At 72.8% G+C, this 54,362-nt stretch carries 59 protein-coding genes, 1 pseudogene and 1 riboswitch (2 of these 61 cut by a window edge); of the genes and pseudogenes, 35 read left to right on the top strand and 25 right to left on the bottom strand.

The annotated features are described in order from the left end of the window. Positions 1 to 496, bottom strand: the 5' portion of a protein-coding gene (ctaE, locus tag AC6EH9_RS07560; protein WP_498421893.1) for an aa3-type cytochrome oxidase subunit III. Its footprint begins 152 nt before the window's first position; only the first 496 of its 648 coding nucleotides appear in the window; it begins with the start codon at positions 494 to 496; the stop codon falls past the left edge of the window. Positions 497 to 561: 65 nt separating this feature from the next. On the opposite strand from ctaE, the gene AC6EH9_RS07555 reads away from it, so the two are divergent. From AC6EH9_RS07555 to trpD, 3 genes are read left to right on the top strand one after another with little or no spacing between them, the layout of a single operon-like run. Next, the gene (locus tag AC6EH9_RS07555) at positions 562 to 1,500 is read left to right on the top strand and encodes a cytochrome c oxidase assembly protein (protein WP_498421892.1); all 939 of its coding nucleotides are present in this window, start codon (positions 562 to 564) and stop codon (positions 1,498 to 1,500) included. 21 nt (positions 1,501 to 1,521) lie between these two features. Then, entirely contained in the window at positions 1,522 to 1,929 is a 408-nt protein-coding gene (locus AC6EH9_RS07550; protein WP_498422262.1) for an Rv3143 family two-component system response regulator, read from the top strand. Next, positions 1,929 to 2,972, top strand: a complete 1,044-nt coding sequence (gene trpD / locus AC6EH9_RS07545) for an anthranilate phosphoribosyltransferase (protein ID WP_498421891.1) — start codon at positions 1,929 to 1,931, stop codon at positions 2,970 to 2,972. The genes AC6EH9_RS07550 and trpD overlap by 1 nt, the downstream gene beginning before the upstream one ends. A 29-nt stretch (positions 2,973 to 3,001) precedes the next feature. Here the strand turns inward: trpD and AC6EH9_RS07540 are convergent, their stop codons facing one another. The 3 genes from AC6EH9_RS07540 to AC6EH9_RS07530 are packed head-to-tail and all read right to left on the bottom strand — an operon-like array spanning position 3,002 to position 5,756. Continuing rightward, positions 3,002 to 3,634: a hypothetical protein gene (locus AC6EH9_RS07540; RefSeq protein WP_498421890.1), complete on the bottom strand. Its 633-nt coding sequence runs from the start codon at positions 3,632 to 3,634 to the stop codon at positions 3,002 to 3,004. A gap of 26 nt (positions 3,635 to 3,660) precedes the next feature. Further along, positions 3,661 to 3,939, bottom strand: coding sequence for an Lrp/AsnC family transcriptional regulator (locus AC6EH9_RS07535; protein WP_498421889.1), 279 nt, complete (start codon positions 3,937 to 3,939; stop codon positions 3,661 to 3,663). Between the two features lie 35 nt (positions 3,940 to 3,974). After that, a complete protein-coding gene (locus AC6EH9_RS07530; protein ID WP_498421888.1) occupies positions 3,975 to 5,756 on the bottom strand; it encodes a DEDD exonuclease domain-containing protein in 1,782 nt (593 codons plus the stop codon). Positions 5,757 to 5,818: 62 nt separating this feature from the next. On the opposite strand from AC6EH9_RS07530, the gene AC6EH9_RS07525 reads away from it, so the two are divergent. The 5 genes from AC6EH9_RS07525 to AC6EH9_RS07505 all read left to right on the top strand — a co-directional run bounded on the left by AC6EH9_RS07525 (position 5,819) and on the right by AC6EH9_RS07505 (position 11,347). Beyond that, positions 5,819 to 7,135, top strand: coding sequence for an NYN domain-containing protein (locus AC6EH9_RS07525; RefSeq protein ID WP_498421887.1), 1,317 nt, complete (start codon positions 5,819 to 5,821; stop codon positions 7,133 to 7,135). 100 nt (positions 7,136 to 7,235) lie between these two features. Beyond that, a complete protein-coding gene (locus tag AC6EH9_RS07520) occupies positions 7,236 to 7,442 on the top strand; it encodes a hypothetical protein (protein ID WP_498421886.1) in 207 nt (68 codons plus the stop codon). A gap of 256 nt (positions 7,443 to 7,698) precedes the next feature. Next, positions 7,699 to 7,851, top strand: a riboswitch (cyclic di-AMP (ydaO/yuaA leader). Positions 7,852 to 7,864: 13 nt separating this feature from the next. Next, positions 7,865 to 8,860, top strand: a complete 996-nt coding sequence (locus AC6EH9_RS07515) for a C40 family peptidase (RefSeq protein ID WP_498421885.1) — start codon at positions 7,865 to 7,867, stop codon at positions 8,858 to 8,860. A 37-nt stretch (positions 8,861 to 8,897) separates the two neighbouring features. Then, complete coding sequence (locus AC6EH9_RS07510; protein WP_498421884.1) at positions 8,898 to 10,106, top strand: hypothetical protein; 1,209 nt, start codon at positions 8,898 to 8,900, stop codon at positions 10,104 to 10,106. Beyond that, on the top strand, positions 10,103 to 11,347 hold the full coding sequence (locus AC6EH9_RS07505; RefSeq protein WP_498421883.1) for a M48 family metallopeptidase: 1,245 nt from the start codon (positions 10,103 to 10,105) through the stop codon (positions 11,345 to 11,347). Before AC6EH9_RS07510 ends, AC6EH9_RS07505 begins: the two co-directional genes overlap by 4 nt. Positions 11,348 to 11,374: 27 nt before the next feature. Here the strand turns inward: AC6EH9_RS07505 and AC6EH9_RS07500 are convergent, their stop codons facing one another. Further along, positions 11,375 to 13,165, bottom strand: a complete 1,791-nt coding sequence (locus AC6EH9_RS07500; protein WP_498421882.1) for an AMP-dependent synthetase/ligase — start codon at positions 13,163 to 13,165, stop codon at positions 11,375 to 11,377. Positions 13,166 to 13,355: 190 nt separating this feature from the next. Between AC6EH9_RS07500 and AC6EH9_RS07495 the strand changes: the two genes are divergently transcribed. From AC6EH9_RS07495 to AC6EH9_RS07475, 5 genes are read left to right on the top strand one after another with little or no spacing between them, the layout of a single operon-like run. Further along, entirely contained in the window at positions 13,356 to 13,796 is a 441-nt protein-coding gene (locus tag AC6EH9_RS07495) for an SRPBCC family protein (protein ID WP_498421881.1), read from the top strand. Positions 13,797 to 13,816: 20 nt separating this feature from the next. After that, the gene (locus AC6EH9_RS07490) at positions 13,817 to 14,986 is read left to right on the top strand and encodes an ArsA family ATPase (RefSeq protein WP_498421880.1); all 1,170 of its coding nucleotides are present in this window, start codon (positions 13,817 to 13,819) and stop codon (positions 14,984 to 14,986) included. Next, positions 14,983 to 15,543 (top strand): hypothetical protein, encoded by a 561-nt coding sequence (locus tag AC6EH9_RS07485; protein WP_498422280.1) that lies wholly within the window; start codon positions 14,983 to 14,985, stop codon positions 15,541 to 15,543. Before AC6EH9_RS07490 ends, AC6EH9_RS07485 begins: the two co-directional genes overlap by 4 nt. Continuing rightward, a complete protein-coding gene (locus AC6EH9_RS07480; RefSeq protein ID WP_498421879.1) occupies positions 15,543 to 16,487 on the top strand; it encodes an ROK family glucokinase in 945 nt (314 codons plus the stop codon). Before AC6EH9_RS07485 ends, AC6EH9_RS07480 begins: the two co-directional genes overlap by 1 nt. Beyond that, positions 16,484 to 17,482 carry an ROK family protein gene (locus tag AC6EH9_RS07475; protein ID WP_498421878.1) on the top strand — a complete coding sequence of 333 codons (999 nt, stop codon included), beginning with the start codon at positions 16,484 to 16,486 and terminating at the stop codon, positions 17,480 to 17,482. Before AC6EH9_RS07480 ends, AC6EH9_RS07475 begins: the two co-directional genes overlap by 4 nt. A gap of 7 nt (positions 17,483 to 17,489) precedes the next feature. Here the strand turns inward: AC6EH9_RS07475 and AC6EH9_RS07470 are convergent, their stop codons facing one another. Both AC6EH9_RS07470 and AC6EH9_RS07465 read right to left on the bottom strand, forming a co-directional pair. Then, positions 17,490 to 17,939, bottom strand: a complete 450-nt coding sequence (locus tag AC6EH9_RS07470; RefSeq protein ID WP_498421877.1) for a hypothetical protein — start codon at positions 17,937 to 17,939, stop codon at positions 17,490 to 17,492. Between the two features lie 43 nt (positions 17,940 to 17,982). Then, positions 17,983 to 18,750 (bottom strand): alpha/beta hydrolase, encoded by a 768-nt coding sequence (locus AC6EH9_RS07465; RefSeq protein WP_498421876.1) that lies wholly within the window; start codon positions 18,748 to 18,750, stop codon positions 17,983 to 17,985. Positions 18,751 to 18,906: 156 nt separating this feature from the next. On the opposite strand from AC6EH9_RS07465, the gene AC6EH9_RS07460 reads away from it, so the two are divergent. The 5 genes from AC6EH9_RS07460 to AC6EH9_RS07440 are packed head-to-tail and all read left to right on the top strand — an operon-like array spanning position 18,907 to position 22,531. Next, positions 18,907 to 19,632 (top strand): lysophospholipid acyltransferase family protein, encoded by a 726-nt coding sequence (locus AC6EH9_RS07460; RefSeq protein WP_498421875.1) that lies wholly within the window; start codon positions 18,907 to 18,909, stop codon positions 19,630 to 19,632. 32 nt (positions 19,633 to 19,664) lie between these two features. Continuing rightward, on the top strand, positions 19,665 to 20,831 hold the full coding sequence (gene macS, locus AC6EH9_RS07455; RefSeq protein WP_498421874.1) for a MacS family sensor histidine kinase: 1,167 nt from the start codon (positions 19,665 to 19,667) through the stop codon (positions 20,829 to 20,831). Further along, positions 20,828 to 21,352: a flavin reductase family protein gene (locus AC6EH9_RS07450; protein WP_498421873.1), complete on the top strand. Its 525-nt coding sequence runs from the start codon at positions 20,828 to 20,830 to the stop codon at positions 21,350 to 21,352. Before macS ends, AC6EH9_RS07450 begins: the two co-directional genes overlap by 4 nt. Before the next feature lies 1 nt (position 21,353). Continuing rightward, positions 21,354 to 22,034, top strand: coding sequence for a response regulator (locus AC6EH9_RS07445; protein WP_498421872.1), 681 nt, complete (start codon positions 21,354 to 21,356; stop codon positions 22,032 to 22,034). Continuing rightward, positions 22,031 to 22,531 (top strand): GNAT family N-acetyltransferase, encoded by a 501-nt coding sequence (locus tag AC6EH9_RS07440; protein WP_498421871.1) that lies wholly within the window; start codon positions 22,031 to 22,033, stop codon positions 22,529 to 22,531. Before AC6EH9_RS07445 ends, AC6EH9_RS07440 begins: the two co-directional genes overlap by 4 nt. Positions 22,532 to 22,535: 4 nt before the next feature. Here AC6EH9_RS07440 and AC6EH9_RS07435 read toward each other — a convergent pair whose 3' ends face one another. Then, positions 22,536 to 23,759 carry an oxygenase MpaB family protein gene (locus AC6EH9_RS07435; RefSeq protein ID WP_498421870.1) on the bottom strand — a complete coding sequence of 408 codons (1,224 nt, stop codon included), beginning with the start codon at positions 23,757 to 23,759 and terminating at the stop codon, positions 22,536 to 22,538. 64 nt (positions 23,760 to 23,823) lie between these two features. Between AC6EH9_RS07435 and AC6EH9_RS07430 the strand changes: the two genes are divergently transcribed. Beyond that, positions 23,824 to 24,744, top strand: coding sequence for a hypothetical protein (locus tag AC6EH9_RS07430; protein ID WP_498421869.1), 921 nt, complete (start codon positions 23,824 to 23,826; stop codon positions 24,742 to 24,744). A gap of 22 nt (positions 24,745 to 24,766) precedes the next feature. Here the strand turns inward: AC6EH9_RS07430 and glpK are convergent, their stop codons facing one another. After that, entirely contained in the window at positions 24,767 to 26,242 is a 1,476-nt protein-coding gene (gene glpK, locus AC6EH9_RS07425; RefSeq protein ID WP_498421868.1) for a glycerol kinase GlpK, read from the bottom strand. After that, on the bottom strand, positions 26,239 to 27,105 hold the full coding sequence (locus tag AC6EH9_RS07420; RefSeq protein ID WP_498421867.1) for a DUF1028 domain-containing protein: 867 nt from the start codon (positions 27,103 to 27,105) through the stop codon (positions 26,239 to 26,241). The genes glpK and AC6EH9_RS07420 overlap by 4 nt, the downstream gene beginning before the upstream one ends. A gap of 144 nt (positions 27,106 to 27,249) precedes the next feature. Between AC6EH9_RS07420 and AC6EH9_RS07415 the strand changes: the two genes are divergently transcribed. Continuing rightward, the gene (locus AC6EH9_RS07415) at positions 27,250 to 28,275 is read left to right on the top strand and encodes a 6-phosphofructokinase (protein ID WP_498421866.1); all 1,026 of its coding nucleotides are present in this window, start codon (positions 27,250 to 27,252) and stop codon (positions 28,273 to 28,275) included. 98 nt (positions 28,276 to 28,373) lie between these two features. On the opposite strand, the gene murD is transcribed toward AC6EH9_RS07415, so the two are convergent. Together murD and AC6EH9_RS07405 are read right to left on the bottom strand one after the other, a co-directional pair. Then, entirely contained in the window at positions 28,374 to 29,744 is a 1,371-nt protein-coding gene (gene murD / locus AC6EH9_RS07410) for a UDP-N-acetylmuramoyl-L-alanine--D-glutamate ligase (RefSeq protein ID WP_498421865.1), read from the bottom strand. Further along, positions 29,731 to 31,104 carry a MurL-like N-terminal domain-containing gene (locus AC6EH9_RS07405; protein WP_498421864.1) on the bottom strand — a complete coding sequence of 458 codons (1,374 nt, stop codon included), beginning with the start codon at positions 31,102 to 31,104 and terminating at the stop codon, positions 29,731 to 29,733. The genes murD and AC6EH9_RS07405 overlap by 14 nt, the downstream gene beginning before the upstream one ends. 82 nt (positions 31,105 to 31,186) lie before the next feature. Between AC6EH9_RS07405 and AC6EH9_RS07400 the strand changes: the two genes are divergently transcribed. From AC6EH9_RS07400 to AC6EH9_RS07385, 4 genes are all read left to right on the top strand, one after another. Further along, positions 31,187 to 32,653 carry an APC family permease gene (locus AC6EH9_RS07400; protein WP_498421863.1) on the top strand — a complete coding sequence of 489 codons (1,467 nt, stop codon included), beginning with the start codon at positions 31,187 to 31,189 and terminating at the stop codon, positions 32,651 to 32,653. Positions 32,654 to 32,727: 74 nt separating this feature from the next. Continuing rightward, positions 32,728 to 34,077, top strand: a complete 1,350-nt coding sequence (locus AC6EH9_RS07395; protein WP_498421862.1) for a class II 3-deoxy-7-phosphoheptulonate synthase — start codon at positions 32,728 to 32,730, stop codon at positions 34,075 to 34,077. Positions 34,078 to 34,086: 9 nt separating this feature from the next. Then, the gene (locus tag AC6EH9_RS07390; protein WP_498421861.1) at positions 34,087 to 35,100 is read left to right on the top strand and encodes a threonine aldolase family protein; all 1,014 of its coding nucleotides are present in this window, start codon (positions 34,087 to 34,089) and stop codon (positions 35,098 to 35,100) included. Positions 35,101 to 35,509: 409 nt separating this feature from the next. Next, on the top strand, positions 35,510 to 35,686 hold the full coding sequence (locus AC6EH9_RS07385) for a hypothetical protein (protein ID WP_498421860.1): 177 nt from the start codon (positions 35,510 to 35,512) through the stop codon (positions 35,684 to 35,686). Between the two features lie 235 nt (positions 35,687 to 35,921). Here AC6EH9_RS07385 and AC6EH9_RS07380 read toward each other — a convergent pair whose 3' ends face one another. Both AC6EH9_RS07380 and AC6EH9_RS07375 read right to left on the bottom strand, forming a co-directional pair. Beyond that, the gene (locus AC6EH9_RS07380; RefSeq protein WP_498421859.1) at positions 35,922 to 36,113 is read right to left on the bottom strand and encodes a hypothetical protein; all 192 of its coding nucleotides are present in this window, start codon (positions 36,111 to 36,113) and stop codon (positions 35,922 to 35,924) included. A gap of 199 nt (positions 36,114 to 36,312) precedes the next feature. Further along, entirely contained in the window at positions 36,313 to 36,522 is a 210-nt protein-coding gene (locus AC6EH9_RS07375) for a hypothetical protein (RefSeq protein WP_498421858.1), read from the bottom strand. 265 nt (positions 36,523 to 36,787) lie between these two features. On the opposite strand from AC6EH9_RS07375, the gene AC6EH9_RS07370 reads away from it, so the two are divergent. Then, positions 36,788 to 37,225, top strand: a complete 438-nt coding sequence (locus AC6EH9_RS07370; protein ID WP_498421857.1) for a hypothetical protein — start codon at positions 36,788 to 36,790, stop codon at positions 37,223 to 37,225. Positions 37,226 to 37,291: 66 nt separating this feature from the next. Further along, positions 37,292 to 37,876, top strand: coding sequence for a hypothetical protein (locus AC6EH9_RS07365; RefSeq protein WP_498421856.1), 585 nt, complete (start codon positions 37,292 to 37,294; stop codon positions 37,874 to 37,876). A gap of 79 nt (positions 37,877 to 37,955) precedes the next feature. Here the strand turns inward: AC6EH9_RS07365 and AC6EH9_RS07360 are convergent, their stop codons facing one another. After that, positions 37,956 to 38,744: a hypothetical protein gene (locus tag AC6EH9_RS07360; RefSeq protein WP_498421855.1), complete on the bottom strand. Its 789-nt coding sequence runs from the start codon at positions 38,742 to 38,744 to the stop codon at positions 37,956 to 37,958. Positions 38,745 to 38,838: 94 nt separating this feature from the next. Here AC6EH9_RS07360 and AC6EH9_RS07355 point away from each other — a divergent pair. Next, positions 38,839 to 39,237: pseudogene (locus AC6EH9_RS07355) on the top strand (recombinase family protein); the annotation flags it as partial. Beyond that, entirely contained in the window at positions 39,153 to 39,464 is a 312-nt protein-coding gene (locus tag AC6EH9_RS07350; protein WP_498422260.1) for a recombinase family protein, read from the top strand. The pseudogene AC6EH9_RS07355 and the gene AC6EH9_RS07350, both read left to right, overlap by 85 nt. A 208-nt stretch (positions 39,465 to 39,672) precedes the next feature. On the opposite strand, the gene AC6EH9_RS07345 is transcribed toward AC6EH9_RS07350, so the two are convergent. After that, a complete protein-coding gene (locus AC6EH9_RS07345) occupies positions 39,673 to 41,184 on the bottom strand; it encodes an HNH endonuclease signature motif containing protein (RefSeq protein WP_498421854.1) in 1,512 nt (503 codons plus the stop codon). 223 nt (positions 41,185 to 41,407) lie between these two features. Here AC6EH9_RS07345 and arr point away from each other — a divergent pair, with 223 nt between their 5' ends. Beyond that, positions 41,408 to 41,848 carry an NAD(+)--rifampin ADP-ribosyltransferase gene (gene arr, locus AC6EH9_RS07340; protein ID WP_498421853.1) on the top strand — a complete coding sequence of 147 codons (441 nt, stop codon included), beginning with the start codon at positions 41,408 to 41,410 and terminating at the stop codon, positions 41,846 to 41,848. 3 nt (positions 41,849 to 41,851) lie between these two features. Here arr and AC6EH9_RS07335 read toward each other — a convergent pair whose 3' ends face one another. The 4 genes from AC6EH9_RS07335 to AC6EH9_RS07320 form a co-directional block, all read right to left on the bottom strand. Continuing rightward, a complete protein-coding gene (locus tag AC6EH9_RS07335; protein WP_498421852.1) occupies positions 41,852 to 42,742 on the bottom strand; it encodes a DMT family transporter in 891 nt (296 codons plus the stop codon). After that, complete coding sequence (locus tag AC6EH9_RS07330) at positions 42,739 to 43,725, bottom strand: deoxyribonuclease IV (protein WP_498421851.1); 987 nt, start codon at positions 43,723 to 43,725, stop codon at positions 42,739 to 42,741. Before AC6EH9_RS07330 ends, AC6EH9_RS07335 begins: the two co-directional genes overlap by 4 nt. A gap of 97 nt (positions 43,726 to 43,822) precedes the next feature. Further along, positions 43,823 to 45,835, bottom strand: coding sequence for a Stk1 family PASTA domain-containing Ser/Thr kinase (gene pknB / locus AC6EH9_RS07325; protein WP_498421850.1), 2,013 nt, complete (start codon positions 45,833 to 45,835; stop codon positions 43,823 to 43,825). Positions 45,836 to 45,968: 133 nt separating this feature from the next. Further along, the gene (locus AC6EH9_RS07320; protein WP_498421849.1) at positions 45,969 to 46,766 is read right to left on the bottom strand and encodes a lytic transglycosylase; all 798 of its coding nucleotides are present in this window, start codon (positions 46,764 to 46,766) and stop codon (positions 45,969 to 45,971) included. Positions 46,767 to 47,012: 246 nt separating this feature from the next. On the opposite strand from AC6EH9_RS07320, the gene AC6EH9_RS07315 reads away from it, so the two are divergent. Next, positions 47,013 to 47,378, top strand: a complete 366-nt coding sequence (locus AC6EH9_RS07315) for an Rv2175c family DNA-binding protein (protein WP_498421848.1) — start codon at positions 47,013 to 47,015, stop codon at positions 47,376 to 47,378. Between the two features lie 54 nt (positions 47,379 to 47,432). Here the strand turns inward: AC6EH9_RS07315 and AC6EH9_RS07310 are convergent, their stop codons facing one another. Beyond that, positions 47,433 to 48,476: a polyprenyl synthetase family protein gene (locus AC6EH9_RS07310; protein WP_498421847.1), complete on the bottom strand. Its 1,044-nt coding sequence runs from the start codon at positions 48,474 to 48,476 to the stop codon at positions 47,433 to 47,435. Between the two features lie 171 nt (positions 48,477 to 48,647). Between AC6EH9_RS07310 and metF the strand changes: the two genes are divergently transcribed. Then, positions 48,648 to 49,583, top strand: a complete 936-nt coding sequence (gene metF / locus AC6EH9_RS07305) for a methylenetetrahydrofolate reductase [NAD(P)H] (protein WP_498421846.1) — start codon at positions 48,648 to 48,650, stop codon at positions 49,581 to 49,583. Between the two features lie 32 nt (positions 49,584 to 49,615). Here metF and AC6EH9_RS07300 read toward each other — a convergent pair whose 3' ends face one another. Genes AC6EH9_RS07300 through AC6EH9_RS07285 form a run of 4 tightly spaced genes read right to left on the bottom strand, consistent with a single transcriptional unit; the run spans position 49,616 to position 52,410 of the window. Next, complete coding sequence (locus AC6EH9_RS07300; RefSeq protein ID WP_498421845.1) at positions 49,616 to 50,917, bottom strand: phytoene desaturase family protein; 1,302 nt, start codon at positions 50,915 to 50,917, stop codon at positions 49,616 to 49,618. A gap of 16 nt (positions 50,918 to 50,933) precedes the next feature. Next, a complete protein-coding gene (locus tag AC6EH9_RS07295; RefSeq protein WP_498421844.1) occupies positions 50,934 to 51,527 on the bottom strand; it encodes a DUF4126 domain-containing protein in 594 nt (197 codons plus the stop codon). A 1-nt stretch (position 51,528) separates the two neighbouring features. Next, complete coding sequence (locus AC6EH9_RS07290) at positions 51,529 to 51,894, bottom strand: ArsC/Spx/MgsR family protein (protein ID WP_498421843.1); 366 nt, start codon at positions 51,892 to 51,894, stop codon at positions 51,529 to 51,531. A 42-nt stretch (positions 51,895 to 51,936) separates the two neighbouring features. Further along, positions 51,937 to 52,410 carry a YbaK/EbsC family protein gene (locus tag AC6EH9_RS07285; RefSeq protein WP_498421842.1) on the bottom strand — a complete coding sequence of 158 codons (474 nt, stop codon included), beginning with the start codon at positions 52,408 to 52,410 and terminating at the stop codon, positions 51,937 to 51,939. Between the two features lie 30 nt (positions 52,411 to 52,440). Between AC6EH9_RS07285 and AC6EH9_RS07280 the strand changes: the two genes are divergently transcribed. The 4 genes from AC6EH9_RS07280 to AC6EH9_RS07265 form a co-directional block, all read left to right on the top strand. After that, entirely contained in the window at positions 52,441 to 52,932 is a 492-nt protein-coding gene (locus AC6EH9_RS07280; protein ID WP_498421841.1) for a hypothetical protein, read from the top strand. A 189-nt stretch (positions 52,933 to 53,121) separates the two neighbouring features. Then, complete coding sequence (locus AC6EH9_RS07275) at positions 53,122 to 53,487, top strand: DUF6504 family protein (protein WP_498421840.1); 366 nt, start codon at positions 53,122 to 53,124, stop codon at positions 53,485 to 53,487. 11 nt (positions 53,488 to 53,498) lie between these two features. After that, positions 53,499 to 53,951, top strand: coding sequence for an SAV_6107 family HEPN domain-containing protein (locus tag AC6EH9_RS07270; RefSeq protein ID WP_498421839.1), 453 nt, complete (start codon positions 53,499 to 53,501; stop codon positions 53,949 to 53,951). Between the two features lie 148 nt (positions 53,952 to 54,099). Beyond that, positions 54,100 to 54,362, top strand: partial view of an endonuclease gene (locus AC6EH9_RS07265; RefSeq protein ID WP_498421838.1) — the start only. 970 nt of this gene lie beyond the right edge of the window; 263 of the gene's 1,233 nt are visible here — the first part of the coding sequence; it begins with the start codon at positions 54,100 to 54,102; its stop codon lies off the right edge, out of view.

Here is a 54,362-nt window from a genome sequence, read left to right as displayed (position 1 = left end):
GTCCGGCGGTCACGTGGATGCCGTGGAAGCCGGTCGTGAGGTAGAACATCGAGCCGTAGGCCGAGTCCTGGATCGTGATGCCCTCGTGGATGAGCTCGGCGTACTCCGTCGCCTGGCCGGCGATGAAGATCGCGCCCATGATGAAGGTCAGCGCGAACCACTCGCGCAGACCCCAGCCCTTGACGTTGAGGAGACCACCGGTGCGCCCGACCTGACCGCGCTCGGCCGCGAAGACGCCGAGCTGGCAGGCCACGGAGGACAGGACCAGGATCGTGGTGTTGGCCGCGGCGAACGGGATGTTCAGCGCGTCGGTGTTCTGCTGCCAGAGCTCCGGGCTGACCGAGCGGATCGTGAAGTACGCCGCGAAGAGCGCGGCGAAGAACATCAGGTCGCTCGCGAGCCAGATGATCGTGCCGACGCTGACCATGCTCGGTCGGTCGAGGTGCCCGTGCAGCCGGGATGCCGGAATCGCTGTTGCTGTCGCCACGCGGAGCATTATGTCCTGACTAGGACCGAAGGGCACCCCACCCCCCTGTCTTTAGGCGTCATAAACTTCACAGCGTGGTGTTCACAGCGTGGCAAGCGAGTCCGAATCTGCCGGAGTTCACCCTAGGGCGGATCTTCACCGAGTGGGGGATCGATCCCTTCCTCTTCGTGGCGACCGTGTGGGTGGCCGGTCTCTACCTGGTCGGGGTCTCGGTGCTGCGGCGCCGCGGGGACAAGTGGCCGTTGGGGCGCACGCTCGCCTTCGTGGTCGGCGGGATGGGCTCGTTCTACGTCGCCACCCAGTCCGGGATCGGCGCCTACGACACCACCCTGCTCAGCGTGCACATGGTCCAGCACATGGTGCTCTCGATGGTGGTGCCGCTGTTCCTCGCGCTCGGCGCCCCGGTCACCCTCGCCCTGCGCACCCTCCCGTCGCGGCCGCGTCGCTGGCTGCTGGCGGTGCTGCACTCGCGGGTGGCGAAGGTGCTGTCCTTCGCGCCGCTGGCGTTCTTCCTCTACGTCGCCTCGCCGTGGGCCCTCTACTTCACCGGGTGGTACGACGCGAGCCTGCGCTCGACGTACGTGCACGAGATGATGCACGTCCACCTGGTGCTCGTCGGCGCGCTGTTCTTCTGGCCCCTGATGGGCATCGACCCGGTGCCCGGTCGGGTCTCGGAGCCGTTCCGGCTGGTGCTCACGTTCCTCACGCTGCCCTTCCACGCCTTCCTCGGCGTCACGATCATGGCGCAGGAGGCGCTGATCGGCGCGGAGTGGTACGCCGCGCTGCGCGAGGGGCCGATGGGCTCGTGGCTGCCGGACGCGGCGGACGACCAGCACGTGGCGGGCGGGATCCTGTGGGCCTCGGGCGACCTGATCGGCCTGATCTTCTTCGGGGTCCTGTTCGTCCAGTGGGTGCGCTCCTCGGCGAAGGAGGCGGTCCGCGAGGACCGCAGGCTGGACCGGTTGGAGGCCCAGGAGAGAGCGCGCGCAACGGCGGCGGCAGGCGAGGGATAGCATCGGGGTGTGAGTGACACCATGCCGAAGTCCGCGCCGCTGAAGGTCCTCGTCTACAGCGACGACGTCAACACCCGCCAGCAGGTCATCCTGGCCCTCGGGCGGCGCCCGCACCCCGACCTCCCCGAGCTGGAGTACGTCGAGGTGGCCACGGAGCCGGTCGTCGTGCAGCAGATGGACGCCGGCGGCATCGCGCTCGCGATCCTCGACGGCGAGGCCGTGCCCGCCGGCGGGATGGGCATCGCCAAGCAGATGAAGGACGAGATCTTCGAGTGCCCCCCGATCCTGGTGCTGACCGGTCGCCCGCAGGACGCCTGGCTGGCCACCTGGTCGCGCGCGGAGGCGGCGGTGCCGCATCCCCTCGACCCGATCCAGCTGGCGCAGACCGTCGTCTCGCTGCTGCGCTCCCGCGTGCCCGCTCGCGCCTGATGGCGTCCGGCCACCGGCCGCTCGGCTGGTCCGACGTCCTGACCACCCTGGTCGCGGGGCAGGACCTGTCCCGCGAGCAGGCCGTCTGGGCGATGGGGGAGATCCTCGCCGGGGAGGCGTCGCCGGCCCAGATCGCCGGGTTCGCGGTTGCGCTGCGGGCCAAGGGCGAGACGGTCGACGAGGTGGCCGCGCTGGTCGAGGCCACGTTGGCGCAGGCCACGCGCATCGAGGTTCCGGGCCGGCTGCTCGACGTGGTGGGCACCGGCGGCGACCGCTCGTTCTCGGTGAACATCTCCTCGATGGCCGCGATCGTGGCCGCCGGCGCCGGTGCCCGCGTCGTCAAGCACGGCAGCCGCTCGGCCTCGTCGAAGTCCGGCAGCGCCGACGTCCTCGAGGCGCTCGGCATCCGGCTCGACCTGCCGCCCGCGCGGGTCGCGGCCGTGGCCGAGGAGGCCGGCATCACGTTCTGCTTCGCCGCGGCCTTCCACCCCGCCCTGCGCTACGCGGCGGTGCCGCGGCGCGAGCTGGGCATCGCCACCACCTTCAACATCCTGGGCCCGCTGATCAACCCCGCCGCCCCGGCCGCCCAGGCGATCGGCTGCGCGGATGAGCGGATGGCCCCGGTGATGGCCGGCGTGTTCGCCGCCCGCGGCGTCGACGCGTGGGTGGTGCGCGGCGACGACGGGCTCGACGAGCTCACCACGACCACGACCTCGCGGATCTGGCAGGTCCGCGACGGCGCGGTGCGCGAGGCGACGCTGGACCCGCGCGAGCTCGGCTTCACCCTGGTGCACGCCGACGCCCTGCGGGGCGGGGACACCGAGCACAACGCCGACGTCGTACGGCGGCTGCTGGCCGGTGAGCAGGGGCCGGTGCGCGAGGCCGTCGTGCTCAACGCCGGGGCGGCGCTGGCCGTGCACGAGGGCGCCGAGGGCGCCCCTCTCGACGTGCTCGGTGCCGGGATCGAGCGGGCCCGGGAGTCGCTGGACAGCGGCGCGGCCGGCGACGTGCTGGAGCGCTGGGTGGCGGCCTCCTCGGCCTGAGACCCCGGCGGCGCCGGCGCCCGCCTCGCTCAGAGGTTGAGCACGTAGGCGTCGCCGTCCGCGCGGAACCCGACGTCGAGCCGGTCGTAGTAGGGCTCGCTCATCTGCGGGTTGGTGACCACCTGGTGGTAGCCGCGGTCGCGGAGCTGGCCGCTGGGGCGCCAGACGAACTCCCCGGGGGAGAAGTCCCGGTAGCGCGGCGTCACGTAGTCGAGCAGCACGTGGGCGCGGTCGCCCTCCCCGCGCAGCAGCACCACCCCCACCGTCTCGTCGCCCTTCTGCACGAGGTAGGCGAGCCGGTCGGGCGCGCAGTGGTCCCAGACGAAGTCCGGCTGGTGCTTGAGGATGTCGGCGCCGTGCACCCGCAGCAGGTGGCGCAGGTACTCGTCCTCGGGAGCGACCTCGAGGACCGTGTAGGCCGTTTCGTCGTGCCGCTCGCGGCTCAGTTGGGCGATGAACCAGACGTTGATGACGCTGAGCACGACGTTCATGGCGACCATCGGCCAGATCTCGAGCAGCCCGTTGAAGACGATCAGCGTCAGGCAGGCGACGAGGTTGAGGATGCGGAAGCGGAGCACCCGGGCCTGCAGCAGCGACAGGACCAGCAGGGCGGAGCCGCTCCAACCGAGGACGTCCAACCAGTGCGCGCAGAGCCAGGTCACGGCTGCAGGCTACTGCTGCGAGGCCCTCAGTCGAGGCCCAATGCGAATGCTGCCTCGAGGTCGTGGTTGGAGTAGGCACGGAAGGCGATGTGGGTCTCGGTCGCGGTCACCCCGTCGACCTTGTTCAGCCGATCGGCGACCACGGCGGCGACGTCCTCGTGGTTGCGCACCCGGACCAGCGCGATGAGGTCGATCTGCCCGGTGACGGAGTAGACCTCGCTCACGCCGTCCAGGGCGGCGATCGCCTCGGCAACCTCGGGGATGCGGGAGACGTCGGCCTTCACGAAGACGATGGCGGTGATCATGGGGACACGTTAGCGCCGCCACCACCCGTCGTCGCTCAGCGCACGGGCTGGTGCACCGGGGCCAGCGCGCGTCGCTCCTCGAAGGGGACCAGGGTGAGCTTGGACTGGTGCACGGCGTCGTGCAGCGCCAGGTGGCGGGTGGCGCCCTGCACCGGGCAGCTCCACTCGCCGTCGACCTCGACCAGGCGCACGCCCGGCGACTCCAGCCAGCGCAGGATCCGCTCGGTCTCCTCGGCGGACGCGGCGGGCACCGGGCCGAGGCCCGGGGGCACCGTCTCTGCGCTGGCGCGCAGCTCGGCGACGTACTGGTGGGCGTCGGCGCCCGGGGGGATCACCCCGGCGGTGCCCAGCCGGCCGTGCCGTACGACGTGCACCGCCCACCGGCCGTCGTCCTCGCGCCGGGCGGCCACCACCTCGGCGCAGCGGGTCAGGGCGCTGAGCCGCTGCGTCCGGGCGGCGGCGCGGATGAAGGCCGCCAGCCGGTCGCGGTGGGCGCCCGCCTCCTCGAAGCGCTCGTCGAGGGCCAGGGCGCTCATCCGGGCGTTGATCGCCTCGACCACCTCGTCGGGTCGGCGCAGCAGGGTGTCGCGCAGCCGGCCGACCACGGCGCCGTACGCGTGCTCGTCGACACTGCCGTCGCACGGCGCCAGGCACTTGCCCATCTCGGCCAGCACGCACGCCGAGCGGGACGGCAGACGCGGCAGCCGGCCACCGCACTGACGCACGGGGAACGTGTCGTGCAGCGCGGAGAGGCACTTCTCGGCCGTCTTGCGCGAGGAGAACGGGCCCAGGTAGTCGGCCTCGTCGTCGAGCACCCGGCGCACCAACGACAGCCGCGGCCACGTCTCGCGGGTCAGCTTCAGGAAGTGCACCTTCTCGGGGAAGCGCGAGCGGCGGTTGTAGCGCGGCTTGTGCTCCGCGATCAGCCGCAGCTCGCGGACCTCCGCCTCGAGCGGGGTCGCGCACTCGAGGCCGGTGACGGTGGCGGCCAGGTTGACCATCTCGCCCATCCGCGACCGCGTCTCGGAGGCGGTGAAGTAGGAGCGGACCCGGGTCCGCAGGTCGCGGGAGGTCCCGACGTAGAGCACCTGGGAGCGCTCGTCACGGAAGAGGTACACGCCCGGGGCGTGGGGCAGGGCCTCGGCCAGGTGGCGCTTCTTGCGCTGGGCGGTGCTGACCCGCGAGGAGAAGGTCTGCAGCTCCTCCAGGGTGTGCACGCCGAGCCCGCCGAGCCGCTCCATCAGCCCGTGCAGCACGTCGACGGTGGCGCGGGCGTCGGACAGGGCGCGGTGGTTGGGGGTCGTCGAGGCCCCGAACAGCACCGCGAGGGACGACAGCTTGCAGTTGGGCGCGTCGTCGCGGGTGATCACCCGCCGTGCCAGCCGGGCGGTGTCCAGCACCTCGAAGGCCGGCCAGGCCCGCCCCTGGGCGGCCGCGAAGTGCTTGAGGAAGCCGACGTCGAACGGCGCGTTGTGGGCGACCAGGACGCAGCCGGCCGCGAACTCGAGGAAGGCGGGCAGCGCGGAGTCGATGGCGGGCGCGTCGGCGACCATCGAGTTGCTGATGCCGGTCAGCACCGCGATGAACGGGGGGATCGCGGTGTGCGGGTTGACCAGGGTCTGGAACTCGCCGAGGACCTCGCCGCCCCGGACCTTGACCGCGCCGATCTCGGTGATCATCGAGCCGCCGGCGGCGGAGCCGCCGGTGGTCTCGAGGTCCACCACGCAGAAGGTGAGGTCGCGCAACGGTCGGCCCAGCTCGTCGAAGCTGCGTTGAGACTCCCAGCGGCTGGTCGCACTCTGAACGGCACTGCTCATGGCGGTGACGCTAGAGGCGGCCACCGACAATGCGGGTCAGGACGCGCGCATAGGGTGGCCGTGTGACCCAGGCCCCGCATCTGCCCGGCGTGCTGCGAGCCCGCGTCGTCGCGCTCGCGGCACAGGTGCTGCCCGAGGTCACCACGCTGCCGCCCGCCCTGCGCAAGGTCGCGGCCTTCGCCCCGCAGCGCCGGGCCAGGCTGGGAGCGACGGCGATCGAGCGGGCGCTCGGCGACGACGCCTTCAGGACCGCGGTGGCCACCCAGCTCGCCGCCGTGTCGCCGCTGGCCGCGGCGGTGCGGGCCGGGCAGACGGGGGCGCACGACGGCGGCGACCGCGACGGCGACGACGTGGAGGTCGGGGCGCTCATCTGGCTGCTGCGGCCGGCGGGGTGGTGCGAGCAGCTCGAGGAGGTCGTGGGACGTCTGGAGCAGCGCGCGGAGGCCCTCGCCGAGCAGCGGGAGTCGGCGGCCCTGGCGCAGCTGGCGCGCAGCCTCGAGGACGCCGAGGCGCTCAACCGCGAGCTGCGCGCCGAGCACCGGCGCACGGTCGAGGAGCTGAAAGCGGAGAACGCGTCGTTGCGGCGCAAACTGGGGGAGTCCCGGCTTGCGGAGCGCAGGGCCCGCGAGAGCGTGGCCGCGGCGAGCAACGAGGTCGCGGGCGCCTCGGCCCGGGTGGAGTCGGTGGTCTCGGCCGCGGAGGCCGAGAACCGGCGACTGCGTCGGCGCATCGAGGAGCTCGAGGGCGCGCTGGCCGCCGCGCGTCGCGCCGGCCGCGACGCGCAGGAGAGCGCCACCCTGCGGGCCCGGGTGCTGCTGGACACCCTGCTGGACTCCGCGCACGGGCTGCGCCGCGAGCTGGGCCTGCCCACCGCCTCGGGCTCTCCCGGCGAGCGGCTGGAGGCGGAGCTCGCCGCGGACGGGCAGCGGGGAGCGGCGCCGATCCCGGCGGCTCCGGCGCCGACCCCGGCGCTGCTCGAGCAGCTGTTGGCCATGCCCCGCGCCCGGCTCATCGTCGACGGCTACAACGTGAGCAAGAGCGCCTGGCCCGACTCCTCGCTGGACGCGCAGCGAGCGCGGCTGCTGAAGGCTCTCGCCCCCGTCGCCGCCCGTGGTGGCGCGGAGACCACGGTCGTCTTCGACGCCGCCTCCTCGACCACGCGGCCGCCCGCCACCGCGCCGCGGGGCGTGAAGGTGCTGTTCAGCCCGGTGGGGGTGATCGCCGACGACGTGATCCGCGACCTGGTGGCGGCCGAGCCGGGCGGCCGGGTGGTGGTGGTGGTCTCCAGCGACCGGGAGGTGGCCCGCGACGCCGCGCGCAACGGCGCCCGGCCGGTGCCCGCGGAGGTCCTGGTGCAGCTGCTGACCCGACAGCAGTAGAGGTCCCGGGGCGCCCGCGGGGCGTTCGTACGCCGGCGCGACACGCCGGGGGAGGCGGCTGGGGGCCGCATTGTCGGTGGCCCCTGCGAGCGTCCCCGACATGACGACACGAATCGACTGCGACGACTGCCAGGTGCGGGGGCTGCACTGTCACGACTGCGTGGTGACGGTGCTGCTCGGGCCGCCCCCGGAGCTGGAGTTCGACGACGACGAGCAGCGTGCCCTCGGCATCCTCGCGCAGGGAGGCCTGGTGCCGCCGTTGCGGATGGTGCGGCCGGCCACCGGCCCCCAGGTCGAGTCCGCGTGAGACGCCACACGCGTGGGCCCGAGCCGGCGAGGTGGCGACGGCCACTGCGGCGGGCGCGCCCGGGCGGTCAGGCGGCGCGTTGACCGGGTGGGTGGCCCGGGTGGACCGGCCAGCTGGACCGGACAAGTGGGCGGAATCACGTTTGGGTTGTGGTGGACGGTTTGCCGCTGCCGCGACGGCGCACTAACGTGAGCCGCTGGTGCCCGTGGAAGCAGATCAGACCGATCTGCGCGGGCGCCGCGCCGAGTTCGGGGCTGTTCAGCTCACGCTGAGAAGCTCCGGAGCCGGGGAACCACGTTTCCCCTGGGGTGAATCCATCGCAAGGCGCGCGCACGTGCGCGTGGAGCGGTGGTAGGGCAGTCGTGCCCGAATCCGTCAGCTCACCCGGTAGGCGTACGACACGCAAGGGAGAACGCCCGCTCGTGCTTCACGGCCGGAAGCGACTCATCAGTGCCCTCACGGGCATCACAGCCATCATCGCGGTCGGGCTGGTCCCCGCCACCCCCTCCTACGCCGAACCGGACCTCGACACCGTCAAGGAGCGCGTCGACCGGCTCTACCACGAGGCCGAGCAGGCCTCGGAGCGCTACAACGACGCCAAGATCGAGCTGGCCGAGCTGACCAAGGACCTCGACTCGCTCAAGGCCGACGAGAAGCGCCAGGCCAAGGACCTCGCGGGCGTGCGCGAGCAGGTCCAGGAGTCGGTCGTGCGTCAGTACCAGGGTGAGTCGATCTCCACCGTGGGCCAGGTCGTCGTCTCCGAGGACCCCGAGTCGTTCCTCTCCCAGCTCTCGACCATGTCGACGTTCAACGACATGCAGACCGGCCTCTTCGACGACTACTCCACCGAGCTCGAGGCCCTCGACATCCGCCGCGAGGCCACCGAGGAGCGCGTCGAGGACATCGACGCCACCAAGAAGCGCCTCGGCAAGGAGAAGGCGGCGATCGACGCCAAGGTCGAGCAGGCGGAGAAGCTGCTCAACGAGCTCGAGGCCGAGGAGCGCGAGCGGCTGACGCGGACGGCCTCGCGCAGCGAGACCCGGCTGCCCGCTGACGCTCCCGCGGCCTCCGGTCGCGCGGGCGCGGCCATCCAGTACGCCATGGCGCAGGTGGGCGACGCCTACGTCTACGGTGCCGCCGGCCCCGACGCGTTCGACTGCTCGGGACTGACGATGATGGCCTGGGCGCAGGCCGGGGTCGGTCTCCCGCACTCCTCCAGCGGCCAGTCCGGCTCGGGCACGCGGGTCTCCTCCGACGACCTGCAGCCCGGTGACCTGGTGTTCTACTACAGCCCGATCAGCCACGTCGGGATGTACATCGGCAACGGCCAGATCGTGCACGCCGCCAACCCGGGCTCGGGTGTGACGGTCGCGGGCGTCTTCTCGATGCCCTTCTCCGGCGCGGTTCGCCCTGGCTGACCCCGTCTCGTCGAAGGCCGGCCGTCCACTTCGGTGGATGGTCGGCCTTTCGCTGTCCCTGGCACTGCTCGCCGCCCTGGTCGTCGCGTTGCTGCGCGACGACGCGTACGTCGCCGATCCCGGTGCCTCCCCGGCCCCCACGGTGAGCGCCGGAGCCGCCGCGAAGGCGCTCGCCGACCTGGTCGACGCCGTACGCGCGGGCGATCCGGAGGCGGCGGCCTCGCTGGCCGGTGCCGAGGACGCGGCCGCGGCGCCGCTGCTGCGGGCGGTCGTCGCCAACGCCGAGGCCCTCGACGTCACCGACTTCTCGCTGCGCTACGTGGACGAGACCGACACCTCGGGCGTCGACGGGGCCTGGTCGGCCGCCGTCGCGGCGACCTGGCGCTTCCGCGGCTTCGACCGGACGCCGGCCCGGGCCGAGATCGTGGTGGACTTCCGGGCCGAGGGCCCCGGCGTCGAGGTCACCGGCATCGGCGGTGAGCAGGGCCGCTCGCCGCTGTGGCTCACCGAGGAGCTCGAGGTGCGTCGCAGCCCCACCACGCTGGTGCTGGTGGCCGGGACCCCGGATCGGGCCGACGCCTACGCGCGGCGCGCAGTGCGCTCGGTCGCCGTGGTCGGGGCGGTGCTGCCCCGGTGGCGTCCGCGGCTGGTGGTCGAGGTTCCCCGCTCCGCGGACGCGCTGCACCGCAGCGTCGGTGCCCCCGAGGGCGCCTACGACGCGGTGGCGGCGGTGACCACCACCGTGGACGGGTCGCTCAGCCCGACGGCGCCCACCCACGTGTTCGTGAACCCCGACGTCTACGACAGGCTGCGCGGCCACGGCGCCCAGGTGGTGATGAGCCACGAGGCGGCGCACGTCGCCACCGGCGCCGCCACCTCCGCGTCGTTGCCGCTGTGGCTGCTCGAGGGGTTCGCCGACCACGTCGCCCTGCGCGACGTCGGGCTGCCGCTGACCACGACGGCCGCTCAGATCGTCGAGCAGGTACGCCGCGACGGCCCGCCCGCGGCGCTGCCGGGGGTCGAGGAGTTCGACACCGGCGCCACCCACCTCGGCGCCTCCTACGAGAGCGCCTGGCTGGCCTGCGAGGTCGTCGCCGACGTCGCCGGCGAGACGGCGCTGGTCAGCCTGTACCAGCGGGTCTCCGAGGGCGAGCCGCTGGCCCGGGTGCTGCGGCAGGAGACCGGTCTCGAGGTGGGCGAGCTGACCCGGCTGTGGCAGGCGCGTCTCACGGACCTGGCCCGATGACGCGCAGCGAGCGTGGCGTGGGCGTGGCGACGCTGCTCGTCGGCGGTGTCGCGTTCGTGGCCCTGGCCGCCGTGCTGGTGCCCTGGGACGCGGGTGGAGGCGGCGCCGTGTCGGCGCAGGAGGCGTTCAGCGCCGACCAGATCGCGCGGGGGGAGGAGTTCGCCCGCGGATCGCGGCTGCTGAGCTGGTCCTCGCTCGCGGTGTCGCTGCTGGTCTCGGCGGTGCTGGGCTTCACCCGGCTCGGCCGTGCGCTGATGGCGCGGATCCCCGGAGCCTGGTGGCTGCGGGTGGTGCTCGGCACTGCGGTGGTGCTGCTGATCGGGCGGCTGGTGACGCTGCCGTTCGGGCTCGCCCTGCTCGAGCGCCGGCGCTCCTACGGGCTCTCCTCGCAGAGCTGGGCCGGGTACGCCGTCGACGTGGCACGCAACGAGGCGGTCAGCGTGGTGGTCACCTCGGTGGTGCTGCTCGTGCTGGTGGGCAGCGCCCGGCGCTGGCGCCGTGCCTGGCCGGCCGTCGCGGGCGTCGTGCTCGCGGCGTTCGTGATGCTGGGCTCGTTCGTCTACCCGGTGCTGGTGGAGCCGCTGAGCAACGACTTCGCGCCGCTCCCCGACGGGGAGCTGCGCACCGCGGTCCTCGAGGTCGCCCAGCGTGAGGGCGTCGACGTCGACGAGGTGCTGGTCGCCGACGCCTCGCGGCGCACCACGACGCTGAACGCCTACGTCTCCGGTCTGGGCAGCACCCGGCGGGTGGTGCTCTACGACAACCTGGTCGACGACGTGCCCCAGGAGGAGGTTCTCGCGGTCGTCGCCCACGAGCTCGCCCACGCCGAGCACCACGACGTGCTGGTGGGCTCGACGCTGGGCGCTGTGGGCGTGCTCGTCGCCGTGGGCCTGCTGGGGGCGCTGCTGGGCTCGGGCGCCCGGTCCGACCCGGGGTCCGGCGCACGGCGCGGCAGCCGGGTCGCGGACCCGGCGGTGGTGCCGCTGGTGCTGGCGCTGGTCGCGGTGGGCACGCTGCTGGCCAGCCCGGTGGAGAGCACGATCAGCCGGAAGATCGAGACCCGCGCCGACGTGGTGGCCCTGGAGGCCACCGGCGACCGCTCCAGCTTCGTGGAGATGCAGCGTCGGCTGGCGCTGCGCTCGCTGTCCGATCCGACGCCGCCGGCCTGGTCGCAGTTCTGGTTCGGCACCCACCCCACGGTGCTGGAGCGGATCGCACTGGCCGACCGGGTCGGCGACTGAGTCGCCTGCCCGGCCGACCGGCGAGGCTCAGGGCACGTAGAGCGCGGCGACCTCGTCGCGGAACTCGCGCATCACCACGTTGCGCTTGAGCTTCATGCTGGCGGTGAGCTGCCCGCCCTCCTCGGTCCAGTCCTGCGCGATGATCCGGAACTTGCGGATCGCCTCGGCTTTGGAGACCGCCTTGTTGGCGTCGTCGACCGAGTGCTGGATCGCGGCGCGCAGGTCGGGGTCGTCGACGTTGTCGGCGATCTTGGCGGACTTGCCGTGGTGCTCGGCCCACATCGGGAACACGTCGGGGTCGATCGTGACGAGCGCGGCGATGAAGGGCTGGCCGTCACCGACGACCATCACCTGGTCGATCAGGTGGTGCGAGCGCATCCGGTCCTCGAGGACGGCCGGGGCGACGTTCTTGCCCCCGGCGGTCACGATGATCTCCTTCTTGCGCCCGGTGATCCGGATGAAGCCCTCATCGTCGACCTCGCCCACGTCACCGGTGTGGAACCAGCCGTCGCTCTCCATCGCCTCGGCGGTGGCCTCCTCGTTGCGCCAGTACCCGGCCATCACCTGGCCGCCCTTGAACAGCAGCTCGCCGTCCTCGGCGACCCGCACCGACGTCCCGGGGAGGGGGCGTCCCACGGTGCCGATCTTCTGCTGGACGGGCAGGTTCGCGGCCAGCGCGGCGGTGGTCTCGGTGAGCCCGTAGCCCTCGCAGACGATCAGGCCGATGCCGCGGTAGAAGTGGCCCAGCCGCTCGCCGAGCGGGGCGCCGCCGGAGACGGCGTACTTGCAGCGTCCGCCGAGCGCCGCGCGCAGCTTGGCGTAGACGAGCCTGCTGAAGAGGGCGTGGCGTGCCCGCAGCAGCGGGGAGGGACCGCGCTTGCGGTCCAGGGCGCGCGAGTAGGCGATCGCGGTGGCCGCGGCCATGTCGAAGATCCGGCCCTTGCCGTCGGCGGCGGCCTTCTGGGAGGCGGAGTTGAAGACCTTCTCGAAGACCCGCGGGACGGCCAGGATGAACGTCGGGTGGAACTCGCCCAGGTCGTCGACGAGGTTGGCGATGTCCGCGCTGTGGCCCATCTTGACCCGTGCCTTGACGCAGCCGATCTGGATGATGCGCGCGAAGACGTGCGCCAGCGGGAGGAACAACAGCGTGGAAGCGCCCTCCTCGAAGACCTCGTCGAGCTCGTGCACCGCCACGCCCAGCTCGAACATGAAGTTGCCGTGGGTCAGCATGCAGCCCTTGGGGCGCCCGGTGGTCCCGGAGGTGTAGATCAGGGTGGCCAGGTCGAGCGGGGTCGCGTGCGTGCGACGGCTCTCCAGCTCGGCGTCGTCGATGTCGGCGCCGAGGCTCTTGAGCACGTCGACGGCGTTGTCCTCCAGCGACCAGAGGTGGTTGAGCTGGTCCAGCCCGCCGCGCACCTGCGCCACCCGGGCGACGTGGTCGGAGTTCTCCGCGACGATGCCGCGGGCGCCGGAGTCCGAGAGGATCCAGGAGACCTGCTCGGCCGAGGAGGTCTCGTAGATCGGCACCGTGACCGCGCCGGCGAACCAGATCGCGTAGTCCAGCAGCGTCCACTCGTAGCGGGTCTTGGAGAGCAGGGCGATCCGGTCGCCGATCTCGATGCCGGCGGCGATCAGACCCTTCGCGACCGCGCTGACGTCGGCGAGGAACTCGGCCGCGGTGACGTCAACCCATCCCTGAGCGGTGTTGCGGCTGAAGACGACGGCGTCGGCCGCCTCGCGGGCGTTGGCCACGACGTCGTCGGTGAGATTCCCCGTTTGGGGGATCTCGATGTTCAGGGGCGTGGAGAACTCACGCACGAATTGCCTCCTGGAAGTCACCGGGTGTTGCCCACGGGCGGTGGCGGACGGCAGTGTCATGAGCGTCGGCCCGAAGGGTCTGCTGCGCAGGCTACCGCTGCTCGTCATACCGGTGGTATCCGGTACGCTCGCAGGTCTTGATCACCTGCGGTGGCCGACGGGCCCACCGCTGAGCACCGGGAGTCTCACGATGGCCGAGCAGACCACGTCCACTCTCCTCATCGAGGCCACTCCCGGCGAGGTGATGGCAGTGATCGCGGACTTCGAGTCGTACCCCGCCTGGGCCAAGGGCGTGCAGAAGGCCGAGGTGGTGAAGCAGAGCCCCGGCGAGCGCGCCGAGGAGGTCTTCTTCGCCCTCGACGTGGCCCCGATCAAGGACGAGTACACGCTCTCCTACGTCTGGGACGGCGACCGTCAGGTCACCTGGACGCTGGTCGAGGGCAAGATGCTCAAGGCCCTCGACGGCGCGTACGTGCTGCGCGACCTCGGTGACGGCACGACCGAGGTCACCTACCGGCTCTCCCTCGACGTCACCATCCCGCTGATCGGCATGCTCAAGCGCAAGGGGGAGAAGATCCTCATCGACACGGCGCTCAAGGGGCTCAAGAAGCGCGTCGAGCAGGGAGGCTGACCCCCGGGTCAGGTGCCAGGGTGCGCATACTTCTCTTCACCGGCAAGGGTGGGGTCGGCAAGTCCACCGTGGCGTCCGGTACCGCCGCGCTCGCCGCGGCCCAGGGCAGTCGCACCCTGGTCCTCTCCACCGACGCCGCCCACTCCCTGGCCGACGCCTTCGGCGCCAGTGTCGGGTCCGAGCCCACCGAGGTCGCCGAGAACCTCTTCGTGCAGCAGATCGACGCGCAGCTGCGCTTCGAGCAGTCGTGGGCCGAGATCCAGACCTATCTGCTGACCGTCCTCGACGTGGCCGGGGTGGACCGGGTGGCCGCCGAGGAGCTGACGGTGATCCCGGGCGCCGAGGAGGTGCTCGCGCTGCTCGAGCTGCGCCTGCACGCCCGGTCGGGGAAGTGGGACGTGATCGTCATCGACTGTGCGCCGACCGCAGAGACGCTGCGGCTGCTGGCTCTCCCTGAGGCGCTCGGCTGGTACATGGAGCGGGTGCTGCCGATGGAGCGCCGGGTGGTCAAGGCGCTGCGCCCGGTGCTCAACCGGGCCGCGGGCGTGCCGATGCCCGGCGACACCGTCTTCGACGCCGTCGAGCGGCTGCACGACGAGCTGCTGGAGGTCCACGAGCTGCTGTCCGGCCCCGAGGCCAGCGTCCGGTTGGTGCTGACCCCCGAGAGCGTGGTGCTCGCCGAGGCCCGCCGCTCCTACACGTCGCTGTCGCTGTTCGGCTACCGCGTGGACGGCGTCGTGGCCAACCGGATCTTCCCGGCCGAGGGGGCCGACGCCTGGCGCACGGGCTGGGTCCAGGCCCAGGACGCCGTGCTGGAGCAGGTCGAGGAGTCCTTCGCGGGGCTGCCGGTGTGGCGCTCGGTCTACCGCAGCGAGGAGCCGGTGGGCGTCGCGGCGCTGACCCGGCTGGCCGCTGAGGTGTACGGCGAGGACGACCCGTTCGCCGCTCCCTTGGGAGAGGGCCCGTTCCGGATCGCCCGGGGGAGCAGTGGCGCCCTGCTGCGCCTGCGTCTGCCCTTCGTCACCCGCCCCGAGGTCGACCTGGCCCGCAACGGCGACGAGCTGGTGGTGACCGTCGGCTCCTACCGGCGCCTGCTGTCGCTGCCGGCGAGCCTGTCGCGGCTGCGCGTCGCGGGTGCCCGGGTCGTCGACGGCGAGCTCCAGGTGCGCTTCGAGGAGACCGAGCGGTGACCGGCCCGAACGGTACCGACGACCGGAGCCGCCCGGGCGACCCCGGCGCCGAGCAGATCGGCGGCGTCGCCGAGGAGGCGGCCAAGCTGATGGGTGCGCTCGCCGGATGGGCGCGCGAGCACGGCAGCGACCTGGGACACGGACTGGGCGACCTCGCCGGCCACGCCGGCGCAGCGGCCCGGCAGGCCGACGAGCACCTCGCCACCGGAGCGCGCGAGTGCAGCTGGTGCCCGGTCTGCCGCACGGTGCACGCGCTGCGCTCGCTCAGCCCGGAGGTCTGCGAGCACCTCTCGGTGGCGGCCTCCGCGCTGCTGCAGGCGGCCGGGGGCGTGCTGGCGACGGTGATGGCGGACGCGCGCGAGGGACGCCGGGAGCCCGACGTCGAGCGCATCGACCTCCAGGACGACTGGTCCGGGGACGACTGGCCCGAGGACGACTGGTCCGAGGACGAGTGGCCCGAGGACGACTGGTCGACCGACGGCTCCGGATCGGGCAGCGGATCAGTGAAGGACGAGCCCGCTACCGGGGCTCCCGAGCACGAAGGGCCGGTCGGCTGATGGCACTGGCATGCGGCATCGACGTCGGCGGCACCAAGATCGCCGGCGGGGTCGTCGACGAGCAGGGGCGGGTGCTGGCCGAGGCCCGCGTCGAATCGCCGGCGACCGACACCCAGGCCATCGAGGAGGCCATCGAGGTGCTCGTGGGCCGTCTGCGCCGCGAGCACGCGGTCCAGACCGTGGGCGTGGGCGCGGCCGGCTTCATCGACCGGACCCGCTCGACGGTCCTGTTCGCCCCGAACCTCGCCTGGCGCGACGAGAACCTCCGCCTCGACCTCGAGAAGCGGCTCGACCTGCCGGTCGTGGTCGAGAACGACGCCAACGCGGCCGCCTGGGGCGAGTTCGCCTTCGGTGCCGCGGCCGACGTCGACGACCTGGCGCTGGTCACCGTCGGCACGGGCGTGGGCGGCGGCATCGTCATCGACGGCAACCTGGTCCGCGGGGCCTTCGGCGTGGCGGCTGAGATCGGTCACGTCCGGCTGGTGCCGGGAGGCCGGCCGTGCGGCTGCGGCAACCTCGGCTGCTGGGAGCAGTACGCCAGCGGCAGTGCGCTGGTGCGCAACGCCCGGGAGGGCGCCGAGCACGGAGACCCCGCCGCCGCCCCGCTCCTGGAGCGTGCCTCGGGCCGCGTCGAGCAGATCACCGGGCCGCTGGTGACCACCGCGGCCCGCGCCGGAGACCCGTACGCGATCGAGCAGCTGCGCGAGATCGGGCGCTGGCTCGGCGAGGGCCTGGCCACGCTCGCGGCCGTGCTCGACCCGTCGGTGGTGGTGGTCGGCGGCGGTGTCTCCGAGGCCGGCGAGCTGCTGCTGGAGCCCGCCCGGGAGGCCTTCCGTGCCCACCTCACCGGTGGCGGGCACCGTCCGGTTCTCGACATCCGGCGAGCCTCGTTGGGCAACACCGCCGGCCTGATCGGCGCCGCCGACCTGTCTCGGCGCGCGTGAGCCCCGCACCACCCGCGCCGGTCTGGATCGGCGTCGACGTCGGCGGCACCAAGGTGCTGGCCGGGGTCGTCGACGAGAGCGGCCGGGTGCTGCGCACGGCCCGGCGCTCCACGCCCGGGCGGCGCGTCTCCGTCGGGCTGGTCGAGGAGAGCCTGGTGGAGGCGGTCCTCGAGGCGGCGGCGGGGGCGCCGCTCGCCGGGGTCGGTGTCGCCGCGGCCGGGTTCGTCGACCGCGAGGGCGAGCGGGTCGTCTTCGCCCCGCACCTGCCCTGGCAGGGCGAGGAGGTCCGCTCCCGGCTGGCTCGGCGGTGGGGTGTCCCGGTGCTGCTGGACAACGACGCCAACGCGGCCGCCTGGGCGGAGTGGACCTACGGCGCGGCCCGCGGGAACGGCGACACCGTGCTGGTCACCCTGGGCACCGGGATCGGGGGAGCGCTGGTCCTGGGCGGGCGGGTGCACCGGGGGCGCAACGGGATGGCCGGCGAGTTCGGCCACATGCAGCTGGTGCCCGACGGCAGAGCGTGCGAGTGCGGGGGGCGTGGCTGCTGGGAGCAGTACGCCAGCGGCAACGCCCTGGTCCGGTTCGTCCGCGCCCGGATGGTCGACGAGCCGACCTCGCTGCGCGAGAGCTGCGCGGGAGATCCCTCATTGCTGACCGGTCCGATGGTCACCCGGGCCGCGGCCCAGGGGGACCCGGTGGCGCTCCAGGGGTTCGCCTCGGTGGGTGCCTGGCTGGGCGTGGGACTCGCCAACCTGGTCGCCGCGCTCGACCCGGACCGCGTGGTCGTCGGCGGCGGCGTCTCCGCGGCCGGCGAGCTGCTGCTGGCCCCGGCGCGCGCCGCGCTGGCCGGCTCGCTCGTGGCACACGGACACCGCGTCGTGCCCTCCGTCGAGGCAGCGCTGCTCGGCCCGCAGGCGGGCATGGTCGGGGCCGCGGACCTGGTCCGCCGTGCCCACGCGGCGAACGGCGTCGCGGCGTCGCCGCCCTCTCGCTGAGGGGCCCTCAGAGCACCGCGCCATCGTCGAAGGGGTCCTGGCGGTCGCGCGGCATGTGGACCACGAGGTAGGCGAACCCGGCCACGAAGGCCCCCACCAGCAGGTAGCCCAGCCAGGCCGGCAGCGAGACGCCGGCGATCAGGCAGATCAGCAGCAGGGTCGGACTGCCCAGCAGCCCCAGCCACGACACCAGCCGTGGCAGTGGCACGTGCGGGATCGGCGGCGGGGGCGGCGGGACGAAGGCGTCGTCGTCGCGGTAGCCACTCTCGAGCATCTCCTCGGCCGCGTCCTCGGGGTGCTCGGCGGGGAAGTCCCCGGGGCCGGCCGCCACCGGTGCGGCGGGCTCGGGGGCGGGCTGGGACTGGGAGTCGGGCTGGGGCTCGGCGTCGATATCCGCGCGCTCGCCGAAGTTCTCCACGATCGCGCGCCAGGCGTCATCCTCGCTCTGCCGGTTCACCCCCTCGACCTTACGCCAGTGTCCCAGCGGCCGCCCGGGCGTTTCAGCGCCCGACGCGCGAGACGAACGCCGCCGACTCCTCGAAGATCACCGGCGCGTCGTTGTCCAGCGTGGCGACGTGGAAGCTGTCGTGCAGCAGCCGCTCGGTGACGTCACGCGAGGAGATCTTCGCCGCGATCATCCCGGCCGACGACGGGTCCACGACGTGGTCCTCGACGGAGCGGAACAGCAACAGCGGTGCGGTCACCTTCGCGAGGTCCGACTGCAGCGGCCGCCACGCCCGGACCATCGTGTCCAGGGCCCGCAGCGGGGTCCGGGCGTAGCCGTGCTCGTCCATGCCCGGCTTCTTGATGTCGTTGCCGATGCCGGGCATCGAGGGGATCACGTGCTTGAGCAGCGGCAGCGCGAGCAGCTGGCGGTTGGTGCTGGTCACCGCCGCGTTCACCACCATCACCCCGGCGACGTCACCGCCGCGGTCCGCGGCCAATCGCAGCGCCAGCGCGCCACCCATCGAGAGCCCGCCGACCACGACCGCGTCGCTCTGGGCGCACAGCCGGTCGAAGACGCGCGAGACCTCGCCGTACCAGTCGTCCCAGGTGGTGCGGTTGAGCTCGCGCCAGCTGGTGCCGTGCCCGGGGAGGCGGGGAACCTCGACGGCGTAGCCGCGGCACGCCAGCGACTCGCCCCACGGCCGCATCGAGGCGGGGGAGCCGGTGAACCCGTGGCTGAGCAGGACGCCGATCCGGCGGCCTGCGGTGAGCTCGGGACGGGCGGGCGCGGAGAACGGCAGCGCCAGGGGATCGATCGCCATGCGCGGCATTGTGCCGCACGGCCCCGGGCAGCACCCCGCGACACGCACTCCTGCGCGGCCGCCTGCTGGGCGAGCAGGTGGGCGCTGGGGCGGGCAGGGTCTAAAGTGCCCCCGACGGTGGTCGCTGCGACCTCTCGTCAGCGAGGAGGTTCGAAGGTGCTGTACTGGTTCCTGAAGTGGGTGGCGCTCGGGCCGCTGTTGCGACTGGTCTTCCGACCGGTCGCCGAAGGCACGGAGAACGTGCCGTCGACCGGCCCGGCGATCCTCGCCAGCAACCATCTCTCGTACGCCGACTGGCTGTTCATGCCGCTGACGCTCACCCGGCGGGTGACGTTCGTGGCCAAGGCGGAGTACTTCACCGCCCCCGGCATCAAGGGCCGCCTGCAGAAGGCGTTCTTCGGCGGGTCCGGCCAGGTGCCCATCGACCGCTCGGGCGGCGGCGCCGCCGAGGGCGCCCTGCTGTCGGCCAAGAAGGTCCTCGCCGAGGGGGAGCTCTTCGGGATCTACCCCGAGGGCACCCGCTCCCACGACGGCCGGCTCTACCGCGGCAAGGTCGGCGTCGCCCGCCTCGCCCTGGAGACCGGGGTGCCGGTGATCCCGGTGGCGGTCGTCGGCACCGACCTGATCGCCCCGCCGGGCCGCAAGTTCGGCAGGATCACCCGGCCGATCGTGCGCTTCGGCAAGCCCCTGGACTTCTCCCGCTACGAGGGTCTGCAGAACGACCGCTACGTGCTGCGCTCGATCACCGACGAGATCATGTACGAGATCATGCGCCTGTCCGGGCAGGAGTACGTCGACATGTACGCCGCCAAGGCCAAGGAGCTCGCGAAGACCCAGCGACCCGGCCACAGCGACCCGACGGCGGAGAAGAAGGCATCCTGACCCGATCGCGCGGACCCTCGCGCCCCGCCGCGATGTGGCGCGAGTCGGCGGGTGCCGTGGCCGTCGAGGACCGGATGTTCCGGGCCCTGGCGGTGCTGCGCGTCGTGGTGCTGGCCAACGCGGTGGGCCTGAACCTGTGGCGGATCGGCAACTTCACGCACCCGGTGGCCGGGATCGCCGTGGTGGTCGCGATGGGGCTGTGGACGGGCTTCGCGATCTGGGCCTACGCCGCGCCGGGCCGGCGCGGCACCGCGCTGCTGGTGCTGGACCTGGCCCTGGCGATGGCCGCGCTGGCCGCCTCGCCGTTGCTCAAGGGCGAGGACTTCCGCGCCACCGTCCCCGGGTTCTGGGTGGCGGGCGCACTGATGGCCTGGGCCGTGCACTGGCGCGCGCTCGGCGGCCTGGTCGCCGGCGTCTGCCTGTCGGTCGTCGACCTGGCGGCCCGCGCCGAGATCACCCAGACCAACTACGGGCACGTGTTCCTGCTGCTCATCGGTGGGCCGATCGTGGGCTACCTGTGCGGGTCGCTGCAGCGGATGGCGGTCGAGCGCGACCGCGCCGAGAGGGCCGCGGCCGCCGCCGAGGAGCGCGCCCGGCTGGCGCGCGCCGTGCACGACGGCGTGCTGCAGGTGCTGGCGCTGGTGCAGCGCCGCGGCGCCGAGCTGGGCGGCGCCGGTGCCGAGCTGGGTCGCCTGGCCGGCGAGCAGGAGATCGCGCTGCGCGCGATGATCCGTCAACAGGACTCGGTCCCCGACGCCGCCCAGGCGACCTCCGCCGGGGAGGCCCTCACGGACCTGGCGGATGCCCTCGAGCGGCTCGGCACCCGACGCCCACCCCGCACGGTCGTGTCGGGACCGGGCACGCCGGTGCTGATGCCCGGCGCGGTGGTCGAGGAGTTCGCGGCCGTGGTCGCGGCCTGCCTGGACAACGTCGCCCGGCACGTCGGCGACGAGGCCCCGGCCTGGGTGTTGGTGGAGGACCTGGGCGGGTCAGTGGTGGTGACCGTGCGCGACGAGGGCCCCGGCATCGCGCCCGGGCGGCTCGAGCAGGCCGTCGACGAGGGCCGGCTGGGCGTCAGCGGATCGATCCTGGGCAGGATGGGCGACCTCGGCGGCACCGCCGAGCTCAGCACCGGGTCCTTCGGGACCGAGTGGGAGCTCACCGTGCCGCGCACCCCAGCACTGACGGAGGACGCGTGACCATCCACACCGAGCACCCCTTCCTGGACCCCGAGCCCGACCGCGAGCCGACCCGGCGGCTGCGCGCGCGGCTGGGCGGCGTGGTCAGCCTCTGGACCGCCGGCGACGAGGAGTCCGGACGGGCCGGGCTCACGGTCTCCTCGCTGATGGTGGCCGGCGGCGAGCCGGGGGTGGTGCTGGCACTGGTCGACCCCGACTCCGACCTGCTCGACGTGCTCGAGTCCACCGGCCGCGCCGTGGTCGGCCTGCTCAGGTGGCCGCATCGCGACCTGGCCGACATCTTCGCCGGGACGGCACCCGCCCCCGGCGGGATGTTCGCCCAGGCCGAGTTCACCGGGACCCGGTGGGGTCCGCTGCTGGACTCGGTCACCACCTGGGCCGGGGTGCGGCTGGAGGAGACCACCGAGGTGGGCTGGTCCACGCTGGTGACCTGCGCGATCGAGCAGGTCACGATCGGCGACGAGCCGGATCCGCTGGTGCACCGACGTGGGCGCTACCAGCGCCCGATCACGGGGGAGTGAGATGAGCACGATCGACGGCGCAGGTCAGGTCATCCGGGTGATGGTCGTCGACGACCACCCGATGTGGCGCGACGCGGTGGAGCGCGACCTGCTGGCCGCGGGCCTGGACGTGGTCGCGGTGGCGGCCAACGGCCACGAGGCGATCGCCCGCTTCCCCGCCGCCCGGCCGCAGGTGGTGGTCCTGGACCTGCAGATCCCCGGCCCGAACGGCGTCGAGGTGACCGGGGAGATCCTGCGCCACGACCCGTCCGCGCGGGTGCTGATCCTGTCCGCCTCGGGGGAGCAGGCCGACGTCCTGGCGGCGGTGAAGGCCGGTGCCACGGGCTACCTGGTGAAGTCCGCCTCCCGCGAGGAGCTGCTCGACGCGGTCCGGCGGGTGGCTGCCGGCGACACCGTGTTCACCCCGGGGCTGGCGGGCCTGGTGCTGGGGGAGTTCCGCCGCCTCGCCGACGGGCCGGCGGCCCCCGACCCGGACGCGCCGCAGCTCACCGAGCGCGAGACCGAGGTGCTCAAGATGGTGGCCAAGGGGATGAGCTACAAGCAGATCGCCGAGCGCCTCGTGCTGTCCCACCGCACCGTGCAGAACCACGTGCAGAACACGCTGCGCAAGCTGCAGATGCACAACCGCGTCGAGCTGACCCGCTGGGCCATCGCGCAGGGACTCGACGGCGACGCGACGTGAGCGATCCGGTGCGCGGGCGGGCGGCGCCGATCCGGTGGCGCGGTGCCGGCCCGGACGACGCCTGGGCGCTGACGGACCTCGAGCGCAGCGCCAACCTGGCCTCGCTGGGCCACGTCTTCGCGCCCGAGCGGCACCCCTACCCGCTCGACGACGTGCTCGCCCGCTGGACGCTGATCCTCACCGAGCCGGGTGCCGTGGTGGAGGTGGTCGAGGGCGAGCAGCGGCTCGCCGCGGTCACGGCGTACGACGAGAGCACGCTGCGGATCCTGGCCGTGCATCCCGACGACTGGGGCCGCGGACTGGGCCGGGCCGGGGTGGAGCGGGCGGCCGCGGCCATCCGGCAGGGCTCGGCGCGGCGCGCGAGTCTGTGGTGCCTGGTGGAGAACCATCGCGCACGCGGGCTCTACGAGCACCTCGGGTGGCGGCCCACCGGCCAGCGCCGGCCGGCTCCCTGGCCGCCGTACCCCGTCGAGATGGAGTACGACCTCGAGCTGTGAGGGCTCAGCCGCGGGCCGGGTGCGGCCGGCCGCCGTCGGGGGAGGCGTCGACGAGGTCGTGCTGCACGCCGTAGCGGCTGCGCAGCCGGGCCTCCTGGTGCTCCCGCATCCGCAGGCCGCGCCGGGTCCGCAGGGCACGCAGCCGGGCGCTGCGGTCCAGGGTGGCGTTGACGCCGGCCAGCACCGGCCCCGCCGCGCGCACCAGGTGCTTGAGCCGGGTGTCGGGGATGGCCAGCTCATCGGCGATGTCGTCGCCGATGAACACCCGCTCCAGGGCGTGCACCACCGGTGGGGCCAGCCGGCGCAGCCAGGCGGGGCGCCCGGGCAGCAGCTGCTCGATCTCGGGGACCAGGAACTCGGTGTTGATGCTGCCGACCAGGCGGCGGCAGTAGTCGTCGACCTCGGGCCGGGTCAGCAGGTAGAGCTCCTCGAGCCGCTCCTGGTCGGCCCGGTCGTGGGGGAGCAGCGCCTCGTCGACCCCCATCAGGTAGCCCACGTAGCGCCAGCCCTCGTAGTAGGAGGCGACCTCGTGGGGCAGGTAGGGAGCCCCGATGGCGCGCATCCCGCGCACCGGGATCAGGCAGAACTCGATCAGCGTGTAGGCGAGGTAGGACTGGCAGATCGGCACGCCCCACGCGGCCTCGTCCCACTGCGCCGCGTCGCGCAGGTGGTGGCGCACCAGCGCGTGGATGATCCGCACCCGGACGGTGAGCTCGAAGCCCGCCCCGTCGCGGCGCAGGCCGCCGACGCGGTTGGTCTCCAGCAGCCAGGAGCCCACCTCGATGGTGCGCACCCCGGCGCTCTCGATGTAGCGACCGGTCATCTCCAGCGGCCGCGAGGCCGCGGAGTTGGCGTAGCCGGAGACCAGCGACGCGGCGCCCAGCACGATGCCGGCCTGACGGGCGTAGCGCGCGGTCTGCGCGTTGCCCGCCTCGACGCGGTCCAGGTCGACCCAGGAGGGCACGTGGTCGAGCTGGGCGAACAGCGCGCGCAGCGAGTCCGGCGCGTCCGCGACCGCGTCGATGCCCTCGCGGCAGGCCTGACGCAGCATCCGCATCGCCCGGCCGTGTCCGATCCGGGCGAAGTCCGCCACGAAGGCGTCCGCGAGCGGGTCCCCGTCCCACATCCCGGCGAAGTACGCCGCGGCGTGCTCACCGTGGCGGCGCAGCGCCTCGGCACGGTTGCGCACGCTCGTCGGCACCTCGGGACGATCCACGATGACAGTCATGCTGTCAGGATAGGGACTCGTGTGCTCCGCGTCACGCCGTCGTGCGCGGCCTATGCTCACCGGCGTGCCCTCCGATGCGCCCGACTCCCCGGCCAGCGCCCTGCTGAGCGTGGCCGACGCGCTCTACGCCTTGTCCCTGGCGGAGTTCACCGCCACCCGCGACGCCCGCGCCAAGGAGCTCAAGGCCGGCGACAAGGAGCTGGCCGCCCGGGTCAAGGCGCTGCGCAAGCCGTCGGTGGCCGCCTGGGTGGTCAACCTGCTGGTGCGCCGCGAGACCGACGAGGTGGACCAGCTGGTCGCCGTCGGCGAGGCGCTGCGCCAGGCCCAGGCCGACCTGGACGCCGGCCAGCTGCGCGAGCTCACCAAGCAGCGGCGGATGCTGACCGCGGCGGTGACCACCCGCGCTCGGCGGCTGGCGCGCGAGGAGGGCCACAAGGTCACCGAGGCCGTGGCCGAGCAGGTGGAGGCCACGCTCACCGCGGCGATGATCGACGCCGACTGTGCCCGTGCCGTGCGCAGCGGGCTGCTGGTCGGCGCGCTGGCGGTCACCGGGGTCGGGGAGGTGGAGCTCGCGGACGCGGTGGCGCTGCCGGACGCGCTGGGCTTCGAGGCGTCCCGTCAGGAGCGCGCCCACCCCGGGGAGGCCGGCGAGGCGCGCCCCGAGCTGCGCGTCGTACCCGATCCGGACGCGGAGGCGAAGGCGCGGCGGGCGGCCGAGGAGCGGCTGGCTGGCGCCCAGGAGCGACTCGGCGAGGCCGAGGCGGCACTGTCCTCGGCGACTGTCGAGGCCGAGGAGCTCGAGGCGCGCGGGCTGCAGCTGCACGGTGAGCTCGAGGAGCTGCGTCGGCGCATCGCCGAGCTCGAGACCCGGGCCGAGGAGGTCGAGGACGAGCTGGCCGACGCCGAGGACGTCCGGACCGAGGCCGAGCAGACGGTGGCCGAGGCGACCCGGGCGGTCGAGACGGCGCGGGCCGCGCTGAGCTGAGCTGAGGTGGGCTGAGCCCGGCTCAGCTCAGCTCGGCCCACCCCTTGGACCGCTCGACGGCCTCGCGCCACCGGGCGTGGGCGGCGTCCGCGTCAGCCCGGTCGCCGCTCGGCGCGAAGCTCCGGTCGAGCTGCCAGGTCTCGCGCAGGTCGTCGGTGGAGGACCACACGCCGGTGCCGAGGCCGGCCAGGAACGCCGCCCCCAGCGCCGTGGTGTCGACGATCCGGGGCCGCTCGACGGGCACGCCGAGCTGGTCGGCCTGGATCTGGCAGAGCAGGTCGTTGGCGCTGGCACCGCCGTCGGCGCGCAGCGAGACCAGCCCGGGCATCGTGTCCAGGACGTCGCGGACCTCGAAGGCGATGGCCTCGAGGGTCGCGCGGACCAGGTGCGCCCGGGTGGTGCCCCGGGTGATGCCGAGGATCGTGCCGCGCGCCTGCGGGTCCCAGTGCGGGGCGCCCAGCCCGGTCAGGGCCGGCACGAACACGACGCCCCCGCTGTCGGGCACGGTGGCCGCGACCGCCGCGGTCTCGGCGGCCGAGCCGACGATCTGCAGCCCGTCGCGCAGCCACTGCACGGCCGCGCCGGTGACGAAGATGGCGCCCTCGAGGGCGTAGGTGAGCTTGCCGTCGGGTGCGCGCCAGGCCGCGGTGGTCAGCAGCCCGGCGTCGCTGCGCACCGCGGTGCCGCCGGTGTTGGTGAGGATGAACGACCCGGTGCCGTAGGTGCATTTGGAGTCGCCCTCGTCGAAGCAGGTCTGCCCGAACAGGGCCGCCTGCTGGTCGCCGGCGAGGCCGGCGATCGGGAGGCTGAGGCCGGCGAAGACCCGGGGGTCGCTGGTCGCGATCTCGCCCCAGTTGGGCACCAGCTCCGGCAGCGCGTCGCGCGGCACCCCGAAGAGCTGGCACAGCTCGTCGGACCAGTCGCCGGTGGTCAGGTCGAAGAGCAGGGTGCGGCAGGCGTTGGAGACGTCGGTGACGTGCCAGGTGCCGCGGGTCATCCGGGCGATCAGGTAGGAGTCGACCGTCCCGATCGCGTACCGCCCGGACTCCACCAGGGCCCAGGTGTGCGGCTCGTGCTCGGCCAGCCAGCTCAGCTTGGTGCCGGAGAAGTAGGGGTCGAGCCGCAGCCCGGTCAGCTCGCGGACCCGGTCCTCGTGGCCCGCGTCGCGCAGCCGCACGCAGACGTCGGCGGTGCGCCGGTCCTGCCAGACGATCGCGCGGCGCGGGGACGACAGCGTCTCCCGGTCCCACAGCACGACGGTCTCGCGCTGGTTGGTGATGCCGATCGCGCGCAGGTCGTCGCCGTCGTACGCCGCGAGGACGCTGCGGGTGGCCTCGAGGGTGGCCTGCCAGATCTCCTCGGGGGAGTGCTCCACCCAGCCCGGGCGCGGGAAGTGCTGGGCGAACTCCTGGTAGCCGCGGGCTGCGATGGTGCCGGAGGAGGTGACCACGAGCGCGGTGACGCCGGTGGTGCCGGCGTCGATGGCGAGCACGCTCATCCGCGGGCCCCGTCCTGCAGGCCGTCCTGCTGGCCGCGCTGTGCGCCGGCCCGCTCGCGCAGGAGGCCCAGCACCCGACGGTCGATCCAGGACCCGGAGGGGGCCACCCGCATCTCGAAGTTCTCGGTGCCCACCCACTCGTGCAGGTCCGCGTGGCCCAGCGCGCGCACCATCGTCTGGATCTCGGCGGTCAGGTCCTCGGTGACCGCGACCTTCTCCTCCTCGCTCGAGGCGGTCAGGAAGAGGTCGTTGAGGTCGAGCAGCCGCTGCAGCTCGGTGCACGGCGCGACATGGTCGTCGACGCGCAGGTCGACCGCGACGTCGTCGAGGCCGCCGTACCCGGCGTCCTCGCGGACCACCAGCAGGGCCGCCGACTGCCGCCCGCGCCGGTCCCCGCCGGCCTCGTCGCCGGCCACCAGCGCTGCCATCAGCCTGCGGGCCAGCGGCGCCTCGGGGTCGCTGGACTCGAAGGCCTGCTGCATCGCGGCGACCACCTCGGGACCGGTGAGGATGTTGCCCTGGATGGCGTACCCGTCGCCGACGATCCCGCCGGCCCAGTCGTAGCAGTTGGCCCCGGTGTGCGTGGCGGCCACGCCGTCGAGGTCGACGATGCCGACCTGGCGCTCCTCGCGCAGCTCGTCCTCCTCGAGCAGCCGCTGCAGCGCGACCGGTGCGGTGGCGCCGTCGTCGAGGTGCGCCAGGGCGAGGCCCTTGTAGGCGACGTTGGCGTGCGCCTGGGTGGCGATCGCGCCGATCCCGGCGACCGCGGCCGGCACGGCGCTGCCGACCGCCAGGAACTTCGAGGCCACGGCGACCCCCCAGGACTCACCGTCGGCGGAGCGGGCCACGATCGAGAACGTCATGGCGCTCAGGCTAGTGGCTCGCATCGACCGCGAGGCTGGTGACTCTGGTCATGCGACCTCGGTGCGTTGGTCCCCTCTGTGTCGACCGGCGACGTGGCAGGCTGTTGTCTTGAAGTCCGAATCGACGAGGCAAGAGGAGACACGATGCGCGTAGGTGTGCTGACCGGAGGCGGGGACTGCCCCGGTCTCAACGCGGTGATCCGAGCAGTCGTCCGCAAGGGCGAGACCGTCCACGGCTTCGAGTTCGTGGGCTACCGCAACGGGTGGGCCGGACCGCTGGAGGGGCTGACCATGCCCCTGGCGGTGGAGACCACACACGGGATCCTGCCGCGCGGCGGCACGATCCTCGGCTCGTCGCGGACCAACCCGTTCAAGATCGAGGGCGGCGTCGAGCGGATCAAGGACAACCTCGCCGCGGACGGTGTCGACGCGCTGGTCGCGATCGGTGGCGAGGACACCCTCGGGGTGGCCACCAAGCTCGCCGACCTCGGCGTCAACGTCGTCGGCGTGCCCAAGACGATCGACAACGACCTGTCCGGCACCGACTTCACCTTCGGCTTCGACACGGCGGTGAACATCGCCACCGAGGCGATCGACCGGCTGCACACGACCGCGGAGTCGCACAAGCGGGCCCTCGTCGTCGAGGTGATGGGTCGCCACGCCGGCTGGATCGCCCTGCACTCCGGCATCGCCGGCGGCGCGGCGATCGTGCTGATCCCCGAGCAGCCCTTCGACATCGAGTCCGTGTGCGCTCACGTCGAGAGCCGTTTCGAGCACGAGTTCGCGCCGATCATCGTGGTCTCCGAGGGCGCCACGCCCAAGGGCGGGGAGATGGCCCTGCAGACCGGCGAGCTCGACGCCTTCGGGCACGTGCGCCTCGGCGGCATCGGCGAGCGGCTCGCGCAGGAGATCGAGAGCCGCACCGGCAAGGAGGCCCGCTCCGTGGTCCTCGGTCACGTCCAGCGCGGCGGCACGCCGACCGCGTTCGACCGCTGGCTGGCCACCCGCCTGGGCCTGGAGGCCGCCGACGCCGTGGCCGAGGGCGACTGGGGCAAGATGATGGCGCTGCACGGCACCAAGATCGCCCGGGTCGACCTGTCGGTGGGCACCGGCGAGCTCAAGCTCGTCCAGCCCGACGACTACGCCGCCGCCGAGGTCTTCTTCGGCTGAGGCTGCGGTGCCGCTCTGACGGCACCGCCTGAGGGACAAGCGCGACTGACGCCGTACCGCCTGGGAGCAGGGGGTACGGCGTCAGTCGTCGTGCGAGGTCAGGCGTCGGCGATCTCGCGGAACCGCGCCGAGCGCGCCGCGTAGTCGCTGAACTCGTCGAAGCTGGTGGCGCCGGGGGAGAGCAGCACCACCCGCGCCGGGTTCTGCTCCGAGCGCGCCCAGGTGGCGGCCGCCTCGAGCCCGGCGAACCCGAGCAGGGTGGGCCCGTCCGGGCGCTGGCCGAGCACCGCCGGCGCGGTCTGGAGCAGCCGGGCTCCGGCGGCGCCGATGCACAGCACCGTGACCGGGGCCGAGCGCTCGGCCAGGTGCTCGAGCAGGGGCGAGAAGTCCAGGCCGCGGTCCTGGCCGCCGAAGACCAGCGCGACGTGGGTGTCGGGCCACGAGCCCAGCGCCGCCACCACCGCCTCGGGGGCGGTGGCGAGCCCGTCGTCGACCCAGACCCGCCCGTCGCTGGAGGGCACCGTCTCCAGGCGGTGCGCCAGCGGCCGGAAGGTGGTGACGGCGGCGAGCGCCTCGGGCTCGCACCCGGGCGGGATCAGCCCCAGGTCGCGGACCAGGAGCAGGGCCATCGCGATGTTCTGCGCGTTGTGGCGACCGGGCAGCGGGATGTCCCCGGCCGCCAGGGTGCCCACGCCCGGCCACACCACGTCTCCGGCCGCCGAGACGTGCGGCGTCTCGGGCCCGGTCAGCGCGACCCGGGTCCCGGGGCCGGTGTGCTCGGCCACCCGCGCGCACAGCCGCGCGTCGGCGCCGTTGCTCACCACGAGCTCCGGGCCGAAGTCGAGCAGGTGCAGCTTGTCGGCGTAGTAGCGCTCGACCGAGCCGTGCCAGGGGAGGTGCTCGGGGAACAGGGAGGTCACCAGCGCCGCGTGCGGGGACACCGACAGCGACTGCGCCTGGTAGCTGGAGACCTCGACCACCGCCCAGGCCGGGGCCGGCGGCGCGTCGAGGACCGGGACGCCGATGTTGCCGACCAAGGCGCTGGGCACCCCGAGGTGGGCGAGCAGGTGGTGCACCAGGCTGGAGGTGGTGCTCTTGCCCTTGGTGCCGGTCACCGCGATCGTGCGCTCGCGGTTGTCGCTGAGCCAGAGGTCCAGCATGCTCGTCAGCGCCACCCCGCGCTCGGTCAGGGTGCGGTAGAGCTCGGAGGTTGCCGGGATGCCGGGGGACTTCACCACGACCTCGGCGGCCTCGAGCGCCGCCACCGCCTCGGCGCCGTAGGTCAGCGGCAGCGCCGGCCGCGCGTCGTACGGCGTGGGCCGGGCGTCGGGCGGGGCGTCGGGCGGGGCGTCGGGCAGCGCGATGACGGCGTCGATGCCGAGCGCGACCAGGTGGCGCTCGACCGCCCGGCCCTCGGTGCCGTAGCCCCAGATCGCGACCCGGCGCCCGAGGAGGTCAGAGAACCGCACGGGCGGCCTTCTCCAGCGCGCCGGAGAGGAAGTGCCGCTCGGAGAACGAGAAGACCTCGGCCATCTCCTCCTCGCTGACCTGCACGTCGCGCAGCACCGGCAGCGCCAGCGTGGGGTGCTCGGCCCAGTCCGGGTGCCGGCGCAGCAGCGCCAGCGCGGCGCGGCACTCCAGCGGCTCGCCGACGCACTCGAACGGCTTGTGGCCCTCGCCCACCGCCAGCAGGTCCAGGAAGCCGGAGAGCTGCGCGGGGTCGGCGAGCAGGTCGGCGCCGAAGATCGCCAGCAGCTTCTCCCGCGGCAGGTACGGCGCGAGGGTGAGGAACACGAAGCGGCACTTGTCGCAGTCGGCGCACCAGGACCGGCGCTTGGACTCGTCGAGGTGGAAGGAGCGGTTGCAGCTGGTGAACACCGGGTGGTAGTCGGTGAGCGTGGCGAAGCGCCGCATGATCGCCAGCTCCGAGAGCGGGCGCAGGAACGACACGTACTCCAGCGGCGTGCCCAGCTCGGCCAGCGCCTCGCGCAGCAGCGACTCGAAGGCCAGGCCCTTGGACCACTGGTGGTTGACCTCGAACCCCTGCCAGGTGAGGTTCCCGTAGGAGGAGGACGCCTCGTTGGAGAACACCACCGCGTCGAGACCCGAGCGCAGCGCGGTCAGGCAGGCGATCACCGAGTTCATCGCGGTGACCGGGACGTGCCCGTTGTGCGCGCCGGCGGCGTTCCACTCGTGCAGGCGAGGGTCCAGGCGCCGCAGCGCGGTGAGCAGGGGCAGCCTCGCGGCCTCGGCGGTCCGGGTGATCGGGTCGTAGGTGTTGACCGAGAACAGCCGCACCGAGAGGGGCAGCGCGCGCAGCGACTCGATGGTGACGATCGAGTCCTTGCCGCCGCCGACGGCCACCAGCGCGCTCGCGGGCTCCGCGTGCGAGACGGTGCGCTCACCGGCGCTCCCGGCGCCGCGCCCGGCGTCGCCCGGCCGGTCCGGGGCCTCGATCCGGGGGGTCAGGGCCGCGGGCAGGTCGTTGCGATAGGCGAACTCGCCCAGGCCTTTGCGGACCGTCTCGGCCAGGAACTCCCGCTCGGAGACGGTGAGCCCCGAGGGCACCTCGACGAGCTCCGGGACGACCGTCTTGTAGTAGCTGAGTCCGGCGACCAGCCACAGCCGGCGGGCGAGGGCGCGGAAGACGTCCTCGTCGACGTCCGGGCTGGGCGGGCCGGGCAGGGTGACGACCTCGACGAAGTCGGCTGACTCGGCACCGTCGGTGATCCGGTAGTGGAGCTCGACGCGGGAGAGGTCCGCGGAGATCACGAGATCCTCGTAGACGAACCGCAGGGCGGAGGGCGAGGCGCTCAGGAGTTGCTGCACTCTGGCCAGTATAGGTCCGCCAGAGTTGGGAACGCTGCGGAGACGGGCCCTCGACCGGCGGGCCTAGGAACCGGAGGTCGAGATGGACCCGACAGCACAGGTGCAGCCCACCGCATCCGACGACGGCGCACCGGAGGAGCTCACCCGAGCGCTCGGCCCCAAGCTGTTGCTGCTCTTCATCGTCGGTGACGTGCTGGGCGCCGGCGTGTACGCCGTGACGGGGCAGATGGCCGGCATCGTCGGCGGCGTGGTGTGGCTGCCATTCCTGGTCGCGTTCATCGTGGCCACGCTCACCGCGATGTCCTACCTGGAGCTGGTCACCAAGTACCCCCAGGCCGCGGGCGCCGCGCTCTACGCCCACAAGGCCTTCGGCCTGCACTTCGTGACGTTCCTGGTCGCCTTCGCGGTGATCTGCTCGGGCATCACCAGCGCCTCGACATCCTCCAACGTGCTGGCGCAGAACCTGATCGGAGGCCTCGAGGGCGCCGGCTGGGAGACCGGGCTGGACCCGACGGGCACCGGCGCCATGCTGGTGGCGATGGCCTTCATGGTCCTGCTCGCGCTGATCAACCTGCGCGGGGTGGGCGAGTCGGTGAAGTTCAACGTGGTGCTCACCGTGGTGGAGATGACCGCGCTGGGCATCGTCATCGGGGTCGGGTTCTGGGCGATGACCCAGGGCGACGGCGACCTCAGCCGGATCACGATGTTCGAGTCGCCCGAGGACAAGGGGATGTTCCTCGCGGTGACCGCGGCGACCTCCGTGGCGTTCTTCGCGATGGTGGGCTTCGAGGACTCGGTCAACATGGTCGAGGAGACCCAGAATCCTGAGCGGATCTTCCCCAAGATGATGTTCACCGGCCTGGGCATCGCGGTGATCTTCTACATGCTGGTCGCGGTGGCGGTGGTGGCGGTGCTCACCCCCTCCGAGCTCGCCACCATCAACGAGTCCGAGGGCCGGGCGCTGCTGGAGGTCGTCAGCAAGGGCGCCCCCGACTTCCCGATCGACAAGGTCTTCCCGTTCCTCGCGGTGTTCGCGGTCGCCAACACCGCGCTGATCAACATGCTGATGGCCAGCCGGCTGCTCTACGGCATGGCCCGCCAGGACGTGCTGCCCCGCTCGCTGGGACGGATCTCGCACCGCTCCCGCGCGCCGTACGTCGCGATCATCTTCAGCACGCTGCTCGCCGTCGGCCTGATCTGGTACGTCTCCTCCGACCCCGACAGCACGGTGGTGAGCAGCCTCGCCGGCACCACCTCGCTGCTGCTGCTGGGCGTGTTCACGATCGTCAACGTGTCCTGCATGGTGCTGCGCCGCCGCGACCCGGATGCCCGGGGCACCTTCACCTCGCCCGGCCCCACCCCGGTGGTGGCCGGCCTGCTGTGCCTGTTCCTGCTGGGGCCGTGGGTCGACCGGGCCACGATCGAGTACCAGATCGCGGCCGTGCTGATCGGGATCGGCGTGGCGCTGTGGCTGCTCACCTGGCTCACCAACCGGGGGGTGCGCGCCAAGAAGACGGGCTTCCGCGACATCGACCACCTCTCGCAGTGACGACAGCGGCGAGCGGGCCGGTGCGGGCGCGGACGGATTCGGGCGGCGTGGCCGGGGCCGCGTAAACTTCCCGGGTGACCTTCCCCGACCTCGCCGACCTGCACGCTTTCGGCCCGGCCCAGCAGCCCAGCTACCCCGACGCCGGTGCCGTCGACGCCGCGGTCGCCAAGCTGCGCACCTTCCCGCCGCTGGTCTTCGCCGGCGAGTGCGACGAGCTGACCGAGAAGATCGCGGCGGTCACCCGCGGCGAGGCGTTCCTGCTCCAGGGCGGCGACTGCGCCGAGACGTTCGCCGGCGTGACGGCCGACAACGTGCGCAACAAGCTGCGGGTGCTGCTGCAGATGGCGGTGGTGCTGACCTACGCCGCCTCGGTGCCGGTGGTGAAGGTCGGCCGGCTCGCCGGCCAGTACGCCAAGCCCCGCTCCTCCGACAGCGAGACCCGCAACGGGGTGACGCTGCCGGCCTACCGCGGCGACGCGGTGAACGGCTTCGAGTTCACGCCGGAGTCGCGGATCCCCGACCCGCAGCGGCTGGTCGACGTCTACCACGCCTCCGCGGCCACGCTGAACCTGGTGCGCGCCTTCGTCACCGGCGGCTACGCCGACCTGCGCCAGGTGCACACCTGGAACACCGACTTCGTGCGCGAGTCGCCGGCCGGGCAGCGCTACGAGGCGATCGCCAACGAGATCGAGCGGGCGCTCAACTTCATCCAGGCGATCGGCGCGGACCCGGCCGAGTTCCACCGGGTCGACTTCCACTCCAGCCACGAGGCGCTGCTGCTGGAGTACGAACACGCGATGACGCGCATCGACTCGCGCACCCACGAGCCGTACGACGTGTCGGGGCACTTCGTCTGGATCGGCGAGCGCACCCGGCAGCTCGACGGGGCGCACGTGGAGATGCTGAGCCGGATCAAGAACCCGATCGGCGTGAAGCTCGGTCCCACCACCACCGCCGACGACGCGATCGCGCTGGCCGCCAAGCTGAACCCCGACAACATCCCCGGGCGACTCACCTTCATCACCCGCTTCGGCGCCGGCAAGATCCGCGACGGGCTCCCGCCGCTGATCGAGAAGGTGACCGCGGCCGGCATCCAGGTGGCCTGGGTCTGCGACCCGATGCACGGCAACACCTTCGAGGCCAGCTCGGGCTACAAGACCCGCCGCTTCGAGGACGTCATCGAGGAGGTCCAGGGCTTCTTCGACGTGCACCGCTCGCTCGGCACCTGGCCCGGCGGCATCCACGTGGAGCTGACCGGCGACGACGTCACCGAGTGCGTGGGCGGCGGCGAGGACCTGCTCGAGATGGACCTCGGCAACCGCTACGAGTCGGTCTGCGACCCGCGCCTGAACCGGGTGCAGTCGCTCGAGCTGGCCTTCCTGGTCGCCGAGATGTTGCGTGCGGCCGGGCCCCGCACGGCCTGATACCGACCGATGGCCGACCTCGTAGACCTGCGCTCGGACACGCTCACCCGTCCCACCGAGCAGATGCGCCGCGCGATGGCGCACGCCGAGGTCGGCGACGACGTGTACGGCGAGGACCCGACCGTGCGCGCGCTGGAGGAGCGGGTCGCGGGCCTGCTCGGCCACGAGGCGGGGCTGTTCACCCCGACCGGCTCGATGGCCAACGTGCTCGCCGTACGCACCGTGGTCGGGGTGGGCCAGGAGGTGCTCTGCGAGTCCTCGGCCCACATCGCCCGCGCCGAGCTCGGCGCCCACGCGGCGTACACCGGGCTGACCATGCGGACCTGGACCGCTGACCGCGGCCAGGTCGACCTGGCCGCGGTGCGCCGGCTCTACGCCCCCGACATGGGTCCGTTCTTCGTGCCCACCGCCGCGGTCTCGGTGGAGAACACGCACAACTTCGCCGGGGGCGCGGTGCTGCCCCTGGAGGACCTGCGAGCCCTGCGCGCCTGGGCAGACGAGGTCGGCACCCGCATCCACATGGACGGCGCCCGGATCTGGAACGCCCACGTCGCCACCGAGACGCCGCTCGAGCAGTACGGCGCGGTGGCCGACGTGATGGCCGTGTGCCTGTCGAAGGGGCTGGGCGCGCCGGTGGGCTCGCTGGTCGTCGGCAGCGCCGAGGCGATCGCCGAGTCGCGGATCTGGCGCAAGCGGATGGGCGGCGGGATGCGTCAGGTCGGCATCCTCGCCGCCGCCGGCCTGCACGCCCTGGACCATCAGCTGGAGCGGCTTGCCGACGACCACGCGCACGCCCGGCTGCTGGCCGAGGCGTGCGGTGTCGACCCCGCCGGCGTGGACACCAACATCGTGGTCGTCGAACGCCGCGACGCCGCCGAGGCCGCCGCTCTGGTGGCCGCGGCTGCGGCCGAGGGCGTCCGGGTAGCGACGGTGGGACCGACCACGGTGCGCTTGGTCACCCACCTCGACGTCAGCCGGGCCGACGCCGAGCGTGCCGCCGCGGTGCTCGCCCGGCTCGTCTGAGCCCGGCCTCGTCTGAGCCCGGCCTCGGCTGAGCCCGGCTCAGCGCAGCCGGCGCGCGATCTCCTCGGCTTCGGCCATCGAGGCGACCTCGACCATCTGGAAGCCCCGGGTGCCGCCTGGTGTGCCTACCACCCCCTCGAGGGTCCACGACCCCGGGGCTTGGACAACCCCCGAAATCGATCGTTTTCGGTGCGGCACCTGGCGGGTCACCGAAAACGTCTTCACAACGTCGCACCGATTCCTGTCAGCCGAAACACCGGGAGGTTTCGGTTGCGACTTTCGGGAGGCAGATCTCCGTTTGTGGGCTATCGACAGTCGGTGAGGCACCATGCGGGGCATGAGATCCGTTGGTCGAGGGCTTGTGGCGTTCTCCGCTTGGGCTGGGCGGGTGCGCCCCAGGTATCTAATCGTGGGCGTCGTGCTCGTCAGTGTTGTTGCCTTGCTGGGCCTCCTAGGTTGGGAGATGCCGGCCGCGATCTTGTGGTCGGTGCTTGTGTTCCTGTCGGCCTTCTACGCGCTGCCGGCGCTGGTAGCAGCCGCCCAGGGGTTCCGGGAAGGACTCAAGGGCACCAAGCCGCAGCGCTGAATGCGTCAGCAGGCGAACCGACGCCCACGAGTTCGTCTCGGGTGGCCGAGGTGGTGTCGACGGGCCGGGATGGCCTTCCCATCATCGGGCGGACTGCAGGTCTCTCGTGGGAGTCGCCGCTCGTGAATGGTCGACCACAATTGGTCGGTTCTGAACGTCGCGATTCCCCGAGGCCTTCCATAGCTGCCGCCGACATCACGAGGCCGGAGCCCCGCCGCGCGCATGAGGGACGTGCTCAGAGCGTGTCGTCGCCGTCGCTGCCCTCGGAAGGAGCGAAGAGGGCAACCCAGGGCTTGACGAAGATGATGGCTACAGGGATGCACGGGCCCGTTATCCAGATCGCCGCTGCGGCAGTGGTGTGGCCCATGACTGCGACCACCGTCCCAGCCAGAGTTGTAGCGGCTAGGAAGCTCACCGCGAAGAGCATGGCGCGCCCTTCTGATGGGTTTCGACGCCGGCGACTCATATGTGGGATGCCTCGCTCGCTGGGGGAGGTGTTCGGTTCGCTGCTTGGGGTGCTTTCCAGTCGCCATGGTGCTCGTTGCGCCAGGAGCCGCGGGGCTCGATGGCTCCGCTGCTTCGCGGCGTTACGGACGTTCGGGGCGCGGCATGAGCGAGCGGAAGTGTCAGCCGACGGGGTCGATGAAGATCGCGATCAGGGTGCTCGGCAGCGCGAACACGGCGGTCGGGACCAGGATGGTCAGGGTCGTGTAATGAGCGGCCCACCCGAGCACTCGGCCGGCGCGAGATATGGAAGGGTCCGTTCGCTGCCGGATACGTCTGGCCATCAGAAACGAGCCAGCCAGCAGCTTCGGCGTGGCCAGGGTGAGGGCCACGTATGCCCAGTCAATCGTCCCCGAGGCCGATTCGGTGTCACCTGACCAGGCCCAGACAAGAGCGCCGAGCAGGACGATTTGAGCCAGAGCCATAGGCATGCTCTGAGATGCGGCTCGACGCTCATCGCTCCCTGGCATGACCGAAGTCTGACGGGTGAATGCGTGCTTCGCCGAGTACGTCCGGACCAGTGAGTCGACGCGCGGGTTTCGCCAGACAGTGCGTTTTGTGTGAGGTGTCCGCTTCACCGTGCCAGGATCCGATGCCATGACTTCTTGGCGGGACGCAGCCTCCCCATCGGTCCAGGACGACCTCGACGGTCTACTCAACGTCGTACTGCCACTTGCGGAGGAGTTGCTCGGAAAGAACGGTGAGTTCTATCCGTTCGGGGGTTCTGTATCGAGCAAGGGTGAGTCGTCGCTGACCGCTGCCGATCCGGGGCTGGGGGAGCACCCCGCCTCTGATGAGGTATTGGGGCTGCTCTATGGCGCAGGGAGGGCCAATGTTGATGCCGCTCGAGCAGTGGCGTTCGTCGCAGACGTCCGGGCCAACGGTTCCGATGCGGTTCGAGTGGAACTTGAGCATCAAGAAGGGGCGGCGTTGGTCGTGCTGCTGCCCTACACGCGGAGCAGGTTCAAGAAGACACTGTCCTTTGGACAGATGAGCGCCGCGGAAAGCGAGCCCAAGGTCTGGATTGCTCCCTAGCGCGTCTTCGCGCAGGCAGCGAGCACGGCCGCTCGACCAGCGGCATGTGAGTGCGTTCTGTCCGGCATGATCGCCGACATGGAAGATCTTGTTGCTCGGGCTCTTGAGCGCCTGCAGGCAGCCAGTGTGCGGCTTGACCCAGGGTTGTCCGACGCCGAAGTCTCGCGGATCGAAGACCAGTTCAACTTCACCTTCGGCCCCGAACACCGTCAGTTGCTTCAGTCGGCTCTGCCAGCAGGTGAGCCCTCGTGGCCCGACTGGCGCAACGGATCACCGGAGAACCTGCGGGGCCGACTCAACTGGCCGATCGACGGCGTGGTCTTCGATGTGCACAACAACGCGTTCTGGCCCTCATCGTGGGGCGAACGTCCTGACGACCACGCCGAGAAAGAGCGCCACGCACGTGCCCATCTGGCTCGTGTTCCCCGATTGGTGCCGATCTTCTCCCATCGGTACCTGACGGTCGACCCTGAGTACCGACCCAGCCCTGTCTTCTCGGTGCACCAGGCCGACGTCATCTACTACGGCGACGACCTCCTTGACTACGTGGCCCACGAGTTCAAGGTCCCGCCCCTGCACCCGTCACCGGATCGCGCCCACGTCCCGTTCTGGTCAGATCTGGCTGAAGGCGCGGAGAGCCAAGACCTGTAGGACCCGCCCGCTCATCGACAGATGAGTGTGCTCGCGGGCTGTAGGGGGCGCGCTGGTTACGTGAGGTGCTCAGTGGTTCTCAGAGCTCTGTTGTTTCGATAGGCAATGGGGAGCGTGCAGCCAGGGGATAGGTGACCAGGGGCCAGGGATGTAGCTCGTCGGCATCGAAGGCGTCCACCTTGCCCCAGTCGCTGACCAGCCGGGTCTGCCAGCCGTCCGGTCGCTCGATGGTCGTTTCGTCCGCCCACCTCGACTCTTTGGACGATCGATTGAACTTTGGCAGAGAGTTCGCGGGGCTCCTCACCGCGCGGGTGAATCCTAGGGCGTGTCCCGACTTGGCGTCGGCTACCTCGAAGCACAGTTCGCTCCACCCCTCGTCGGTGATCCGCGCTACCGGGCGGGCCCGGCGCGTGCGCTGGGGATTGGTCTTCCATGGACCGGCCATGTCGAAGGACAGGTGGTGATCGAGGGTGTGCTGTCGTGCCTGCCGGAGGGCGTCTTGGGGCCATCCGCGCTCTTGCCCGATCCGCTGCATGGCGGTGTCTACGACCTCGAGGACGAGGCGTGCCCGGTCGGCTGGACTCATGTCAGCGACGCTGGGAGGCACGAGCGCGCCGATGGTCTCGTCACCGGCTGGGTGGAGGCCGAGGCGAAGCTCGACCTTGGAGGTGAGCTCCGCCGGCTGAGCTATGAACATCTGCACTGCTGATCGTCGGGCCTCGATGCCGAAGGTTGCTAGGGCCTCGCTGTATCGCTCGGTAACCCGTCGTGAGGTGCGCGCGAACGCATCCTCCGCGGGGGTGTCGCCCCATTGCCCGTCGACGGGGCCGCCATTGGGCCAAAACCAGACGTACTTCAACTTCGCCACGGTCTGCATCTTGCCTTGGCCCGAGGGCGGCCGGCCAAGGCATCCGAGGGTCAGGCCCCGGAGACAGACACGGCTGCGGTGAAAGTTCTGTGGAATGCCTACAACGACGCGCAACCGATCGTTTTCGGTGCGCCTCGTCGGCCGGATCGACGACCCCGTACGACACGCCCAGGCGCGCCAACCGGAACTCTCAACCGAAACTGATTTGCACCGGAACCGCGGCGGTGCCGTTTTCGGGACGATCAGCGAGGTTGGGGGAGTGGTGGGGGCTGTCGGGTATGCGCGGGTCTCGACCCGCGAGCAGGATCCAGCGGCACAGGAACGCGAGCTAGCTGCAGCCGGTGCCGTTCGGGTGTTCGTCGACCACGGCGAGTCCAGCCGGCTACCGGACCGGCCGCAGTGGGTCGCATGCCTGGAGTACATGCGGGCGGGGGACACCCTGGTCGTACGCGCGCTGGACCGGCTCGCCGGCACCACGACGATGGCGATCGAGACGATCAACGAGCTCCACGAGCGCGGCGTGAACATCAAGTCCCTCACCGAGTCCGAATCGACACCACTACCCCGATGGGACGCGCGCTGTTCGGGACCGTGGCCGTGTTCGCGCAGCTGCATGTCGACACCATCCGGGAGAACGCCAGGCGAGGCTTGGAGCATCCTCGACCTGAGGGGCGTGTGGGTCCACGAGCGCGAGCGCAGGGGCCTGGAGGAGCACGCTGAGCGTCAGGAGGGCTCTCACGCCTGAGCCGCTCGTGGCGGTCTGCTCGGTGGGGTGCTGCGGTTGGGCGTGCGGATCCCGCGGGGTCCACCTGAGCCCAACGCCGCGGTGGTCGGACCACTCGCCAGGCTGTGCGGGGCAGCGGACGCTGCGGGGGGTGGGGCGCTGACTCAGGCGGCGGCCTCCGAGGGCTTTCCAGGCGCCGTGGCGCTATTCCCGGCGGGGTCGGTGGCGGGTCCAGTCGGGAGGTGCCGGGGCCGGGCCGTCGGTGTGTGGGAGGCCGTTGTGGCCGTCGTGGTGCTGGCCGTGGCTGTGGTGAGGTCGTCTGCGGGGCGGGGGTGGCTGGAACTCGGGTAGCCGGTCGTGGGGGTTGAGCCGGACCTGCCAGGGGCTGTGGTGCAGGGTGCGGTGGTGGTGGCCGCATACCAGCACCAGGTTGTCGAGTGCGGTGGTGCCGCCGTCGGCCCAGTGGGTGAGGTGGTGGGCGTGGCACATCACCGGGGGCCGGGTGCAGGCCGGGAACGCACAGTGCCGGTCGCGAACGACGAGGGCGCGCCACAGGGCGGGGGTGACCAGGCGGTGGGCGCGGCCGACGTCGAGTTGTTCACCGGGTCCGCCGAGGGCGACGGGGATCAGGTCGGCGTCGCAGGCCAGCCGTCGTGCGGTGGCCGCGGAAAGGGTGATGCCCTCGTCGGTGACCCCCAGCCCGGCGGCCAGGTCGTCGGGCAGCGCGGTCCCGAGGAGCGACCAGTCGATGCCACCCTCCGAAGCGGCGAAGTTGCCCTCAGCAGTGGTGGGCGCCTTGCAGTCCAGGTGACGGGTCAGGGCGGTGTAGTCGAGGGTGACCGTGACCCGCGGCCGGGCGCCGTGCGACTCCGGTGCCTGGTCGGTGTCCAGGGCGTGTTGGGCGGTCTGGATCAGCGCGTCCCACAGCCGCGCGCCGTGGTCGCGCGGATCCAGTACCTCCCCGCCACACCCTTCGTCGGGGTCGTCGCTCAACGCCGGTTGGGGCTTGGTCAACGGCAACAGCGCGGCCTTGAGGACCGCGGCGTCCTCCACTGACCCACGCCCCTTGAGGCGGACTCCGCCCGCGCCGTCGTCGACCAGGGACAGGAACCGGTCCAGGTGCGCCGCCCGCTCCGCACGGTCCAGGGCCTTCTCCAGGTCGCGTTCGGTGCGCTCGGGGTCGACGACGTGGACCAGGTGCCGCGCGGCCTTGGCCAGCTCCGAGGCATCAAGGCGCTCGGCCTCACCCAGCAACAGCGCCTCAGCCTCCGCCCGCAGGCGCGGGTTGCGGGGCAGCTGCTCGACCGCATCCACGATCACGCCGGCCTGCTCGGGAGAGACCCGGCCCGCCCGCAACGACGCCAACGTCGCCTGCCGGTCGCCGCACAGCAACCCGGCGTGGTCGACCGCCCGTTTGCCCTGCGCGCGGCGCAGCCCACCCAGGTGGGTGAACCAGTCCCCGGTGGAGGCCCAGGCCCGTTCGGTCTTGGCTGCGGCACGGGCGTGGATCTCGCCCAGCAGTTCGGCCTCGACCGCGGCCAGGTGCGCCCGCAGCCCCTCCAAGGCAGCAACCCCGTCCATCAGCTCCTCGGAGGTCCTGCTGGCCCACAGCACCGAGTCCAACCCCGCCAGAGCCTCCTCGGCGCAGGAGACCACCGCGACCGCGCCACCAGCGGCACCGTCACCGGTGCCGTCGGGGCCGAGTGTGATCTCCATGACACTCACTCAAGCAGCGACCACCGACAGTCCTGGCCGCTGACGCGACCCGAGACCAAATCTGTGGACAACTAAATTTCCGCGCCTGGCGCCCGGGCCCGCTGGCCTCGCCTGCACTCTCCGAGCGCGCCTACGAAGACGGTCACCGGTTCACGACCGTGCCCGCAGCGTGATGCCGTCCAGCCCCTGGGCAGAAACCTCAGGGATCGGTGATCATGGCGAGGTGAGCGAACACTCCGACGCCACGCGGCCGCTGTCCGGTCCCGAGGACCCGGGACCGTTCTTCCACGGCACGAAGGCCGATCTGCGGCCCGGCGATCTCCTGGAGCCGGGGTTCACCTCCAACTTCGGGCAGCGTCAGCGGGCGAACTTCATCTACCTGACGGCCACCCTGGACGCCGCCACCTGGGGCGCCGAGCTGGCGGCCGGCGACGGGCCCGGGCGGATCTACCGGGTGGAGCCGATCGGGCCGTTCGAGGACGATCCGAACCTCACCGACAAGAAGTTCCCCGGCAACCCGACCCGGTCCTACCGCACCCGTGAGCCGCTGCGCGTCGTCGAGGAGATCCCCGACTGGGAGCCGCACCCGCCCGCGGTGCTCCGGCAGATGCGTGATCGCCTCGAGGAGCTCGAGCGCCAGGGCGTCGAGGCGATCAACGAGTGAGGCTCACACGGCGATGTGCGGGACCTCGGCCTCGATGCGTCGACGCGGCACCAGCTCGGTCACCAGCATCGCGGTCAGCACCAGTGCCCCGCCGAGCAGCATCCGCAGGGTCAGCGAGTCGTTGCCGAACCCGATCGCGAACAAGGCCGCGAAGACCGGCTCCATGCTCATGATGATCGCGGCGCGGGTGGGGGAGAGGTGGCCCTGGGCCCAGGTCTGCCCGAGCAGGGCGAGGGCACCGGCGACCAGGGCCATGTAGACGATGGAGGCCCAGTCGCCCGGCGACTCGGGCAGTACGACGCCGTCGGGCGCCGTGGCGACGAGACAGACCACGGCGATCACCACGATCTGCAGGATCGACATCCCCAGCGCCTCCCCGGGCCGCGACCAGGCGCCCAGGCCGACGATGTGCAGGGCGTAGAGGACGGCCGAGAGCAGGGTGATCGCCTCGCCGTAACCGACCGCGAAGCCGTCGAGGGTGAGCACGCCCAGCCCGAGCGCCGCCAGCGCCACCGCGCCCCAGGTCAGCCCCGTGATCCGGGTGCGCAGCAGGAGCGCGGCGAGCAGCGGGGTGCACACGACGTACATGCCGGTGATGAAGCCCGACACGCTGGCCGAGGTGTGCGCGAGCCCGGCGGTCTGCAGGATCTGGGCCAGGCCGTAGACCAGCCCGAGCACCAGGGCGCCGCGTCGTGACGCGGGGGAGAGCCGCGCGATCGCCCGCGGCGCGACCAGCAGCATGGCGAGCGCCGCGATGGCGAACCGCACCGCGAGGAAGTCCAGCGTGGGGATCCGGTCGAGCAGGTCCTCGATCAGGAAGAACGTCGAGCCCCACGACGCCGTGATCGCCAGCAGGGCGAAGGTGGCGAGCAGCGAGGTCCGGCGAGCGCTCACTCGCGGGTGACGGCCGACCCCGCCGCCTCGAGGCGCAGCTGGCGCAGCAGCGCCATGTCCGGGTCGTCGGCGTCACGCGAGCCGGGGGTCTCCAGCACGAACGGCACGCCGGCCGTGGCCGGGTGCGCGAAGAGCTCGCGGAAGGCGTCGACGCCGATGTGTCCCTGGCCGATCTTCTGGTGGCGGTCCTTGAAGGCGCCGCGCACGTCCATCGAGTCGTTGGCGTGGATCAGCCGCAGCCGGTCCGGCCCGCCGATCTCCACGATCCGGTCGACGACGGCGCTCGCGCCACCCGGCTCGTCGAGCGCGGCTCCGGCGGCGAACACGTGGCAGGTGTCCAGGCAGATGCCGGCGCGCGGGTGGTCGTCGAGCGCGGCGAGGTACGGCGTGAGGTCCTCGACCCCGGCGCACAGCGAGCGGCCCTGCCCCGCGGTCGGCTCGAGCAGGAGCCACGGTGCGGAGTCCGGATCGCCCGCGTCGAGCTCCTCGAGCAGCGGCAGCAGGCCGTCGCGGACCTGGCGCATCGCGGCGGCGTAGCGTGCCGCGCTCTGGTCGGCGTCGTCGGAGGGGGCGACGAACGACCCGGTGTGCACCACCACGCCCTCGGCTCCCATCCGCGCGGCGCGGCGCAGGTTGTGGGCCACGACGGCCACCGACTTCTCGTAGGTCGCGGGCGTGGGGGAGCCGAGGTTCACCAGGTACGGCGAGTGGACGAAGGCGCGGATGCCGCGCTCGGCACACGCGGCGCGGAAGCGTTCGTCCTCCTCGGCCCGGCCGGCCGACAGCGCCCAGCCGCGGGGGTTGCCGACGAAGACCTGGATGGTCTCGGCGCCGATCTGCTCGGCCGACGCGAGCGCCCCGGCGACCAGTCCCTTGCCGACCTGGACGTGGGTGCCGACCGGGTTGCGCCGGGCCAGATCGGGTGCCGGGGCGGCAGCTCCCGCAGTGAGGTCGGGGACGGTCAGGACGGGTGCGACGGACATGGCAGAAGGGTAGGCGAGCGAGGTCGGGGCCTCGCCTCCCGGACCCGGTGCCCGCATCCTGCCTCAGCTCAGGTAGAGCCTCAGATCACCCAGCGCCTCAGATCACCCAGAGGATGATCGTGCTGCCCTTGGCGACCTTGTCGCCCGAGCCGGGCGAGACCCGGAAGACGTAGCCCAGGCCGAGGTAGTCGGTGTGGTCGCGGACGTCCACCTCGAAGCCGAGCCCCTCCAGCTTCTCGCGGGCGTCCTCGATCCCGCTGGCCACCAGGCCGCCGGGGACCTCGACCAGCTCGGGGCCCTCGGAGACCACCAGGGTGACGGTGTCGCCGCCGTAGAGGGTGCCGGAGTCGGGGGACTGCGAGATGACGTCGCCCTCGGCCACGTCGTCGGAGTTCTCCTTGCTCTGCTCGACCTCGAGGTTCTTGGCCTCGAACCAGGCCAGCGCCTTGGCCGCCTCCTTGCCGGTCCAGTCGCGGAGCTTGATCGGGCGCGGGCCCTTGCTGACGACCAGGCTGACCGCGATGCCGGGCTTGAGGCTGGTGCCCGCCTTGGGGTCGCTGCTCAGCACCGTCCCTGCGGGGACCGTCTCGTGGTAGCGCTCGACCCTGCGGCCGACGTCGAGGTTGGTCTTCTCGAGCGCCTGCTCGGCACGGCGCTCGGTCATCCCACGCAGCTTGGGCACCTGGTAGCGCTCCTTGCCCAGCGAGAGGGTCAGGGTGACGACGTCGCCGTCCAGCGCCTTGTCGCCGGCGCCCGGGTCCGCGGCGAGCACCAGGTCGGCGGGGACCGTCTCGGAGTAGGCGCCCTCGCCCACCCTCGCCTCGAGCCCGGCGGCCTCGAGTCGCTGGACGGCCTTGGCCTCGCTCAGCCCGATCACCCCGGGGACCGGGGTGTAGCGGGCCACGGCGTACCACCAGGCGCCCGCCCCGGCCGTCGCGACCAGCAGTACGACCAGCAGCAGGATGACGGGGCGGCGCCGGCGCCGGGGGCGGGGGCGGGGCGGACGGTGGTCGAGCTCCACCACGCTGGTGTGCTCGCGGTCGTCGTCGGGGGCGGGAAGCATCGCCGCGGCGGCGGTGGGGTGGCTCGGGGCGGTCCGCGCCCTGCTCGGCTCGGGCGGCGGCACCGCGGCACGGTCGAACGCGTCGGGGGCGGTGTCGTGGAACGCCTGGTCGTCGGGGGAGATCAGCACCCGGCGGGGCCGCAGGTCGGCGGTCAGGTCGTCGTCGTCCAGGACGCCGTCGGCCAGGGCCTGGGCGACCCGGCGGACCTGGTGCAGCAGCACCGAGGCGTCGGTGGGCCGCTGGTCGCGGTCGCGGGCGGTGGCGCGGGCGACCAGCGCGTCGACGTACGCCGGCAGGCCGGGCACCAGCAGGGAGGGCGCGGGGATGTCCTCGTGGACGTGCTTGTAGGCGACCTGGATCGGCGACTCGCCCTCGTGCGGCTTGCGGCCGGTGAGCAACTCGTAGAGCACCACCCCGGCGGCGTAGACGTCGGCGCGGGCGTCGGCCCGCCCGTCCACGACCAGCTCGGGGGCCAGGTAGGAGACGGTGCCGATCAGAACGCCACCGGTGGCGGTGTGCTGGGTGTCGGCGCTGACCGCCTTGGCCAGGCCGAAGTCGGCGACCTTGATCCGGCCGTCGTCGGCGATCAGCACGTTCTCGGGCTTGATGTCGCGGTGGATCAGCCCCGAGCCGTGCGCCGCGGCCAGCGCGGAGAGCACCGGCTCCAGCAACGCCAGCGCCCGCGCGGGAGGCATCGGCGCCTCCTTGCGGATGACGTCGCGCAGGGTGTGGCCGGCGACGAGCTCCATCACCAGGTAGACCGATCCGGCGTCCTCGCCCTGGTCGTAGACCCCGACCACGTTGACGTGCGAGAGCCGTGCCGCGGCGCGCGCCTCGCGGACGAAGCGGGCCACGAAGTCGTGGTCGTCGCCCATCCCCGGGTGCATCACCTTGACCGCCACCACGCGGTCCAGGCGGGTGTCGGTGGCCTCGTACACGCTGGCCATGCCGCCGCGCGCGATGCGACTGCCGATCCGGTAGCGACCGTCCAGCAGTCGCCCGGTCAGCGGGTCGCCGGCGTCCCCGCCGGGGCGGGGTGGGCGCATGCGCTGAGCGGCACCGTGGTCCACGGGGAGTCCTCCGTCTGCCGGATGGGGAAGGATCCGACAGCCAATCGTACGGACGACTGGCGCGAACAGCCGGTTCGGCGGGCCTCTCCGGCGTGGCGTGGGCGCCCGCTCAGGCGGGCGGCAGGCCCTGGCTCAGCCGGCGGTGGATGGCCGCCACGTTCGCCACGTAGCCGCGGGTCTCGCGGTAGAGCCCGTGCTCGCGGACCGCGCCGAGTCCCTGGTAGTAGGCGGCCAGCTGGTGGCGGCGGGAGTCGGTGAGGCCATCGAGCACCCGCAGCAGCCACACACCCGCGGTCACGTTGTCGTCGAGGTGGTGCGGGTTCAGCGAGCGCCCGGCGTACAGCTCCATCCAGGCCGCGGTGTCAGGCAGGACCTGCATGGCGCCGATCGCGTTCGCCGACGAGACGCGGTCCATCTGCCAGCCCGACTCCTGCCAGGAGACGGCCAGCGCGAGGTGGGGGTCCACGCCGAGCCGGCGGGCCTCGGCGGTGATCGCGCGACGTACCTGCTCCCGGCTCACCTTCCCGGCTCCGCCGCCGCGGGCGCTCGGGGTCTGGCGGGCGGCGGGCTCGGGGCGCGTCGAGCGCTGGTGGGACCGCTTCTGGGAACGGTCCTTGCGGGCCGCGGCCACCACCACCGGGACCCGCACCTGCTGGCCCACCCGCAGGGTCGCCTCGGGGCCCAGGTGGTTGAGGTCCACCAGCTCCGCGGTCCAGGCGTGGTAGCGCACCGCGAGACCGGTGGCGGTGTCGCCGGGCTGCACGGTGTGGACGACGATGCGGCGCCCGGGCGGCAGCGGGTCGTGGGCGGCGGCGGTCACCGCCAGCGGACCGGCGAGCAGCGCGCCGGCCAGCAGCGGAGCCACCGCGGGTCTGAGCAGACGCGGGCGGGGGAGGCGGGAGAGCAAGCGGGGGAACGTGCGGGGAAACGTGCGGGGCGTCGTCATGGTGACCGGATCCCTTCCGTCGGTCAGGCGCACGCGGGGTCCCGAGTGGCCCCGGCCGGGGCGCGCCGGGCCGTGGTTCGACGGTAACGGTGTGACGCAAGGGATTGGGGATGCCCGTGTGGTTCGCCGATGTCGCGGTACGTCGAGGCGCATCATCGAGCCGGGGTGTGATTTCCGGGCCGCAGCCGCCGGTGGGACACTGTGCGCATGACCGCATCTCACGAAGCCGACCTCGGCGCCCTGGTCGCCGACTGGATCGACTGGGCCGAGGCCGCCCGCGAGCTCGGCGTGAGCGTCGGCAAGGTCCGCACGATGATCCGCGAGCACGAGCTGGCCGCCGCCGTCCCGGTCGAGGGCGAGGGTCAGAAGATCCCGGCCGACTTCCTCCAGGACGGCCTCGTCGTCAAGGGGCTGCCGGGGCTGTTGACCATGCTGCACGACGGTCACTACGACGACCGCGAGTGCATCGAGTGGATCTTCACCGACCTCGACCTGCCCGGACGCCCGATCGACGCGCTGCGCGAGAACCGCGGCTCGGAGGTCAAGCGGCGCGCGCAGGCGATGGCGCTCTGAGCCGACCCGGCTGAGCCCCCGATCCGGCTGAGGGGCCGGCCGGGACCGGTCGCGTCAGACGGCCCGGTCGGTCGCCGCGGCGGCCAGGGCGCGCAGCGCCGTACGCGCCTGCTCGTCGGCGCTCGCCCGGTCCAGCGCCGCGATCGAGATCCGCACCAGCTCGGAGATCACCGCCTCCACCTGGGTCCGCGCGCCGGCGTCGTCGATGATCTCGCGCAGCTCCTGGACCTGCGGCGCGTCGAGGGCGGTGCCCAGGGCCCGGTCGAGCACCTGTGCCCGGGCGGCGGGTGCCTCGTCCAGCGCGAGCGCGACCAGGACCGTGCGCTTGCCCTCCACCAGGTCGTCCCCGGCGGGCTTGCCCGTCGTCTCGGGGTCGCCGAACACGCCCAGCAGGTCGTCGCGCAGCTGGAAGGCCTCGCCCAGGGGCAGCCCGAACGCGCCCAGGGCGGCGAGCTGCTCCTCGTCGGCCCCGGCCAGGGCGGCGCCGATGTGCAGCGGGCGCTCGATGGAGTACTTCGCCGACTTGTAGCGCAGCACGGTCATCGCGGTGTCCACGTCGGCGCGTCCGCGCGCCTGGACGGACACGTCGAGGAACTGCCCGGCGACGACCTCGGAGCGGCACAGGTCGAAGACGTCGAGGGCGGGCGCCACGTCGGTGATCGGCAGCCCGCAGCGGCGCAGCAGCTCGTCGGCCCAGGTCAGCAGCAGGTCGCCGAGCAGGATCGCGGCCGCGGCGCCGTACTGCAGGGGGTTGCCGGTCCAGCCCTGCGCGCGGTGCTCGCTCTCGAAGGCGCGATGCGTCGCGGGCCGCCCGCGGCGGGTGTCGGAGGCGTCCATCAGGTCGTCGTGGACCAGGGCGCTGGCGTGCAGCAGTTCCAGGGCCGCGCAGGCGCGCAGCAGGGCCTTCTCGTCGGGGACGTCCGGGCGCACCGCCCGGTAGCCCCACCAGCAGAACGCCGCGCGCAGGCGCTTGCCGCCGGCCACGCAGGTGCGGGCCTCGGCGATCAGCCGGGCGGCGTCGTCACCCAGCGGCGCCAGGCGGGTGACCTGCTCGTCGAGGAACTCCTCGAGCGTCTCCTGGATCTGCGCGCTGAACACGGCCGCGTCCCAGGTGGGCGGCACAGTTGTGGGCGGCACAGAAGTGGGAGGCACAGCATCGGCGGGGGAGGGCTGAGCCGACTCGGGCTCGGACACTGGCGAGGTCACCTTGATGAGACTAGCCAGTGGACGGTGCCGGGAACGGGAGGGGGCCGAACCTACAATCGCGCCATGGTCGATGCAGCTGCAGGTGGTCCCGAGAAGAGCCGAGCGGGTGCCCCGACGGGCGGGAGCGTCCGCAGCATCGGCGAGCTGATCCGCGAGGGGGAGCGGTCGATCTCCTTCGAGTTCTTCCCTCCCAAGGACGAGGCCGGCGTCGAGCAGCTGTGGCGCGCGATCCGCGAGCTCGAGCCCTATCAGCCGACCTTCGTCTCGGTCACCTACGGCGCGGGCGGCACCACCCGCGACACCACCGTGCAGATCACCGGTCGGATCGCGCGCGAGACGTCGCTGCGGGCGATGGGGCACCTGACCTGCGTGGGGCACACCCGAGCGGACCTGGCCGAGATCGTGCGGGCCTACGCGGACGCCGGCGTGCGCAACATCCTGGCGCTGCGCGGAGACCCCCAGGACGGGCCGAGCGCCCCGTGGACGCCGACCGAGGGCGGGCTGACGCACGCCGTCGAGCTGGTCGAGCTGTGCCACGAGCTCGGCGACTTCTGCGTCGGAGTGGCGGCCTTCCCCGAGGGCCACCCGTCGGCGGAGTCGCTCGAGCACGACGCCCGGGTGCTGGCCGACAAGGCGCGCGCCGGCGCCGACTTCGCGGTCTCCCAGCTCTTCTTCCGCGCCGAGGACTACTTCTCGCTGGTGGAGCGGGTGCGGGCGCTGGGCGTCGACATCCCGATCCTGCCGGGCATCATGCCGATCACGAACGCGGGCCAGATCAAGCGGATGGCCGAGCTCTCGGGCGCCGCGCTGCCCGACGAGGTGACGTCGCGACTGGCCGCGGCCCAGGACCCCGCCGAGGTCCGCCGCGTCGGCGTCCAGATCGCCACCGAGCTATGCCAGCAGCTGCTCGCCGGGGGAGCCCCGGGGCTGCACTTCTACACGCTGAACCGGTCGCGGGCGACGTTGGAGATCTTCGAGGCGCTGCGGATCACGGTCTAGCCGGGCTCACGCGTCGGCGTGCGCAGGCACGCTCAGGCGGGCCCGACCCGCTGGGCGACCAGCGCCGCGGAGAGGCCGACGAAGGGCAGGCCCGAGCCGGGGGTGGCGTGCGCGCCCGCGGCGTAGACCCCCGCCACGGGCGTCGTCGGACCGAGCCGGGCACGGACGGTGCCCCGGCCCTGCCACAGCAGCCCGAGCGGGGAGCCTCCCCACCGCTCGACGAGGTCGCGCGGCGAGCGGTCCACGCGCACCACCACCTGCTCGCGCACGTCGATGCCGTGGCGGGCCAGCGCGTCGAGGATGTCCTCGGCCAGCCTGCCGCGCCCGTGCACGGTCCAGGCGGAGCCCCCCTCGGGGGCCTGGCCGCCGGTGCGCACCACCAGCGTCGGATCGCCGTGCAGCACGACCTCGGCACCGAGGTCGGGGACCTCCCCGCGCAGCCCGACGTGGCACACCACCGGGGGGATCGCGGGCATGGTGCGCCGGACGTGGACGGCGAGCGCGGGCAGCCGGCGCGGGTCGATCGCGCAGACCACGACGTCGGCGTCGAGGTCGCCGGCGGAGGTGGCCACCGCGACGGCCCGGCCCTCGCGCACGACGACGTCGCGGGCCTCGGTCCCGCTCAGCACGGTGACGCCCCGGGTGGCCAGCCGCTCGGTGAGCGCCTGCGAGAGGCGGGCCATCCCGCCGGGGACCGTCCAGGCGCCGAAGCGCTGCTGCAGGTAGGAGGTGAGGCCGAGCCAGGCCGGCGTGTTGCGCAGGTCGTGCCCGTCCGCGACCAGGTCGTGCCCGGCGACCAGGCGCAACCGCTCGTCGCGCAGGCTGCGGCGCAGCCGCCGGTGCATCATCTCGCGGCTCTCGAGCAGCGCTCGGGCCTCGGAGCTGGCCAGGGCGGCGTCGAAGGGGCGCTCGAGGTAGTCGCGGCGCAGCAGGTCCCAGACCGCGGCGTACGACGCGACGTAGGTGCACCACTGCTCGCCGAGCCCGGGCGCGAGGGCGTCGAAGGCGTGCAGCTGCGCGGCGCGCGAGCCGCCGTGCAGCGCCACGCTGGTGCCGTCCTCGAAGCGGTGCTCGCGGACCACCTCGCGCCCGAGGAGCTCCAGCTCGCGCTCGAGGGGGCGCCCGGACTTGCGGAAGAGGTCGCGCAGCACGGCCGGCAGCAGCGTGTACGTCGGGCCGGCGTCCCAGGTGTAGCCCTGCTCGCGGACCGATGACAGAGCGCCCCCGAGGGCCTGGCCCCGCTCGACGAGGGTGACCTCGTGTCCGAGCTTGGCGAGTCGTGCCGCCGAGGCCAACCCGCCGAAGCCGCCACCGACCACCACCGCACGCGCCATGGCGTGCACCTTAGACCTAGACGAGCTGCGCCCTCGCGGCCCGCCGGGCCTTCCAGCGCTGCCAGCCCCGGCGCACGAGCCTGGCCAGGAACCAGGTCAGCACCAGGCCGAGGACGAGCAGGACGGCCGCGACCGCGGCCGCCGCGCGCGGGTGCTGGATCGCGAAGCACACCACGGCCAGCACCGCGACGTCCTCGAGGATGCTCACCACGATGTTGCTGGCCGGTTCGGGCGAGGAGTTCACCGCCAGCCGGGTGCCGGCCTTCACCGCGTGCGAGGCCAGCGCCGTGGCGCCGCCGACGGTGCCGGAGACGGCCTGGCCGAGGGAGTCGGCGTCGCCCGCGAGCAGCACCCCGATCACCGCGCCGACGGTGGGCCGGATGGTCGTGGACACGGCGTCCCAGGTGGAGTCGAGCCAGGGGATCTTGTCGGCCACGAACTCGAGGGAGTAGAGCGCCAGGGCCAGCGCGAGGACGTCCCAGCGGGCGAGCACGTCGGGGACCTGCTCCAGTCCGCCGACCCGGTCGGCGACGCCCAGGACCAGGACCACGAGGTAGGCGTTGACGCCGCTCGCCCAGCCGCTGGAGAAGGCCAGGGACAGCGACTCCACGTCAGTGGCCCCCGCTCTCCGCGTCGATGACGGCGTTCAGCGACTCGGGGTCGCGGCCGACCACCGTGGTGCCGTCGGAGGCGGTCAGGATCGGGCGCTGCAGGGCCCGGGGGTGCGCGGCCAGTGCGGCGAGCCACTGCGCGCGGTGCCCGGCGTCGCGGGGCAGGTCGATGCCGGCCTCGCGGGCCTCCTTGGAGCGGGCCACGTCCCAGGGCTCCAGCCCGAGTCGGTCGAGCACGGCCGCCAGCTCGTCGGCGCTGGGCGGATCGTCGAGGTAGCGGCGCACGGTGTAGTCGACGCCGGCCTCGTCGAGCGTCGCCTGCGCCGTGCGGCACTTCGCGCAGGCGGGGTTGATCCAGATCTCCATGCGGGCCTTCCTGTCAGGTGGCGATGTCGGAGTGCGGTGACGCTAGTCGACGTCGATCTCGACCGCACCGGTCATCGCGATCAGCTCCTCGAACGTCGTGGAGAAGACGGCCGAGGGGTGGCCGGCGGCCGCCCACACCACGTCGTACCTGCGCAACCAGGAGTCCACGGCCGTCGGGATCGGGGCCGGGTGCGCGAACGGCGAGACCCCGCCGATCACCTGGCCGGTGTGCCGGCGGACGAAGTCGGGGGAGGCGCGGCGCAGCCGGTCGTGACCCAGTCGCGCGGCGGTGCGGGTGGTGTCGACGCGGTGGGCGCCGGAGGTGAGCACCAGCACCGGGCGGCCGTCGGCGTCGAAGAGCAGGCTGTTGGCGATCGCTCCCACCTCGCACCCGAGCGCCTCGGCGGCCAGCGCGGCGGTGTGGACCGCGTCGGGGAGCACGACGATCTCGCCGGACCCGCCGCGGCGCCGGTGCTCTTCGCGAAAACGGGTGATCGCGGGGTGCTCGCTCGGCATACTTCGACCCTAACGACACGAGGGAGCCTGATGAGCCGACGACCCACCGGGCAGATGCTGCGACGACTGCCGGGGCTCGGGCGGCTGACACCGGTGCGGATCGGGACGGCGCTGCTCCTCGCCCAGATCGTCCTGCTCGGCGTGGCGGTGGCGCTCACCGCGGCGCTGCGCGAGGAGCTGGTGGAGGTCTGGGCCGGGCGCAACCCGACGGCACGCGAGATCCTCGCCGACGGTGGCGTTCCGGCGATCGAGGAGAGCGCGCTGCAGGTGCCGGCCTTCGTGCCGGTGGCGGTCGTGCTGTTCCTGGTGATGGCGCCGCTGATCGGGGTCCTGCTGGCGTTCTGGCGTCACCAGGCCACGTGGTCGCGCAGCGCGCTGACCTCGCTGGCGGGCTTCGGGATCGTGGCGGCGGTGATCGGGCTGCGGGCCGATCCGCCCACGGTGCTCGCCGTGGTCGCCTGGCTCTCGATCGCGCTGTACGTCGCCCTGCTGCCCTGCCTGTGGCACCCCGAGGCCCCCTGAGGCCGAGCGGTTCTGCGCTCCCGCCCGGCGGCGCGCCGGGGGTTGACGTCCTGTCGGTGGTGCGGTGTACCGTGGCGTTGTTCGAACACGCGTTCGAGCAACGGGCCCGGTGGGGGCGACCTCGACCCCCGCCCCCTCCGGGCCCTCCGGGGTCGAGACCGGTGCGGGGTGGCGACGAAGGAGCGAGGCATGCGGCGTTACGACGACCCGGTGGAGGTCCGCAAGGGGCCGGTGGGAGGCCCGGGCTCGACGCTCGAGGGGCCCGAGCAGTTCCTCTGGCACGGCCGGCTGTGGAAGGTCAGCGACGTCATCGCGCACTGGGTGGAGACCAGCCCGTGGTGGCAGTCCGCGGGGGTGCGGGCGGTGATCGGCTCCGAGGAGTCCCGGGTCCCGGCCGACGGGGCGCTGCTGGCGCCCGACCTGCTCCGCGAGCGGGAGCTCTGGCGGGTGGAGGCCGGTCGCGGCGTGGCGACCGGCGGAGCGGGCCGGGGCGTCTTCGACCTGGCCTTCGACTGGGCCGACGGCGGCTGGCGCCTTGTCGGCTGTGTGGACTGAGGCGGCCCGCGATGCTCGAGGTCAGCCCCTACTCCCTGCCCGCGACCACCCACTCCTACCTCGCCCGCTCGGCCGAGTCGCTGCAGGAGGCGATCACCGCCGCCGACGTGCCGACCCGCTACGCCTGCGCGCACGTCTCGGCGCTGCGTGCCGCCGCCGCGCTGCTCGCCGCCCGGGCCCTGCCGGTCGCGAGCCGGCGGCGTCAGCAGAAGAACGCCTGGGTGCTGCTCGCCGAGGTGGCTCCCGAGCTGCGGGAGTGGGCCGCCTTCTTCGCGGCCGGCGCCGGCAAGCGCGCCGCCGCCGAGGCCGGCTCGACGCGGGCGGTGACCGAGCGTGAGGCCGACGACCTGGTCCGCGACGCCGACCGGTTCCTCGCGGTCGTGGAGTCGGCGCTCGGCCTGATGCCGCACGTGCCGCTCCCCGCCCGTGCGGTGGCTCCGGTCCGGCGCTCCGGGGTCGCCTGAAACCTCTGAGGCGGGGCGGTTGTTGCGCCCGTGAGAAGAAGGCGAGAACACGGGGTTTCGGGTCTGGACGCCGAGCCCGCGGGGCGTCAGGCTGCGGGGGCCCGGCGCCCCGCCGGGCACTTCGTCGTCCTCTCCTGATCGGAGCCTCATGCCCCCCAGTCTCGGGTTGCGTCGCCGTCGTGCGGCGCAGGTGCTCTCCCTGTTCCTCCTCATCCCCCTGCTGGCGCTCGCGCCCGCCACCCCGCTCACCGCCCCTCTCCAGGGCGACTCGACGGGGCAGGCCGCCCAGGCCGCCACGCCGATCACGGTGGCCGCGGCCCGCGCCACCCAGAACGGCTCGGTCGCCACCGTCCGGGGCTACGTCGTCGGGCAGCCGACCGCCTCCACGACGGTGGTGCGCAGCGGGTTCCC

This window comes from Nocardioides sp. Z21_20 (assembly GCF_059766585.1).
The sequence above is the reverse complement of the archived record's forward strand: the minus strand, read 5'-3'. Positions and strand labels throughout refer to the sequence as shown.

Bases quoted from the DNA above. Each gene is read 5' to 3' on its own strand.
- AC6EH9_RS07550 (WP_498422262.1), top strand. From the start codon at position 1,522: ATGCCGAAGTCCGCGCCGCTGAAGGTCCTCGTCTACAGCGACGACGTC.
- trpD (WP_498421891.1), top strand. From the start codon at position 1,929: ATGGCGTCCGGCCACCGGCCGCTCGGCTGGTCCGACGTCCTGACCACC.
- AC6EH9_RS07535 (WP_498421889.1), bottom strand. From the start codon at position 3,939: ATGATCACCGCCATCGTCTTCGTGAAGGCCGACGTCTCCCGCATCCCC.
- AC6EH9_RS07530 (WP_498421888.1), bottom strand. From the start codon at position 5,756: ATGAGCAGTGCCGTTCAGAGTGCGACCAGCCGCTGGGAGTCTCAACGC.
- AC6EH9_RS07520 (WP_498421886.1), top strand. From the start codon at position 7,236: ATGACGACACGAATCGACTGCGACGACTGCCAGGTGCGGGGGCTGCAC.
- AC6EH9_RS07510 (WP_498421884.1), top strand. From the start codon at position 8,898: ATGGTCGGCCTTTCGCTGTCCCTGGCACTGCTCGCCGCCCTGGTCGTC.
- AC6EH9_RS07505 (WP_498421883.1), top strand. From the start codon at position 10,103: ATGACGCGCAGCGAGCGTGGCGTGGGCGTGGCGACGCTGCTCGTCGGC.
- AC6EH9_RS07495 (WP_498421881.1), top strand. From the start codon at position 13,356: ATGGCCGAGCAGACCACGTCCACTCTCCTCATCGAGGCCACTCCCGGC.
- AC6EH9_RS07480 (WP_498421879.1), top strand. From the start codon at position 15,543: ATGGCACTGGCATGCGGCATCGACGTCGGCGGCACCAAGATCGCCGGC.
- AC6EH9_RS07465 (WP_498421876.1), bottom strand. From the start codon at position 18,750: ATGGCGATCGATCCCCTGGCGCTGCCGTTCTCCGCGCCCGCCCGTCCC.
- macS (WP_498421874.1), top strand. From the start codon at position 19,665: ATGTGGCGCGAGTCGGCGGGTGCCGTGGCCGTCGAGGACCGGATGTTC.
- AC6EH9_RS07445 (WP_498421872.1), top strand. From the start codon at position 21,354: ATGAGCACGATCGACGGCGCAGGTCAGGTCATCCGGGTGATGGTCGTC.
- AC6EH9_RS07435 (WP_498421870.1), bottom strand. From the start codon at position 23,759: ATGACTGTCATCGTGGATCGTCCCGAGGTGCCGACGAGCGTGCGCAAC.
- glpK (WP_498421868.1), bottom strand. From the start codon at position 26,242: ATGAGCGTGCTCGCCATCGACGCCGGCACCACCGGCGTCACCGCGCTC.
- AC6EH9_RS07420 (WP_498421867.1), bottom strand. From the start codon at position 27,105: ATGACGTTCTCGATCGTGGCCCGCTCCGCCGACGGTGAGTCCTGGGGG.
- AC6EH9_RS07415 (WP_498421866.1), top strand. From the start codon at position 27,250: ATGCGCGTAGGTGTGCTGACCGGAGGCGGGGACTGCCCCGGTCTCAAC.
- AC6EH9_RS07400 (WP_498421863.1), top strand. From the start codon at position 31,187: ATGGACCCGACAGCACAGGTGCAGCCCACCGCATCCGACGACGGCGCA.
- AC6EH9_RS07390 (WP_498421861.1), top strand. From the start codon at position 34,087: ATGGCCGACCTCGTAGACCTGCGCTCGGACACGCTCACCCGTCCCACC.
- AC6EH9_RS07380 (WP_498421859.1), bottom strand. From the start codon at position 36,113: ATGCTCTTCGCGGTGAGCTTCCTAGCCGCTACAACTCTGGCTGGGACG.
- AC6EH9_RS07370 (WP_498421857.1), top strand. From the start codon at position 36,788: ATGACTTCTTGGCGGGACGCAGCCTCCCCATCGGTCCAGGACGACCTC.
- AC6EH9_RS07365 (WP_498421856.1), top strand. From the start codon at position 37,292: ATGATCGCCGACATGGAAGATCTTGTTGCTCGGGCTCTTGAGCGCCTG.
- AC6EH9_RS07350 (WP_498422260.1), top strand. From the start codon at position 39,153: ATGCCTGGAGTACATGCGGGCGGGGGACACCCTGGTCGTACGCGCGCT.
- AC6EH9_RS07345 (WP_498421854.1), bottom strand. From the start codon at position 41,184: ATGGAGATCACACTCGGCCCCGACGGCACCGGTGACGGTGCCGCTGGT.
- AC6EH9_RS07330 (WP_498421851.1), bottom strand. From the start codon at position 43,725: ATGTCCGTCGCACCCGTCCTGACCGTCCCCGACCTCACTGCGGGAGCT.
- pknB (WP_498421850.1), bottom strand. From the start codon at position 45,835: ATGCGCCCACCCCGCCCCGGCGGGGACGCCGGCGACCCGCTGACCGGG.
- AC6EH9_RS07315 (WP_498421848.1), top strand. From the start codon at position 47,013: ATGACCGCATCTCACGAAGCCGACCTCGGCGCCCTGGTCGCCGACTGG.
- metF (WP_498421846.1), top strand. From the start codon at position 48,648: ATGGTCGATGCAGCTGCAGGTGGTCCCGAGAAGAGCCGAGCGGGTGCC.
- AC6EH9_RS07300 (WP_498421845.1), bottom strand. From the start codon at position 50,917: ATGGCGCGTGCGGTGGTGGTCGGTGGCGGCTTCGGCGGGTTGGCCTCG.
- AC6EH9_RS07290 (WP_498421843.1), bottom strand. From the start codon at position 51,894: ATGGAGATCTGGATCAACCCCGCCTGCGCGAAGTGCCGCACGGCGCAG.
- AC6EH9_RS07285 (WP_498421842.1), bottom strand. From the start codon at position 52,410: ATGCCGAGCGAGCACCCCGCGATCACCCGTTTTCGCGAAGAGCACCGG.
- AC6EH9_RS07280 (WP_498421841.1), top strand. From the start codon at position 52,441: ATGAGCCGACGACCCACCGGGCAGATGCTGCGACGACTGCCGGGGCTC.
- AC6EH9_RS07275 (WP_498421840.1), top strand. From the start codon at position 53,122: ATGCGGCGTTACGACGACCCGGTGGAGGTCCGCAAGGGGCCGGTGGGA.
- AC6EH9_RS07270 (WP_498421839.1), top strand. From the start codon at position 53,499: ATGCTCGAGGTCAGCCCCTACTCCCTGCCCGCGACCACCCACTCCTAC.